Source organism: Burkholderia sp. AU44665 (assembly GCF_030504405.1).
GTDB lineage: Bacteria > Pseudomonadota > Gammaproteobacteria > Burkholderiales > Burkholderiaceae > Burkholderia > Burkholderia semiarida.
In genome coordinates, this window is the sequence record NZ_JAUJRI010000001.1 from 1 (window position 1) to 56336 (window position 56336).

At 67.2% G+C, this 56336-nt stretch carries 49 protein-coding genes, 1 tRNA gene and 1 pseudogene (1 of these 51 running past the window's edge); 21 read left to right on the forward strand and 30 right to left on the reverse strand.

The window, feature by feature from the left end; genetic code table 11:
• The coding region (locus QZM15_RS00005; RefSeq protein WP_302105532.1) for a LysR family transcriptional regulator at positions 1-667 on the reverse strand (667 nt) is incomplete at its 3' end.
• A 113-nt stretch (positions 668-780) separates the two neighbouring features.
• Here QZM15_RS00005 and QZM15_RS00010 point away from each other — a divergent pair.
• The 3 genes from QZM15_RS00010 (at position 781) to QZM15_RS00020 (ending at position 3816) form a co-directional block, all read left to right on the forward strand.
• Positions 781-1164, forward strand: a complete 384-nt coding sequence (locus tag QZM15_RS00010) for a tautomerase family protein (RefSeq protein ID WP_302105533.1) — start codon at positions 781-783, stop codon at positions 1162-1164.
• A gap of 152 nt (positions 1165-1316) precedes the next feature.
• Complete coding sequence (locus tag QZM15_RS00015) at positions 1317-2933, forward strand: CHAD domain-containing protein (RefSeq protein WP_302105534.1); 1617 nt, start codon at positions 1317-1319, stop codon at positions 2931-2933.
• Between the two features lie 46 nt (positions 2934-2979).
• On the forward strand, positions 2980-3816 hold the full coding sequence (locus tag QZM15_RS00020) for a TOBE domain-containing protein (protein ID WP_275934470.1): 837 nt from the start codon (positions 2980-2982) through the stop codon (positions 3814-3816).
• 183 nt (positions 3817-3999) lie between these two features.
• On the opposite strand, the gene QZM15_RS00025 is transcribed toward QZM15_RS00020, so the two are convergent.
• From QZM15_RS00025 to QZM15_RS00040, 4 genes are all read right to left on the reverse strand, one after another.
• Positions 4000-4701 carry a sulfate/molybdate ABC transporter ATP-binding protein gene (locus QZM15_RS00025; RefSeq protein WP_124657218.1) on the reverse strand — a complete coding sequence of 234 codons (702 nt, stop codon included), beginning with the start codon at positions 4699-4701 and terminating at the stop codon, positions 4000-4002.
• Positions 4702-4765: 64 nt separating this feature from the next.
• Positions 4766-5443 (reverse strand): molybdate ABC transporter permease subunit, encoded by a 678-nt coding sequence (gene modB, locus QZM15_RS00030; RefSeq protein WP_059639123.1) that lies wholly within the window; start codon positions 5441-5443, stop codon positions 4766-4768.
• Between the two features lie 10 nt (positions 5444-5453).
• Positions 5454-6248 (reverse strand): molybdate ABC transporter substrate-binding protein, encoded by a 795-nt coding sequence (gene modA, locus QZM15_RS00035; protein ID WP_060311310.1) that lies wholly within the window; start codon positions 6246-6248, stop codon positions 5454-5456.
• A 128-nt stretch (positions 6249-6376) separates the two neighbouring features.
• Positions 6377-7075, reverse strand: coding sequence for a phosphatase PAP2 family protein (locus QZM15_RS00040; RefSeq protein WP_302105535.1), 699 nt, complete (start codon positions 7073-7075; stop codon positions 6377-6379).
• Positions 7076-7334: 259 nt separating this feature from the next.
• On the opposite strand from QZM15_RS00040, the gene QZM15_RS00045 reads away from it, so the two are divergent.
• Together QZM15_RS00045 and QZM15_RS00050 are read left to right on the forward strand one after the other, a co-directional pair.
• Positions 7335-8441, forward strand: coding sequence for a PHB depolymerase family esterase (locus QZM15_RS00045; protein WP_059582966.1), 1107 nt, complete (start codon positions 7335-7337; stop codon positions 8439-8441).
• A gap of 80 nt (positions 8442-8521) precedes the next feature.
• Positions 8522-8698, forward strand: coding sequence for a DUF3563 family protein (locus tag QZM15_RS00050; protein WP_069618521.1), 177 nt, complete (start codon positions 8522-8524; stop codon positions 8696-8698).
• Positions 8699-8808: 110 nt separating this feature from the next.
• Here QZM15_RS00050 and QZM15_RS00055 read toward each other — a convergent pair whose 3' ends face one another.
• The 5 genes from QZM15_RS00055 to QZM15_RS00075 all read right to left on the reverse strand — a co-directional run bounded on the left by QZM15_RS00055 (position 8809) and on the right by QZM15_RS00075 (position 12329).
• Positions 8809-9228 (reverse strand): organic hydroperoxide resistance protein, encoded by a 420-nt coding sequence (locus QZM15_RS00055; RefSeq protein ID WP_059582963.1) that lies wholly within the window; start codon positions 9226-9228, stop codon positions 8809-8811.
• 154 nt (positions 9229-9382) lie between these two features.
• Positions 9383-9835 (reverse strand): MarR family winged helix-turn-helix transcriptional regulator, encoded by a 453-nt coding sequence (locus tag QZM15_RS00060; protein ID WP_302105536.1) that lies wholly within the window; start codon positions 9833-9835, stop codon positions 9383-9385.
• A 185-nt stretch (positions 9836-10020) separates the two neighbouring features.
• Positions 10021-10830, reverse strand: a complete 810-nt coding sequence (locus QZM15_RS00065; protein WP_059582957.1) for a BPSS1780 family membrane protein — start codon at positions 10828-10830, stop codon at positions 10021-10023.
• Positions 10821-11819: a homoserine kinase gene (locus QZM15_RS00070; protein ID WP_059582956.1), complete on the reverse strand. Its 999-nt coding sequence runs from the start codon at positions 11817-11819 to the stop codon at positions 10821-10823. The genes QZM15_RS00065 and QZM15_RS00070 overlap by 10 nt, the downstream gene beginning before the upstream one ends.
• A 99-nt stretch (positions 11820-11918) precedes the next feature.
• The gene (locus QZM15_RS00075) at positions 11919-12329 is read right to left on the reverse strand and encodes a hypothetical protein (protein WP_059582953.1); all 411 of its coding nucleotides are present in this window, start codon (positions 12327-12329) and stop codon (positions 11919-11921) included.
• Positions 12330-12458: 129 nt separating this feature from the next.
• Between QZM15_RS00075 and QZM15_RS00080 the strand changes: the two genes are divergently transcribed.
• On the forward strand, positions 12459-13985 hold the full coding sequence (locus QZM15_RS00080; RefSeq protein ID WP_011548157.1) for an AMP nucleosidase: 1527 nt from the start codon (positions 12459-12461) through the stop codon (positions 13983-13985).
• Between the two features lie 115 nt (positions 13986-14100).
• On the opposite strand, the gene QZM15_RS00085 is transcribed toward QZM15_RS00080, so the two are convergent.
• The 4 genes from QZM15_RS00085 to QZM15_RS00100 form a co-directional block, all read right to left on the reverse strand.
• A complete protein-coding gene (locus QZM15_RS00085; RefSeq protein ID WP_302105537.1) occupies positions 14101-14664 on the reverse strand; it encodes a Tautomerase enzyme in 564 nt (187 codons plus the stop codon).
• A gap of 148 nt (positions 14665-14812) precedes the next feature.
• Positions 14813-15805, reverse strand: coding sequence for a GlxA family transcriptional regulator (locus QZM15_RS00090; RefSeq protein ID WP_059582947.1), 993 nt, complete (start codon positions 15803-15805; stop codon positions 14813-14815).
• A 155-nt stretch (positions 15806-15960) separates the two neighbouring features.
• The gene (locus QZM15_RS00095; protein WP_059582944.1) at positions 15961-16251 is read right to left on the reverse strand and encodes a hypothetical protein; all 291 of its coding nucleotides are present in this window, start codon (positions 16249-16251) and stop codon (positions 15961-15963) included.
• A gap of 380 nt (positions 16252-16631) precedes the next feature.
• Positions 16632-17393, reverse strand: coding sequence for a TIGR00730 family Rossman fold protein (locus QZM15_RS00100; protein ID WP_059582942.1), 762 nt, complete (start codon positions 17391-17393; stop codon positions 16632-16634).
• A 1-nt stretch (position 17394) separates the two neighbouring features.
• Here QZM15_RS00100 and polA point away from each other — a divergent pair, with 1 nt between their 5' ends.
• From polA to QZM15_RS00115, 3 genes are all read left to right on the forward strand, one after another.
• Positions 17395-20148 (forward strand): DNA polymerase I, encoded by a 2754-nt coding sequence (gene polA, locus QZM15_RS00105; protein WP_302105538.1) that lies wholly within the window; start codon positions 17395-17397, stop codon positions 20146-20148.
• A 278-nt stretch (positions 20149-20426) separates the two neighbouring features.
• Complete coding sequence (locus QZM15_RS00110) at positions 20427-21761, forward strand: NAD(P)/FAD-dependent oxidoreductase (protein WP_059639129.1); 1335 nt, start codon at positions 20427-20429, stop codon at positions 21759-21761.
• Positions 21762-22121: 360 nt separating this feature from the next.
• On the forward strand, positions 22122-22997 hold the full coding sequence (locus QZM15_RS00115) for a dienelactone hydrolase family protein (RefSeq protein WP_059582935.1): 876 nt from the start codon (positions 22122-22124) through the stop codon (positions 22995-22997).
• Between the two features lie 84 nt (positions 22998-23081).
• Here the strand turns inward: QZM15_RS00115 and QZM15_RS00120 are convergent, their stop codons facing one another.
• Positions 23082-23951 (reverse strand): sulfurtransferase, encoded by an 870-nt coding sequence (locus QZM15_RS00120; protein ID WP_059582932.1) that lies wholly within the window; start codon positions 23949-23951, stop codon positions 23082-23084.
• Between the two features lie 116 nt (positions 23952-24067).
• The gene (locus QZM15_RS00125) at positions 24068-25174 is read right to left on the reverse strand and encodes an aromatic ring-hydroxylating dioxygenase subunit alpha (protein ID WP_059582927.1); all 1107 of its coding nucleotides are present in this window, start codon (positions 25172-25174) and stop codon (positions 24068-24070) included.
• Between the two features lie 269 nt (positions 25175-25443).
• Here QZM15_RS00125 and QZM15_RS00130 point away from each other — a divergent pair, with 269 nt between their 5' ends.
• The 4 genes from QZM15_RS00130 to folE2 all read left to right on the forward strand — a co-directional run bounded on the left by QZM15_RS00130 (position 25444) and on the right by folE2 (position 29568).
• Positions 25444-25737: an exodeoxyribonuclease VII small subunit gene (locus QZM15_RS00130; protein ID WP_006479428.1), complete on the forward strand. Its 294-nt coding sequence runs from the start codon at positions 25444-25446 to the stop codon at positions 25735-25737.
• Positions 25734-26618: a polyprenyl synthetase family protein gene (locus tag QZM15_RS00135; RefSeq protein WP_059582924.1), complete on the forward strand. Its 885-nt coding sequence runs from the start codon at positions 25734-25736 to the stop codon at positions 26616-26618. The genes QZM15_RS00130 and QZM15_RS00135 overlap by 4 nt, the downstream gene beginning before the upstream one ends.
• Positions 26619-26699: 81 nt before the next feature.
• On the forward strand, positions 26700-28604 hold the full coding sequence (dxs, locus tag QZM15_RS00140; RefSeq protein ID WP_059582921.1) for a 1-deoxy-D-xylulose-5-phosphate synthase: 1905 nt from the start codon (positions 26700-26702) through the stop codon (positions 28602-28604).
• 154 nt (positions 28605-28758) lie between these two features.
• Positions 28759-29568 carry a GTP cyclohydrolase FolE2 gene (folE2, locus tag QZM15_RS00145; RefSeq protein WP_059583149.1) on the forward strand — a complete coding sequence of 270 codons (810 nt, stop codon included), beginning with the start codon at positions 28759-28761 and terminating at the stop codon, positions 29566-29568.
• Between the two features lie 87 nt (positions 29569-29655).
• Here folE2 and tsaD read toward each other — a convergent pair whose 3' ends face one another.
• Entirely contained in the window at positions 29656-30696 is a 1041-nt protein-coding gene (tsaD, locus tag QZM15_RS00150) for a tRNA (adenosine(37)-N6)-threonylcarbamoyltransferase complex transferase subunit TsaD (protein WP_059582919.1), read from the reverse strand.
• Between the two features lie 121 nt (positions 30697-30817).
• Here tsaD and QZM15_RS00155 point away from each other — a divergent pair, with 121 nt between their 5' ends.
• From QZM15_RS00155 to QZM15_RS00185, 7 genes are all read left to right on the forward strand, one after another.
• On the forward strand, positions 30818-32047 hold the full coding sequence (locus QZM15_RS00155) for an NAD(P)/FAD-dependent oxidoreductase (RefSeq protein WP_302105970.1): 1230 nt from the start codon (positions 30818-30820) through the stop codon (positions 32045-32047).
• 105 nt (positions 32048-32152) lie between these two features.
• Positions 32153-32365 carry a 30S ribosomal protein S21 gene (rpsU, locus tag QZM15_RS00160; RefSeq protein ID WP_006479415.1) on the forward strand — a complete coding sequence of 71 codons (213 nt, stop codon included), beginning with the start codon at positions 32153-32155 and terminating at the stop codon, positions 32363-32365.
• Between the two features lie 194 nt (positions 32366-32559).
• On the forward strand, positions 32560-33006 hold the full coding sequence (locus QZM15_RS00165; RefSeq protein ID WP_006479409.1) for a GatB/YqeY domain-containing protein: 447 nt from the start codon (positions 32560-32562) through the stop codon (positions 33004-33006).
• A gap of 70 nt (positions 33007-33076) precedes the next feature.
• Positions 33077-34954: a DNA primase gene (gene dnaG, locus QZM15_RS00170; protein WP_059639132.1), complete on the forward strand. Its 1878-nt coding sequence runs from the start codon at positions 33077-33079 to the stop codon at positions 34952-34954.
• 88 nt (positions 34955-35042) lie between these two features.
• The gene (rpoD, locus tag QZM15_RS00175) at positions 35043-37460 is read left to right on the forward strand and encodes an RNA polymerase sigma factor RpoD (protein ID WP_302105539.1); all 2418 of its coding nucleotides are present in this window, start codon (positions 35043-35045) and stop codon (positions 37458-37460) included.
• A gap of 138 nt (positions 37461-37598) precedes the next feature.
• Positions 37599-37677, forward strand: a tRNA-Ile gene (locus QZM15_RS00180).
• 246 nt (positions 37678-37923) lie between these two features.
• On the forward strand, positions 37924-39474 hold the full coding sequence (locus QZM15_RS00185) for a phospholipase D family protein (protein ID WP_302105540.1): 1551 nt from the start codon (positions 37924-37926) through the stop codon (positions 39472-39474).
• A gap of 7 nt (positions 39475-39481) precedes the next feature.
• On the opposite strand, the pseudogene QZM15_RS33950 reads toward QZM15_RS00185, so the two are convergent.
• The 8 genes and pseudogenes from QZM15_RS33950 to QZM15_RS00220 all read right to left on the reverse strand — a co-directional run.
• Positions 39482-39666: pseudogene (locus tag QZM15_RS33950) on the reverse strand (PLP-dependent aminotransferase family protein); the annotation flags it as partial.
• A gap of 122 nt (positions 39667-39788) precedes the next feature.
• Entirely contained in the window at positions 39789-41621 is a 1833-nt protein-coding gene (locus QZM15_RS00190; RefSeq protein ID WP_059582906.1) for a protease pro-enzyme activation domain-containing protein, read from the reverse strand.
• Between the two features lie 121 nt (positions 41622-41742).
• Positions 41743-42267, reverse strand: coding sequence for a hypothetical protein (locus QZM15_RS00195; protein WP_302105541.1), 525 nt, complete (start codon positions 42265-42267; stop codon positions 41743-41745).
• Positions 42218-42886: a histidine kinase gene (locus QZM15_RS00200; protein WP_302105542.1), complete on the reverse strand. Its 669-nt coding sequence runs from the start codon at positions 42884-42886 to the stop codon at positions 42218-42220. Before QZM15_RS00200 ends, QZM15_RS00195 begins: the two co-directional genes overlap by 50 nt.
• A complete protein-coding gene (locus tag QZM15_RS00205) occupies positions 42883-43575 on the reverse strand; it encodes a response regulator (protein WP_124860682.1) in 693 nt (230 codons plus the stop codon). Before QZM15_RS00205 ends, QZM15_RS00200 begins: the two co-directional genes overlap by 4 nt.
• Before the next feature lie 100 nt (positions 43576-43675).
• Positions 43676-45112, reverse strand: a complete 1437-nt coding sequence (locus QZM15_RS00210; RefSeq protein WP_059582898.1) for an efflux transporter outer membrane subunit — start codon at positions 45110-45112, stop codon at positions 43676-43678.
• 4 nt (positions 45113-45116) lie between these two features.
• On the reverse strand, positions 45117-48260 hold the full coding sequence (locus QZM15_RS00215) for a multidrug efflux RND transporter permease subunit (RefSeq protein ID WP_104012873.1): 3144 nt from the start codon (positions 48258-48260) through the stop codon (positions 45117-45119).
• Positions 48261-48280: 20 nt separating this feature from the next.
• Positions 48281-49441: an efflux RND transporter periplasmic adaptor subunit gene (locus tag QZM15_RS00220; protein ID WP_302105543.1), complete on the reverse strand. Its 1161-nt coding sequence runs from the start codon at positions 49439-49441 to the stop codon at positions 48281-48283.
• Between the two features lie 98 nt (positions 49442-49539).
• Between QZM15_RS00220 and QZM15_RS00225 the strand changes: the two genes are divergently transcribed.
• Positions 49540-49830: a hypothetical protein gene (locus tag QZM15_RS00225; RefSeq protein ID WP_302105544.1), complete on the forward strand. Its 291-nt coding sequence runs from the start codon at positions 49540-49542 to the stop codon at positions 49828-49830.
• A gap of 12 nt (positions 49831-49842) precedes the next feature.
• Here the strand turns inward: QZM15_RS00225 and QZM15_RS00230 are convergent, their stop codons facing one another.
• The 5 genes from QZM15_RS00230 to QZM15_RS00250 all read right to left on the reverse strand — a co-directional run.
• Positions 49843-50454, reverse strand: a complete 612-nt coding sequence (locus tag QZM15_RS00230; RefSeq protein WP_302105545.1) for an ankyrin repeat domain-containing protein — start codon at positions 50452-50454, stop codon at positions 49843-49845.
• Positions 50455-50531: 77 nt separating this feature from the next.
• A complete protein-coding gene (locus QZM15_RS00235) occupies positions 50532-52067 on the reverse strand; it encodes a catalase (RefSeq protein WP_059582889.1) in 1536 nt (511 codons plus the stop codon).
• Between the two features lie 234 nt (positions 52068-52301).
• A complete protein-coding gene (locus tag QZM15_RS00240) occupies positions 52302-53789 on the reverse strand; it encodes an efflux transporter outer membrane subunit (protein WP_302105546.1) in 1488 nt (495 codons plus the stop codon).
• Between the two features lie 13 nt (positions 53790-53802).
• Positions 53803-55389 (reverse strand): MDR family MFS transporter, encoded by a 1587-nt coding sequence (locus QZM15_RS00245; RefSeq protein ID WP_060967756.1) that lies wholly within the window; start codon positions 55387-55389, stop codon positions 53803-53805.
• On the reverse strand, positions 55382-56336 hold the 3' portion of the coding sequence (locus QZM15_RS00250; protein WP_302105547.1) for an HlyD family secretion protein. It continues 170 nt past the right edge of the window; only the last 955 of its 1125 coding nucleotides appear in the window; its start codon lies beyond the right edge, outside the window; it ends in the stop codon at positions 55382-55384. The genes QZM15_RS00245 and QZM15_RS00250 overlap by 8 nt, the downstream gene beginning before the upstream one ends.

A 56336-nucleotide genomic window follows, 5' to 3' on the forward strand; every position in this document is an offset into this window, starting at 1 on the left:
GCGGGCTGCGCAGGTCGTGTGCCGCGGTGGAGAGCGCCTGGTCGCGCAGGAACAGCGCCGCCTGGGCGGCGTAGTGCGCGGCCGCCCGCACGCCGCAGGGGCCGGCCAGCACCGCGAGCGGCAGCGGCTCGCCCGCGCGCGGCGCCCAGTCGGGCGCGGCGAGCCACGCCAGCGGCTCGGTGAACAGCGGCGTGCCGTCGTCGCGCGGCGGATCCTCGCCGGGCTCGTGCCGGACGATCACCGCGTCGAACCGCCGTTCGTCGTATTGCGGGAGCAGGCTCGTCGACGCCCCGAGATGCATTTCCAGCGACAGCCCCGGATCCTGCCGGTGCAGGCTCGTGAGCACGGCCGGCAGGTCGGGCACCGCGACGTGCTCGCTGACGCCGAGCGACAGGCGCACCGTGCCGGTCGAGATCGCGCCGAGCGCATGCTCGTGCGCGTCGAGCAGCGCACGGGCGGCCGGCAGGAAATGCTCGCCGTCGGCGGTCAGTTTGACGATGCGCGGCGTGCGCGCGAGCAGCGGCTTGCCGAGATGCGCCTCCAGCCGCTTCAGCTTCAGGCTGACGGCCGATTGCGTGGTGCCGAGCGCATCGGCGGCGCGCGTGAAGCTGGCGAGGTCGGCGACCAGCACGAACGCGCGAACAGCATCGAGATCGAGTACTTTCATTTCAAATGAAAATGAATGAAATATTCATCAATGACTGTTCATTATAGATTGACGAGCCTAACCTGACGCTGTGTTTTCGTTCTTCAACGTTACTCACCAACAGGAGCAGGACCATGCCATTCACTCGTATCGCCGTACGCGAAGGTAAACCGGCCGCCTACCGCAGGGCCCTCGTCGACGGCGTGCAGCGCGCGCTGATACAGACGTTCAACGTACCCGAGGACGACATCTTCATGGTCGTGACCGAGCATTCGCCTGACAACTTCGTGTTCGGCCGCCATTACCTCGATATCGAACGCAGCGACGATCTCGTGATGATCCAGATCACCGCGAACAACACGCGCACGTTGGAGCAGAAGCGGGCGCTGTACCGGACGATCGCCGAGAACCTCGCGCAGCAGCCCGGCGTGCGGCAGGAAGACGTATTCATCGGCCTTGTCGAGGTACTCAAGGAGAACTGGTCGTTCGGCAACGGCATCGCGCAATATGCCGTCTGACGTACCGGCTTGACCTGCCGGTTTGATGTGCCACACGGAGACAGGGCCGGATCGTCGCCTGCGCCCTTTTGGGGCGTGTACTATGGAAGCTGCTTCACGAGCGACGCCGGCGCGGTGGATGCGCCGGCGATCCTTCTCGTGCGGGAGCCTCCATGTCGCGTGTGCTGGAAATCGTGTTGTCGTTGTCGCTGGAAGGGTGGCCGGTCAAGGGCGCGAGCCGTGCCCGTGGCGCGCAGCGCGACTTCGGCGCCGAACTCGTGCGTGCGTGGCGGATCTGCCCGCAGGTCCGGATGCGGCGTGGCCACGAGCGCGTGACGATCGAGCCGTGCCAGATCGAAGAGGCCGAGCGCAGCCCGGGCGCGAGCTGGTGGACCTGGGTCGAATCGAACGCGCATGGCACGCGGGTCGTCGCGTCGCGCACCGAGGCGTTCGCGCCCGGCGTCACGCAGCGCGAGCTGTTCGACGCGGAGCACGCGGGCATCGTCGTCGCGGCGCCGCTGCCGATACCCGCGACGCGTGCCGCAGCCGATGCCGACGCGCCGGCTGCCGACGTGAACGGCGTTGCACCGGACACCGACGAAGCGCGATCCCAGGCATCGGCGCCGCGCATCGTCAGCGAACGGCGGCGCGGGCGCTGGGCCGACGACAGCGGCGTCGTGGTCGAAATGACGCTCGACGACATCACGCTGCACGGCGGCGGCGAGCCGCCGCGCCGCTACGTCGAGCTGCGCCTGGCCGCGCCCGACTGGGACACCGTTGCCGCGCGCACGGCCGCGCTGCACGCGCTGTTCGCCGCGGCGCGCGAACTGAGCGGCGCGTGGCCCGCGTTCGTGCAACTGACGAGCGTGATCGACCGCGCCTGTGCGGGCGGCCCGGTGGCCGCCATGCTGGTCAAGGCGCAGCCCGTCGACCTGACCGGCATCCGCACGCAGCGCGCCGCGCTGTTCGCGCTGTCCGGCGACATCACCGCGCAGTGGCTCGGCAACGAGCGTGGCGTGCTCGATCGCGACGATCCCGAATTCGTCCACCAGATGCGCGTCGCGCTGCGCCGCTTGCGCACGCTGATGCGCTTCTTCCCGCGCTTCACCGATCGTCGATGGAAGGACACGCTCGGCGTCGACCTGCGCTGGCTCGCCGCGCTGCTCGGCACGGTGCGCGACTGGGACGTGTTCGCGACCGAGAGCCTGCCTGCGCTGATCGCGGCCGACGGCGGCGGCGACTGGGACGGCACGCTCGACGCCGCCCGCGCGCAGTCGATGGCCGCGCGCGTCGAGCTGCGGCAGGCGCTGCATTCGGCTCGCTATGCGCGGCTGACGCTCGGCTGGCTCGAATGGCTGAGCGCGCTCGCGCTGCCGGCCGCCGACGGCGACGACGCGCCGTCGCTGCGGCGTCACGCGACCAAGCGCGTGCGGCGGCTGTTCGGTCATCTCTACGGCTCGCCGTCGCTCACGTCGCTCGACACGGCGGCACGCCATCAGGTGCGGATCGATGCGAAGCGGCTGCGTTACGCGCTCGAATTCTTCGCGTCGCTGGCGTCGCGCCGCACGCGCAACGAGACGGTCAAGACGCTGGCGCGCGTGCAGAGCGTGCTCGGCGAGGCGAACGACGCGATGGTCGCGCTTCACCATCTCGAGCAACTGGGGGCGCCGCCGTATCAGCTCGGTTTCGTGCGCGGCTACGGCGCCGCGCTCGAACAGCGCGCGGCGCGCGACGCCGAAGCGCTGCTGGCCAGCCTGCGGCCGCCGAAGCTCGACGACAAGCCGGGCTGAGCGCCGCCTCTATAATGGCCGCCCGTTTTCCATACGCATGCCGATGATGACCGACGCCCCGCCTTCTTCCTCGTCCGCCGGACCGCTCGAACTGGGCGGCGAGCTGTGGTTGCGCGCCGGCGAACAGACGCTCGGCGGCGCGACGCGCATCGCGCTGCTCGCGGCGATCGGCGACACCGGTTCGATCACGCGCGCGGCCAAGGCCGTCGGCCTCAGCTACAAGGCCGCGTGGGACGCGGTCGACACGATGAACAATCTCGCCGGCGAGCCGCTCGTCGCGCGTGCGACGGGCGGCAAGGGCGGCGGCGGCACGACGCTGACGCCGCGCGCGACGTCGCTGATCGCCGCGTTCCGCGCGATCGAGCGCGAGCATCGCCGCTTCATCGAGGCCGCGAGCGCGGCCGTTGCCGGCTTCGACGTCGACTGGGCGCTGATCGGCCGGATCGGGATGAAGACGAGCGCGCGCAACCAGTGGTTCGGCAAGGTCGCGTCGATCGTGCGCGGCACCGTCAACGACGAGGTGACGCTTGCGCTGCCTGGCGGGCAAGCCGTCGTCGCCGTGCTGACGCACGAAAGCGCCGACGCGCTCGGGCTGCGGGAAGGCGAGCACGCGTGCGCGTTGGTGAAGGCGTCGTGGGTCGTGCTCGCGGTCGACGATGGCGGGCCCGACCTGAAAGTTTCCGCGCGCAACCGGCTGCACGGCAGCGTGGAAGCCGTCGCGGCGGGCGCGGTGAACAGCGAGGTGACGCTGGCGCTCGACGGCGGCGGAACGCTGACGGCCGTCGTGACCAACGACAGCGTCGATGCGTTGCAGCTCGACGCGGGCCGGCGGGCCATCGCGCTGTTCAAGGCGTCGAGCGTGATTCTGGCGGTGACGGGCTGACCCGGCCGGCAGTGCGGCTTCCGTTGGCCGGCGGCCGTCGTGCGGGGCGGGGTGAAGCCGGTGCCGCACGCGTGTGTGCATCGCACCGACTTCGTTTCCGCTTTCAGCATGTGCCGCGACGCGGCTTCTCCCAGGTTCCAACGCGGCGGCCAGCGCCACGCTCACGACCACGGCGTCGCGCGCTCAGGTGACGCGCGTCGGCCACTCCGCGTGCGGCGAGTTCGCCTGCACGCGTCCTTCGCTCAACTGCACGACCTGATCGCCGAACGCGGCGACGTCGTCGGGGTCGTGCGAGATCAGCACCATCGGGATGTCGAGCCGCGCCTGCAGTTCGGCGAGCTCGTGACGCATGCGCTGGCGCATCGCGCCGTCGAGCGCCGCGAACGGTTCGTCGAGCAGCAGGATGCGCGGCTGCGCGACCAGCGCGCGCGCGAGCGCGACGCGCTGCTTCTGCCCGCCCGATAGCTGCGACGGATACTGCCCCGCGAGCGATTCGAGGTCGAACGCGTGCAGCCAGTACGCGACTTCCGGCGGCACCGTCCTCGCGCGCGGGTTGCGCAGCCCGGACGTGAGCCCGAACGCGATGTTCTGCCGCACGTTCAGATGCGGAAACAGCGCGTAGTCCTGGAACAGGTACGCGACACGGCGTTCGCGGGTCGGCACGTCGATGCGGCGCACGGCGTCGAACAGCGGTTCGCCGTTCAGCGTGATCGTGCCTGCGTCGGGCGTCAGCAGCCCGGCGATCGCCTGCAGCGTCATGCTCTTGCCCGCGCCGGACGGCCCGAACAGCACGACGCGCTGCATCGCCGCCGTGAACGACACATCGAGCGCGAAGCGGCGCTCGGCGTTCGCGTAGGTCTTGCGGATGTCGACGACGAGGCTCATGCGGGCCTCCGCCGAAGCGGGCCGGCTGCCGGGCGGCACCGGCGACACGGACAGGGCACGCGCTTCATGTCGGTTGGCTCCGCCGTGCGCGCGACGGTACGAGCCAGCCGGTCGCGAGCAGCACCAGCACGCAGGTGATCGACGTCACCAGCACGAGGAAATTGGCCGTGTTGTCGTCGCCGGCCTGCACGGCCGCGTAGATGGCGACCGACAGCGTCTGCGTGCGGCCGGGCAGGTTGCCGGCGATCATCAGCGTCGCGCCGAATTCGCCGAGCGCGCGCGCGAACGCGAGCAGCGCCCCCGCCAGGATCCCGCGCGCGGCGAGCGGCAGCGTCACGCGGAAGAACACCGCGGCTTCGCCGAGCCCGAGCGTGCGCGCGGCGCGCTCGAGATGCGGATCGACGCCCTCGAACGCCGCGCGCGCCGATTTCAGGATCAGCGGAAACGCGACGACCATCGACGCGATCACCGCGCCTTGCCACGTAAACACCAGCTCGATGCCGAGCGTGTCGAGCCACGCGCCGAACACGCCGCGCCGGCCGAGCAGCACGAGCAGGTAATAGCCGAGCACCGTCGGCGGCAGTACGAGCGGCAGCGTCAGCACGGAATCGACGACGTCGCGCAGCGGCGAGCGCCAGCGCGCGAGCACGAACGCGGCCGCGACGCCGAGCACGACGTCGAGCGCGGTCGCCCAGCCGGCAACCTTCAGCGACAGCAGCAGCGGGACCCAAGCGTCTTGCATCGCGAGTCGCTCACTGGGCGGGCTTGAAGCCGAACGTCGACAGCACGGCCTGGCCCTGCGGCGACGCGACGAAATCGATGAACGACTGCGCCTGCGCGGCGTGGCGGCTGTCCTTGACCACCGCGATCGGGTAGGTGATGGCCGTCCGGGTCGGCACCGTCAGCGCGACTTTCACGCGGCCCGGCATGATCGCGGCGTCGGTACCGAACACGAAGCCCGCGTCGACCTCGCCGCGCGCGACGTAGTCGAGGCTCTGGCGCACGTTGGCGGCCAGCACGCCCTTCGCGCTGACTGCCTCCCACACGCCGGCCGCGCGCAGCGCGCCCTCGGTGTAGCGGCCGACCGGCACCGATGCCGGGTCGCCGTACGCGATGCGTTTCACGCCGGGCGCGGCCAGGTCGTTCAGCGACGTCGGCGCGGCCGCGTGGCTGTCGGCCGGCACGATCAGCACCAGCGAGTTCGCCGCGAAATCGCGGCGTGTGCCGGGCGCGATCACCTTTTCGTTCACCGCGCGATCCATCGCCTTCTGGTCGGCCGATGCGAACACGTCGGCCGGCGCGCCCTTGGCGATCTGCTGCATCAGCACGTCCGATGCGCCGAAGTTGAGCAGCACCCTGGTGCCCGGATGCTGCTTCTCGTACGCGTCGCCGACGGCCTTGAACGCGTTCGTCAGGCTGGCGGCGGCCGACACGACCAGTTCGTCGGCGGCCGAAGCGGGCGCGCTGAACGCGAACCCGGCGGCAAGGGCGGCGAGCGGCAGCAGGCGAAGCAGGGTGCGGCGAAGCGGGCGGACGGTTGAGCGCATGGCGGATTCGTTTTGAACGGGAGGAAACCGTAATCGTAATATAGGGCGGGTTATAACGCTCGGCATACTGCTCATGCGGCGGTGTGCATGAAATGGTCGGACGTGAAAAGGAGCGGCCCGGCAGCCGGTCACGTGTGAAGCGTACGCGGCGCCGATTCGGTGCGCTGCAGCGACGACGGCTGCGACGCGGGATGGTAGTTCGGGTTGGCCTTCCAGCGCGCGCGGACGAACGGGCGCTCGTGCCCCGACAGTTCCAGCGCGACCTTGGTGACCCAGCGGTGTGACGGCACCGTGATGCCGTGCAGCGCCACGGTGACGAGCGCGAGGCTCGCGACGACCGCGGGCACCGACCAGCGGTGCGGCACCGCGCGCCACGAGCCGGCGATGAACGTGAGCGCGGCGAGCGCGCCGACGATGCAGCCGGTGATCGATTCGGACGGCGAATGCGCGTCGAGCGCGACGCGCGACACGCCGACCGCGATGCCGGCCGCCAGCCCGAGCGCGATGCCGGCGATCCGCAGCGGCGTGCGCGCGCGGATCAGCGCGAGGAAAATCGCGACCGGATACACCGACGTCGACAGCATCGCATGGCCGCTGAACCCGGTGAAATCCCACGCGCGGATGCCGATGCCCCAGCCGAGGAACGCGATCTTCGTGAGCGCCACCACGCCGATCGCGGCCGCGAGCACGCCGAGCCATGCGGCCGCACGTTGCCACGAATAGCCGAGCGCGAGCCACACGGCAATCGTGATCGCGAGCGGCAAGGTCAGGCCGGCGCCGCCGAACGCGGTGATCATGATCCACAGGTGAGAGGGCAGGTCGAACATCGGGAAGGGGACGGACGAAGGCGGGGAGAATGCTTAAATCAACGCGCGAGCCGGGCAGAACGACTACAACGGATACAAGCGGCGAAACCCCAGTATAGCGCCGCGTCCGCATGAGGCCCGTTTTTTGCGCCGCCGGGAACTATCGGCGCGCAGGAAAAATCCCAGAAACAATGCTATGGTGCATTGCACAAAGCTGAACGCTGCACCCATGGCGGCGCTTTCATGGCGCCCTTATTTTTCCTGACTGCGAGCCCGATCGATGACCAAAAGTCTGACCAAGGTGTGGCTGGGCGGCATGAAACGCATGCTGTCTCCGGCCGCCAAGCGCGGCGCGCGCGATGCGCAACGCATCGCACGCGACGCACTCGAGGCCGCCTCTCCCGCCGTGTCCGATCTGTCCCCGCCACGCGAATCGCGCGTACGGCCGCGCGCGGCCGCATGGGCGGCGGGCGAGTGGACGCGCGGCGAACATCCGATGACGCCCGCGCTCGGACGGCTGGTCCAGAACCTCGCATACGGGCTCTACGTACCGCCCGGCCGGCGGCGCGGCGCGATGCCGCTCGTCGTGATGCTGCACGGATGTCAGCAGTCGGCGGATGAATTCGCGCAGGGCACGCGGATGAACCTGCTGGCCGACAAGCACGGCTTCGCGGTGCTGTATCCGGAACAGTCGCTGCGCGCGCACGCGCACGGCTGCTGGCACTGGTATGAAGACACCGACCGCGCGGGGCGCGGCGAGGCGGACACGGTGGCGTCGCTGGTCGACGCGCTGGTCGACGAGCACGGTTTCGACGCGTCGCGCGTCTACGTCGCCGGGCTGTCGGCCGGCGCGGGGCTCGCGTCGCTTCTTGCACTGCACCATCCGGAGCGCTTCGCGGCGATCGCGTTGCACTCGGGCCCCGCGCTCGGCGAGGCGAACTCCGGCATTACCGCGATGGACGTGATGCGGCGCGGCCTGCGCCAGAACCCGGCCGCGGCGGTCGATGCGCTGGTCGATACCGGTGCGTATCCCGGCATGCCCGTGCTGATCGTCCAGGGCGACGGCGATCATGTCGTCGCGCCGAAGAATGCCGATCAACTGACCGTGCAGTTCATGCGCCTGAACGGGCTTGCCGACAGCCGCGGTGCGCTGCGCGGCGGCGAGCGCGTCGAGACGCGCGAAACGGGTGTGCAGATCACCGATGTGTGTCGCGACGGTGAGCCAGTCGTGCGGCTGTGTCACGTGAAAGGGCTCGCCCACGCGTGGGCCGGCGGCGACGAAGCCGTGCCGTTTCACGCGGCGGTCGGCCCCGACGCAAGCGCGATGATCTGGTCCTTTTTCGAAACCTATCGCCGCACTGTGGCGACGGAACGACGCACCGTCTGATCGATGCTGGTCAAAGCCTAGGGTTTTCCCTATAATTCGGGAAAACCCTAGTCCAAAACCTTTGAACAGCGAGATCGACCATGTACCTGCTGAGCCACCTCTTCCTGATGCTGACCAAGAACGCCGAAAAGGCCGCGAAAGAGCGCGCCGACGCGTACCTGGCCGAAGCCACCGACATCTACGATCTCGAATTCCGCATGCGCAAGATCGATCGCGACGCGGCAATGAACCGCCCGTATTCGATCGGCGCGCGCTAAGCAGCGTACGCGGGCCTTGCCGGCCCGCCAGTTCGACGAATCGCGCAAAAGGGCGCGTGCGGCACGATGCCGCACGCGCCCTTTTTGCATCCTGCCGGAACCTGCGGCGCTCAGACGAGCGTCAGCCGCACCGGCACGTTGTTGCGCGTGGCGTTCGAATACGGGCACACGTGGTGCGCCTTGTCGACCAGCGCCTGCGCGTCGGCCTTGTCGAGCCCCGGCAGCGACACGCGCAGCTCGATGTCGAGCCCGAAGCCGCCTGCGTCGTTCGGGCCGATGCCCACTTCCGCCGTGACTTGCGTATCGGCCGGCAGCGTCTGCTTGTTCTGGCCCGCGACGAATTTCATCGCGCTCAGGAAACAGGCCGAGTAACCTGCGGCAAACAGCTGCTCCGGATTCGTGCCTTCCGCACCCGTGCCGCCGAGTTCGCGCGGCGCGGCCAGCTTCACTTCCAGCTTGTGGTCGGCGGAAACCGCGCGGCCGTCGCGGCCGCCCGTGCTCGTGGCGCTGGTCTTGTACAGAATGTTCATCGTGCTGCTCCTGTCGGAAAGAGAGGGAGAAAGCGGTCCGGTCGGAAGGGGTGTCGCCGGCCACGAAGCAAATATAGAGTACAAATCATTAGTGTGCAAATTAAATTTTGAAGAAAAAGCCCGGCACGCCGGGCGGTCGATCCGAGGTCGAGCGTCAGCGTTCGTTGGCCGCCGACAACGCGTCGCGCAGCTGCTGCAGATCAGCGCGCAGCCTGATCAGGAATTCGGGCGTTTGCTGCATCGCGCAAAACAGGTCGGCGGGCACGGAGCGCGCGCGGTCCTTCAGCGCACCGCCTTCCGGCGTCACGCGCACGTTGACGACGCGTTCGTCGGTCGCGCTTCGCACGCGCTCGACGTAGCCGAGCGCCTCCAGCCGCTTGAGCAGCGGCGTGACCGTGGCCGGATCGAGGTCGAGCCGCGCGGCGATGTCCTTCACGGCCATGTCGTCGCGCTCCCACAGCACGAGCATCGCGAGATATTGGGGATAGGTCAGCGACAGCTTGTCGAGCAGCGGCTTGTACGCCTTCGTCATCGCGTGCGAAGTCGAATAAAGCGCGAAGCAGAGTTGCTCGTCGAGTGTCTGGGGCAGCGCGGGCAGGCGATCCATGATTCGGGAAGCGCATCGGATGCGCGAACGATTTGCACACAAATTATTTTGCGCGCAAAAGGTTCGGCTGAACAGGGGCCGGCGGGCGGTCGCTATGGAAAAATGGGGATATCAGAAGCGTGCCGGCTGCGATCGGGGGGCGAGACAGCGGAGCGGCCGGCGACATTCGCCGGCCGGAAGAAAGGTCAGCGGCCCGACATCGTCGTCGTCGCGCCCGGTTCCTGCACACCGAAGCAGCCGCGATAGGTCGCGTAGAACGAGCAGTACAGCATCGTGACGATGATGATCGTCACCGGCATCATGATCGTCAGCGCATACGCGCCCGCGCCGAGCGCCTGCAGCAGCAGCGACAGCGCGAGCGACGTGCCGAGCGCGACGGCGAACCACAGCACGCCGTACACGACGAACGCGCCGCGATTGCGCCAGCAGCTGACGACGCTGAAGAACAGCGCCTTCGCGGGCGGGACGTCATGCCATGCGACCAGCACCGGCGCGAACCAGAACAGCATCGCGACCGGCAGATAGAGCAGCGTCGCGAAGAACAGCGCGCCGAGCGCGCCTTGCGCGGCGAGCGTCTCGGGCGTCGTGTTCGCTTCGTCGGCCGCGCCCATCATCATGTGGAACAGCGCGCCGCCGTCCACGAACGACGAAGCGGCGAACACCAGCACCATCGACGCGACGTAGATCACGCCGAGCGCGAGCAGCCGCTGGGTCGCGACGGTGCCGTACGAGCGAAAGCCGTCCACGAGGATCGTCGGCATCACGGTCTTGCCGGCCACCGTGTCGCGGCATGCGGCCATGAAGCCGACCGCGATGCCGGGAATGAACACCAACGGCAGCGCCGAGCCGATCACGGGCACCATCGACACCAGCGTGATCGCGAGCAGGTACGTGAAGAACAGCGTGATGAACGCGAGCGGATTCCGGCGGAACAGCCAGATGCCTTGACGGAACCAGACATAGCCCGTTTTGGCGGGCACTTCGATCAGTTGCATGCGGTTTGGATCTCGGGAAGCGCGGGCGTATGCGCGATACGCTCACGCAGAATGCGTTCGAAATGGCCGGGGTCGTGCGGCTTGAGCATCTCGGCCGCGCGCGGCAGGTAGAAGTCGTACAGGCGCGACACCCAGAAGCGGTACGCGCCGGCGCGCAGCATGTCGCTCCAGTGGCGGCGCTCCTCGGCCGTGAACGGCCGAACCGTCTGGTACGCGCGCAGCAGCGCATCGGCGCGTGCGACGTCGAGCGCGCCGGTCGCGAGGTCGACGCACCAGTCGTTGACGGTGACCGCGACGTCGAACAGCCACTTGTCGCAGCCCGCGAAATAGAAGTCGAAGAAACCGCCGAGCCGGACGTCGTGGCCGGTGCCGGGCGCCGCGTGCGCGAACAGCACGTTGTCGCGGAACAGGTCGCAATGGCATGGGCCGGCCGGTAGCGCCGCATAGTCGTCCGACGCGAAGAAGCCGGCCTGGTGCGCGAGCTCGCCTTCGAGCAGCGTGCGTTGCGCGTCCGTGATGAACGGCACGATGGCCGGCACGTTCTCCTGCCACCACGGCAGGCTGCGCAGGTTCGGCTGGCTGCGCGGATAGTCGCGCCCCGCGAGATGCAGGCGCGCGAGCATCTGCCCGACCTCGATGCAGTGTTCGACCCGGGGCGCGAGTTCGGCCGCGCCGTCGAGCTTCGTGACGATCGCGGCCGGCTTGCCGTGCAGCTCGCCGAACAGCGCGCCGTCGTCACGCGGGACCGGGTCCGGCACCGGCACGCCGTGGGCGGCCAGATGGCGCATCAGGTCGAGGTAGAACGGCAACTGCTGCGCCGTGAGCTTTTCGAAGATCGTGAGGACGTATTCGCCGCGCGTCGTCGTCAGGAAGAAATTGCTGTTTTCGATACCGGACGGAATGCCGCGGAACGCCAGCACGTCGCCCAGTTCGTAGTGGCGCATCCATTGCGCGAGATCGGAGTCGGAAACAGCGGTGAAAACGGCCATGCGGGATGCGTCAGGTCAGGGTGTCGGCACGCGGGCGGCGTGCGTCGCGACAACGGGTGAAGGGGCGGCGCGGCGCGCTCGGTGCGCCGCGCCGCGGAATCAGTAGCGCAGGTTCAGCGACGGCAGGCGCGTGATCGGGATGCCGGCGTCGTGCGGCTTCGGCGACGTGTCGGGCGTCGAGCTCATCTGGTAGCGCGTGCCGAAGTTCGACTTCACGTCGATCTCGACCGGCTTGCCGCGGTCGCGGTACTCGGTGACTTCGGTGCCGTTCTTGCTCTTTTCGTGGAAGCTCGGCGTGCGGCGGATGTCGGCGAAGTCGACTTTCGACGTGACTTCGGCGCCCGGCCGGTTGATCTTGCGGAGATCGGGCAGGCCGGCGGCTTCGTTGGCCTCGGCCCGGGCCTGCGCGTCGGCGCCCGGCGCGTCGGCCTCAGGCGTGCCGCCGGCGGCGTGAGCGACGCTGGCGGCGGCAAACGCGACGGCAGCGGCGACGAAAATGAGCGGCTTCATGATGAGTCTCCAGTGAACCCACCGATTTTAGCAAATACTGCGCGCCATCCGGCCCCTGCGTGTGCGGGGGCGGCCATAAAGGCGCCCGGGTTCCGTGGTAATGTCGTCGGATCAGACGAGGTGATGAAAATGAAGAACGATTTGAGCCGCCGGCACCGTGTGCTGTCGCCCGAAAGCCCGTCGGTCGAGGCTTTCGACGATCCGATCGCCGCGGTCGCGCGGCTGTCCGCCATCTACGACACGAACACGGGCTTCCTGCGCGATGCGTTCGCGCGCTATCGCCGCCACGAAGCGATTACCGAGCACGTGCGCGCATGCTATCCGTTCGTGCGGATCCGCACCGACGTCAACACGCACGTCGATTCGCGCCGCTCGTACGGCTTCGTCGCGGGCCCCGGCGTATTCGAGACGACGGTCACGCGCCCCGATCTCTTCGCGAACTACTACCGCGAGCAACTGCGCCTGCTGGCGAAGAACCACCATGTCAAGATCGAGATCGGCGTATCGTCGCAGCCGATTCCGATCCATTTCGCGTTTCCGGAAGGCATTCACCTCGAGGGCGAACTCGATCGCGACCGGCTGCTCGCGATGCGCGACATCTTCGACACGCCCGACCTGTCGTATCTCGACGACCGCATCGTCAACGGCACGTTCGAGCCGGCGCCCGGCGAGCCGCATCCGCTCGCGCTGTTCACGGCCGCGCGCGTCGACTTCTCGCTGCACCGGCTGCGCCACTACACGGCGACGTCGCCCACGCACTTCCAGAATTACGTGCTCTACACGAACTACCAGTTCTACATCGACGAGTTCGTGAAGCTCGGCCGCACGATGATGACGGAAAGCGACGATCCCGAGGTGCGCGCGTACCGCAGCGAGTACAGCGCGTTCGTCGAGCCGGGCGACGTCGTCACGTACAACGCGAACCTCGGCGGCGAGCCGGCCGAGGGCACAGCGCCGCCGCGCCTGCCGCAGATGCCCGCGTATCATCTGAAGCGCGCGGACGGCAGCGGGATCACGATGGTCAACATCGGCGTCGGCCCGTCGAACGCGAAGACGATCACCGACCACATCGCGGTGCTGCGTCCGCACGCGTGGGTGATGCTCGGCCACTGCGCGGGGCTGCGCAACACGCAGCGTCTCGGCGACTACGTGCTCGCGCACGGTTACGTGCGGGAAGATCACGTGCTCGACGCCGACCTGCCGCTGTGGGTGCCGATCCCGGCGCTGGCCGAAGTGCAGCTCGCGCTCGAGCGCGGCGTGGCCGAGGTCACGCGGCTGGAGGGCGTGGAACTGAAGCGCGTGATGCGCACGGGCACGGTCGCGAGCGTCGACAACCGCAACTGGGAGCTGCGCGACCATCGCGAGCCCGTGCAGCGGCTGTCGCAGAGCCGCGCGATCGCGCTCGACATGGAAAGCGCGACGATCGCCGCGAACGGCTTCCGCTTCCGGGTGCCGTACGGCACGTTGCTGTGCGTATCGGACAAGCCGCTGCACGGCGAGCTGAAGTTGCCGGGCATGGCCGACACGTTCTATCGCGGGCAGGTCGACCAGCATCTGCAGATTGGCGTGAAGGCGATGGAGATCCTGCGCACGAACGGGCTCGACAAGCTGCATAGCCGCAAGCTGCGCAGCTTTGCGGAAGTGGCGTTCCAGTGACGTGAACCGCGGCCCCGGGTCGCGGTGCGCGCCGCGATGTCCGGCGCAATCGCGAACCTGGGCATGCCTTTCTTCCGTGACGCGGGGCCGGTTGCGATTCCGTTGCGACCCGGCGTCAGCGCGCGGCTTCGGCGCTCGGCTCGTGCGATCCACGCCGGGCCGTCTCCAGCATCGAGTCGCGCACCGCATCGACGAGCCGGCCCGCATCCGCGCGCCGCTTGATCGCCAGGCGCTGTTCGCCGAGCGCGCGCAGCGTCGTGCCGCCGAAATATTCCATGATGTCCGGCAGCCGGCGCACCGTGCCGCGGCTTCCCCAGCAGCCGTCGTCGATTTCCGTCGGAAAGACCCACACGCGCGTCGCGACGGTGTCGATCGGCACGCCTTCCGCACGTGCGACGGCGGCGGTCACGTCGGCGATCAGCGCGGCGCGCGCGGCGTCCGTGTACTGCCCTTCCGGGACCGTCGGCACGACCCGGTAGATCGGCGCAGGTGCGACGACGCCCGCGCGATACACGGCCGCCGGCCGATGGACGAAGATCCAGGTCACGTCGCGTACGCGCGGATCGTCGGGATCGAGCCCCTCGTGGCGGATCAGCGTGGTGGTCAGTTCGTTCATCAACTGTGCTTCGGCCTGCGGCGCGAGCGCGCCTTCGGGGATGGTCACATCGATCATCGGCATGATGGTGTCCTAGGTTCGGTGGAGATCGCGTCGCTCCGGTCAAGGAGACGTGAACCCAGTGTATGAACCGCGTCGCCACGCGCGAAGTGGCGAAACTGCCATTCGACGATGCCATTCCCGACATCGCGCTTCCCGGCCGTTTCAGGCCCTAACGCGCGAAGCGGCGGCGATATTCTCCTGGGGAGATGCCGGTCTCGCGCTTGAACAGTTGCCGGAAGCCGCTGATGTCCGCATAGCCGACGCGTTCGCACACCGTGTCGATCGCGAGCTTCGTTTCCGCGAGCAGCCGTTTGGCGACTTCGATCCTGAGCGTCTGGAGATACCTGAGCGGCGGGGCGCCCACCGCGTCCCGGAAGCGGCGATGGAGCGTGCGTTCGCTCATCGCGACGTGGTCGCTCAGCCGTGCGAGGCTGAAGGGTTCGCGCAAGTGTTTTTCCATCCAGCGTTGCGCGCGCGCGATGGCCGGATCGTCGTGACCGTGGTGGCCCATCCGGTCGAGGTCGATGAACGAATCCTGCGAGTCGCGATTCATGTCGATCAACATGAGCCTGGCGACGGACGCGGCGACGCGCGCGCTCGCCAGTTTGTCGACGACCCGCAATGCGAGATTCTGGTACGACGTGACCGCGCCGCCGCACAGGATGCCGTCCTGTTCGGTCAGTACGTCGGACGCGCGCAGCGCGACGTCCGGATAGCGTGCGCGGAAGCTCGACGCCTTCGACCAGTGCGTCGTGGCGACGCGGCCGTCGAGCAATCCGGCCTCCGCGAGCAGGAACGCGCCGGTGCAGTAAGTCGCGATCAGCGTGCCGCGCGCGTGTTGCCGGCGCAGTGCGTCGAACAGCGGCGCGAGCGAGGCGGGCTTGTCGAGCAGCCGGTCGAGATCCGCGACGAACGGACCGGTCAGCCAGATCGCGTCGGCGGCACTGCCGCCGTCGATCGCGCCGTCGACCGGAACGACCTGCCCGGACGCCGTGCGCACGGGCCGCCCGTCGATCGATTCGACGCGCCAGCGGAACGGTGTAGCCGTGCGATGCGGTGGCATCGTCGATGCGATATGGTTGGCTGCCGTGAGGATGTCGGTCGGCGCGGCGATACCGGACGCAAGGGCGCGGTCGACGGCCCAGATTCGGATGAGCGGCATGAGTGGCGGGACAGGCCTTGGACGAGGGCAATCCTACCACCCGGAATCGAGCGGCTCCGCCGCCTTTCGTTCGCGGCCCGCCACCCAAAATCAAAGGCCGCCCTGCGCCGAATCGCGCGGGCGGCCTTGCGTCGCGGGTGAACGCGCCCGGGCGCTCAGCACTCGCCCTTTTTCGCGTGTCCCGGCGGGCAGTGATAGCCGCCACGCCCGCGATAGTGCTGGTGCTCTTCCCATTCGCGGCGTTCCCAGTAGCGGCGGCCGTCCCAGTAGCGGTCGCCGTGCCAGCCGACGATGACCGCCGGTGCGGGGGCGACCACGACGGGGGCGGGCGCGACGACGACCGGCGCGGGCGTGCCGATGTTGACGTCGACGTTGACGGCGTGAGCGAGGCCGGACAGCGAAAGGCCGAGGCCGGCGAAAGCGAGGGCGATCAGCGAGCGTTGCATGTTCTTTTCCGTGGTGTCGTGATGAATAGGCCGACGCGACGCGATGGAAGCGAGGGGGCCGCTCCACCGGGGGAACGCCGCGCCGACAGAATGCAGTGTGCTGCCGCGCGACGGAAAAGGCGAGTCGTGATTATTACGGAGGATTGGCGGTGCACAGGCGCGCGAAGGGCCATCCATTTGACATTGGCGGGCCGCCGGTGCGGCTGATCCCGCCGCGTGACGCAGCGCCGACTGCGGGATTTGACATTCGACCGCGCGCGGCGGCGAACGGGCATTAACAGCGCGTTACAAAGTCCCGCCCGGCGGGCCACCGGATCGCGCTGCCCTTTGCGTGCAAAGCACGACAGCCGGCCGTCGGGCCGGCTGTCGTCACTGACCGGTTACAGATAGAACATCCGGTCTTCTTCAGGCCGCGGCGGTTGATCGTCGCCGTCCGAACCTTCTTCTTCCTCGCCGCTGTCCTCGTAGAACGCGAGCACCGCGTCGAGCACCTGGTCGGGATCGTCGATCACCTGCATCAGGTTCATGTCTTCCGGATTGATCAGGCCCATCGGAATCAACTGATCGCGGAACCATTGCAGCAGCCCCTGCCAGAATTCGCTGCCGACCAGGATGATCGGCACGAGGCGCGACTTCTTCGTCTGGATCAGCGTGAGCACTTCGGACAGTTCGTCGAGCGTGCCGAAGCCGCCCGGCATCACGATCACGGCATCCGAGTTCTTCACGAACGTGACCTTGCGCGTGAAGAAATGGCGGAAGCGCAGCGAGATGTCCTGATAGTGGTTGCCGGCCTGCTCGTGCGGCAGCTCGATGTTCAGGCCGACCGACGGCGCCTTGCCGGCGTGCGCACCCTTGTTCGCGGCTTCCATGATGCCGGGGCCGCCGCCGGAGATCACCGCGAAGCCGGCGTCCGACAGCTTGCGCGCGATCTGCGCGGCAAGCTTGTAGTGCGGATTGTCGGGTTTGAGGCGGGCAGAACCGTAGATGCTGACAGCCGGGCGGATCTCCGACAGGTACTCGGTCGCCTCGATAAACTCTGCCATAATCGTGAACATCTGCCACGATGCGCGCGCCTTCTTGGCCGTCGCGCGTTCTTGATCTGCGAGCGAACGCAGACTCGGAATCACTTTTCTCTTGTTCATAATGCCTGAAGAACGAAATCTGGAAGGTAAGACCCTGCTATTGGTTGACGGTTCGAGCTATCTGTATCGGGCTTACCATGCGATGCCTGATTTGCGTGGCCCTGGCGGGGAGCCGACCGGAGCGCTCTACGGAATCATCAACATGCTGCGCCGTATGCGCAAGGAAGTCAGTGCAGAGTATAGCGCTTGCGTGTTCGATGCAAAGGGCAAGACGTTCCGCGACGACCTTTATGCCGACTATAAGGCAAACCGCCCGTCGATGCCGCCCGATCTCGCGTTGCAGGTCGAGCCGATCCACGGCGCGGTGCGCGCGCTCGGCTGGCCGCTGCTGATGGTCGAAGGCGTCGAGGCCGACGACGTGATCGGCACGCTCGCGCGCGAAGCCGAACGGCACGGGATGAACGTGATCGTGTCGACCGGCGACAAGGATCTCGCGCAGCTCGTGACCGATCGCGTCACGCTCGTCAACACGATGACCAACGAAACGCTCGATCGCGACGGCGTGATCGCGAAGTTCGGCGTGCCGCCCGAGCGGATCATCGACTACCTCGCGCTGATCGGCGACACCGTCGACAACGTGCCGGGCGTCGAGAAGTGCGGGCCGAAGACGGCCGTGAAGTGGCTGTCGCAATACGACAGCCTCGACGGCGTGATCGAACACGCGGGCGAGATCAAGGGCGTGGTCGGCGACAACCTGCGCCGCGCGCTCGATTTCCTGCCGCTCGGCCGCAAGCTCGTGACCGTCGACACGTCGTGCGATCTCGCGCCGCATCTCGAATCGATCGAGGCGTCGCTGAAGACGGACGGCGAAGCACGCGAGCTGCTGCGTGACATCTTCGCGCGCTACGGCTTCAAGACCTGGCTGCGCGAAGTCGACAGCGCACCCGCGGAAGGCGGCGGCGCCGATGCGCCGGAAGGCGAGCCGGCCCCGGTCGTCGCAGCGGACATCGCGCGCGAATACGACACGATCCAGACCTGGGCGCAATTCGACGCGTGGTTCGCGAAGATCGACGCGGCCGCGCTGACCGCGTTCGACACCGAGACGACCGCGCTCGATCCGATGCTCGCGCGGCTCGTCGGGCTGTCGTTCTCGGTCGAGCCGGGCAAGGCCGCCTATCTGCCCGTCGCGCACCGCGGCCCCGACATGCCCGAGCAGCTTCCGCTCGACGAAGTGCTCGCGCGCCTGAAGCCGTGGCTCGAGTCGGCCGATCGCAAGAAGGTCGGCCAGCACCTGAAGTACGACGCGCAGGTGCTCGCGAACTACGACATCGCGCTGAACGGCATCGAGCACGACACGCTGCTCGAATCGTACGTGCTCGAATCGCACCGCACGCACGACATGGACAGCCTCGCGCTGCGTCATCTGGGCGTCAAGACGATCAAGTACGAGGACGTGGCGGGCAAGGGCGCGAAGCAGATCGGTTTCGACGAAGTGGCGCTCGACCAGGCCGCTGCGTACGCGGCCGAGGATGCGGACATCACGCTGCAGCTCCATCATGCGATGTATCCGCAGGTCGCGCGCGAACCGGGCCTCGAACGCGTGTACCGCGACATCGAGATGCCGGTGTCGCTCGTGCTGCGCAAGATGGAGCGCACCGGCGTGCTGATCGACGACGCGCTGTTGCAGGCGCAAGGCAGCGAGATCGCGACGCGGCTCATCGAGCTCGAGGGGCAGGCGTACGAGCTGGCCGGCGGCGAATTCAATCTCGGGTCGCCAAAGCAGATCGGGCAGATCTTCTTCGAGAAGCTGCAGTTGCCGGTCGTGAAGAAAACGCCGAGCGGCGCGCCGTCGACCGACGAGGAAGTGCTGCAGAAGCTGGCCGAGGACTACCCGCTGCCGAAGGTGCTGCTCGAGCATCGCGGGCTGTCGAAGCTGAAGTCGACCTATACCGACAAGCTGCCGCGCATGGTGAATCCCGTCACCGGCCGCGTGCACACGAACTATGCGCAAGCGGTCGCGGTCACGGGCCGGCTTGCGTCGAACGACCCCAATCTTCAGAACATTCCGGTGCGCACGGCCGAAGGTCGGCGCATCCGCGAGGCATTCATCGCATCGCCGGGCCACCGGATCGTGTCGGCCGACTACTCGCAGATCGAGCTGCGGATCATGGCGCACATTTCCGGCGACGCGTCGCTGCTGCGCGCGTTCTCGCAGGGCGAGGACATCCATCGCGCGACGGCCGCCGAAGTGTTCGGCGTGACACCGCTGGAGGTCAATTCCGACCAGCGCCGGATCGCGAAGGTGATCAACTTCGGGCTCATCTACGGGATGAGCGCGTTCGGGCTTGCATCGAACCTCGGCATCACGCGCGACGCGGCGAAGCTCTATATCGACCGCTATTTCACCCGCTATCCGGGTGTCGCGCAGTACATGGAAGACACGCGTGCGACCGCGAAGGAGAAGGGCTACGTCGAAACCGTTTTCGGCCGCCGCCTGTGGCTGCCCGAGATCAACGGCGGCAACGGCCCGCGCCGCCAGGCGGCCGAGCGCGCGGCGATCAATGCGCCGATGCAGGGCACGGCGGCCGACCTGATCAAGCTGTCGATGATCGCGGTGGACGACTGGCTGACGCGCGACAAGCTCGCGTCGCGGATGATCATGCAGGTGCACGATGAACTGGTGCTCGAGGTGCCGGAACGCGAGCTGCCGCTCGTGCGCGAGAAACTCCCGGAAATGATGTGCGGCGTCGCGAAGCTGAAGGTGCCGCTGGTCGCCGAGGTGGGCGCCGGCGCGAACTGGGAAGAGGCACACTGACGCACCCCCGCGCGATTCCCGTTTCCCGCGGCATATTGTTGCAGGGATGCCAAATATCGAGATGGTTTGCTTGTGGTCAACGCGCAAGCTCCCGGACAATGCATGTGAGTCATGTCATTGACGCGGGGCGGCGCGCCCTGCGTTCCGGATCGGACGCATCGAAGTGCTTCGAACTGCACATCGATGATGTCCGAACCGGTTAATCCACCGGGCGGCGCGCGTATAGGGCGTTTGCTTCATCCGGCGGCAGCAGTTTCGAATCGCAAAGGGGGAATCAGATGCATCGGATCATCATCGTAGGCGGAGGCGCCGGCGGCCTGGAACTGGCGACGCGGCTCGGCGACCGTTACGGCGCGCGCGGCAATCGTCCCGCGCGAGCGCTTGTCACGCTCGTCGACCGCAATCCGACGCACATCTGGAAACCGTTGCTGCATGAGGTCGCGGCCGGCAGCATGGACCCGTTCACGCAGGAGCTCGAATATGCGGCGCAGGCGCGCTGGCACGGCTTCGAGTTCCAGCAGGGCGAGCTGACCGGGCTCGATCGCGCGGCGAAGCGCGTCACGCTGTCGCCCCTCAACGACAGCGACGGCGCGGAGCTGTTGCCGGCGCGCGAGCTGGAATACGACACGCTCGTGATCGCGATCGGCAGCACGACGCACTTCTTCGGCGTGCAGGGCGCACCGGAAAACGCGATCGCACTCGACACGGTCGGGGAGGCCGAACGCTTCCGCAAGCGGCTGATCGCGGCGTGCATGCGCGCCGAGCACCAGGCGCCGGCGCCGAGCGCGCCGGGCGAGTCGGCCGAACCGCGCATCCAGGTCGTGATCGTCGGCGGCGGCGCGACGGGCGTCGAGTTGTCCGCGGAACTGCGCAATACCGCGCAGGTGCTGTCCGCGTACGGGCTGCACAAGCTCGATCCGCGCCATGACGTCGGCATCGTGCTGATCGAATCGGGGCCGCGGATCCTGCCGGCACTGCAGGAGCGCGTGTCGGCGGCGACGGCCGAACTGCTCGAGAAGCTCGGCGTGCGGCTGATGCTCGCCGAGCGCGTGACCGAGGTGGCGCCCGGGTTCGTGCATACCGCGAGCGGCAAGGCGGTGCGCGCGGACCTGACGGTCTGGGCGGCGGGCATCAAGGCGCCGTCCGTGCTTTCGCACCTCGACGGCCTCCAGGTCAACAAGCTCGGGCAGCTCGACGTGCGCCGCACGCTGCAGACCTTCACCGACGACAACGTGTTCGCGCTCGGCGATTGCGCGGCCTGCGCATGGCCCGGCAACGAACGCAACGTCCCGCCGCGCGCGCAAGCGGCGCACCAGCAGGCGAGTTTCCTGCTCAAGGCGATCGGCTGCCGGCTCGAGGGGCGCCCGCTGCCCGAGTTCACGTATCGCGATTTCGGTTCGCTCGTGTCGCTCGGCCACTTCAGTGCGGTCGGCAACCTGATGGGCGGGCTGATCGGCGGCAACATGCTGATCGAAGGGCTGTTCGCGCGCTTCATGTACATGTCGCTGTATCGGCTGCACATCGCGGCGCTGCACGGTTATCCGCGGATGATGCTCGACACGGTCGCGCACTGGTTGCGGCGCACGACCCTGCCGCGCGTCAAGCTGCACTGATCGCGCGCTTGCGCGCGGAGCGGGCGGGGATGCGCCTGTCGAGCGTGTTCGCCGCCCGTTTTTCGTTTCGATTCGCAACGATTCGGCCGCGCGACGAACCACGATGCGCGCCGCCGCACGGTGACTCGGCGGCCCGTCGGCAGGCCGCCGTGCGATGATCGATTCGATCGCCTCAACGCGTCGTAATCGAGTCTTACACATCCGACAGTTGACGCGACAACGGATTATTGGGCATCTTGTCCGGGTTTTCGTTTGCGGCGGGGTGCCAACCGCCGCGACATCCGCGCCGTGCGCCGGTGCGATGCCCCGTCATGCCGTATCCGCGATCGTGACGGCGGCGCCCAATCGAGGAGTGCATTCATGTTGAAACCCGAAGTCGACAGCCTGGTCCCCCATGTCCCGTTCTCGCGCCGCAAGTTCATGCAGGCTGCGCTGGGCGGCACCTTCGCGGCGGCCGTGCTGCCCGTGTCGGCGCAGACGGTCACGACCGACAGCGCCGGGCTGGACGTCGACACCATCGAGATCCGCTCGGGCGATGCGAGCGTGCCGGCATATCGCGCGCAGCCGGTCGACAAGACGAATCTGCCGGTCGTCATCGTGATTCACGAGATCTTCGGCGTGCACGCGCATATCGCCGATGTGTGCCGGCGCTTCGCGAAGCTCGGCTATCTCGCGATCGCGCCCGACCTGTTCGCCCGGCAGGGCAACGCGGCGAAGTATCCGACGATCCAGGCGCTGGTCGACAACATCGTCAGCAAGGTGCCGGACCGGCAGGTGACGGAGGATCTCGACGCGACGGTCGCGTGGGCCGGCAAGAACGGCGGCGACCTGACGCGCCTCGGTGTGACCGGCTTCTGCTGGGGCGGCCGCCAGGCGTGGCTGTATGCGGAACACAATCCGCACGTGCGGGCCGCGGTGGCGTGGTACGGGTTCGTCGAGGGCAAGACCGACGAGATGACGCCGTTCAACCCGGTCGATCACGCATCGTTGTTGAAGGTGCCGGTACTCGGGCTGTACGGCGAGAAGGACCAGAACATCACGCAGGCGTCGCTCGCGGACATGCGCAAGGCGATCCAGGCGAGCGATTCGAAGCTCGCGCGCGAATCGGAGATCGTCGTGTATCCGGATGCCGGCCACGCGTTCTTCGCCGATTACCGGCCGAGCTATGTGAAGGCCGATGCCGAGGATGGCTGGAAGCGCGCCATCGAGTGGTTCCACAAGTACGGCGTGATGTAAACGATGAGCGGCGGCATCGGCCGCCGCGGCACCGGCCGCCGCGGCATCGGCCGCCGCATCATCCTCATCGCGTCGCGTGGGTGCTCAAGGGTTCGGGCCGGTCGCGATCGGCCGCGACGGATCGGCGCTCCATTCGCTCCACGAGCCCGGGTACAGCGACGCGCCGTGCAGGCCCGCCACTTCCAGCGCCAGCGCGTTGTGGCATGCGGTGACGCCGGAGCCGCATTGCAGGATCACGCGGTTCGGCTCGGTGCCGGCCAGCACGGCGGTGAATGCCTCGCGCAATTCATGACCGGTCTTGAAGCGGCCGTCGGCAGTCAGGTTGTCCTTGAAGAAGCGGTTGCGCGCACCGGGAATGTGGCCGCCTACCCGATCGATCGTTTCATTTTCGCCGCGATAGCGGTCCGGTGCGCGTGCATCGATCACGACGCGCGCGGGCGACGACACGTTCGCGAGCACGGCAGCTGCATCGACCGTCGATTCGAGTGGCGTTGCCGTGCGGAAATCGCCGGCGGCCGGTTGCGGCACGTCGGTCGTCAGCGGCTGGCCGGCCGCTTCCCACGCCTGCAGCCCGCCGTCGAGCACGGCAACCGAATCGTGGCCGAGCCAGCGCAGCAGCCACCACAGGCGCGCTGCATAGGCGCCGCCTTGCGCGTCGTACGCGACGACCTGCTGACCCTGCTTGAGGCCGCGGCTCGCGAGCAGCGTGGCGAGCGCGTCGCGGGTCGGCAGCGGATGGCGGCCGTTGGTGCCCGTCTTGCGGCCGGACAGGTCGCGATCGAGATGAAGATATTGCGCGCCGGGGAGGTGGCCGGCCGCGTAGGCGGCCTCGCCGGCGCCGGGATCGGCGAGATCGAAGCGGCAGTCGAACAGCGCGACGCTGCCGGGCGCCGCGGCCAGGCGCTCGGCGAGATTGGCGGCGGAGATGAGCGTGGTGTAATGAGTGTGTGGCATGACGGCTCCCTGGAGTGCGAATGGCCTGACACTCCAAGTCTAAACAAAAAAGACGGGCCGAAGCCCGTCTTTTCGCTTGCCGGCGGCCGGGCGGCGTCGAGGCGCCGCGGCCGCTGTCAGAGGTCGCCGAGGTGGCGGCGCAGGAACTCGTGGAAGTGCTGCATCCCGTCTTCCATCGGGCTCTGGTACGGGCCGACCTGCGACTCGCCGCGGGCCATCAGCGCTCGGCGGCCTGCGTCCATCCGCATCGCGATCTCGTCGTCCTCGACGGCCGTTTCCATATAGGCGGCGCGCTCGGCCTCGACGAATTCGCGTTCGAACAGCGCGATTTCCTCGGGGTAATAGAACTCGACGATGTTGGTGGTTTTCTGCGGCCCGCGCGGGATCAGCCACGACACGACCAGCACGTGCGGATACCACTCGATCATCAGGCCCGGGTAGTAGACCATCCAGATCGCGCCGAACTCCGGCGGCACGCCGTTGCGGAACTTCAGCACCTGCTCGTGCCATTTCTGGTAAGTCGCGCTGCCCGGTTTCGCGAGGGCGTTGTGCACGCCGACCGTCTGCACGCTGTACCAGTCGCCGAACTCCCATTTGAGATCGTCGCACGACACGAAGCTGCCGAGGCCCGGGTGGAACGGGACGACGTGATAATCCTCGAGGTAGACCTCGATGAACGTCTTCCAGTTGTAATCGCACTCGTGCACTTCGACGTGATCGAACAAGTACTCGGAGAAGTCGAAGTGATGCTTGGTGCCGAGGTTGGCGAGGTCGCGCGCGACGTTGCGGCCCTCGGCCTCGAACAGCAGCCCCTGCCAGTTCTGCAGCGGGCTCTTGCCGAGGTTCAGGCACGGCTTGTCGGGGAAGTGCGGCGCGCCGAGCAGCTCGCCTTCGAGGTCGTACGTCCAGCGGTGCAGCGGGCACACGATGTTCTGCGTGTGGCCGCGCCCGTTGAGCATGATCGCCTGCCGGTGGCGGCACACGTTCGACAGCAGTTCGATCCGGTTCGTCTGGTTACGGACCAGCACGCGGCCTTCCTTCTCGGACGGCAGCGCAAAATAATCCCCCGCCTCGGGCACCATCAGCTCGTGCCCGACGTAACGAGGTCCTTTCTTGAAGAGGGTTTCGATCTCGCGCTCGAGTAGCGCCTCATCGAAATATGCAGTGACTGGAAGCTGGCTGTGGGCCGACTTCAACTGAAGCGCATCGCTCAGATTGGACATTCCCACTCCCGGTGTTAGCGTGAAAGCAGTGAACAACCCAACCATCGAAAAATCGATTTAGGGAAACGGAGAATTATACCCGGTTCGCCTCGCAAGGCTAGGATTAAGTGCCTGATTTGTGTCAATTTTTTGTCGGGCTACCCTCGAAAGGCGCACACTGTGCGTCGAAGATGGGGCCGGAATTGTGCGCGGGCGCCCAAGACGGCAGGTCGGAAAATTCTCTTTTGCCGTAGAATGTCCGACTTGTTTTGAAATTTGACACCTCGTCCATGGCGAAAACCGCATCCCCAGGCGCCACGCCGCCCGGCAATGGCACCGAACCGTTGCCGGACAATTACGAGATGGCGCTCGCGGAACTCGAGACGCTGGTTGCCCGGATGGAAGGCGGCGCGTTGAGCCTCGAGGATTCACTGGCGGCGTATCGTCGCGGTGCGACCCTCGTTGCGTTTTGCCAACAGCAGCTCGAGAAAGTGGAGCAGCAGGTCCGCGTGCTCGACGGCGCGACGCTGAAGCCGCTTTCGTCCGGAACGGCCGCCACGGACGGCGAAGACGACGATCTATGACATTCGAACAATGGATGCGGTCCGTGCTTGACCGTGTCGAGGACGCACTCGGCCACTATCTGCCGGCCGAAACCGCGACGCCCGCGAAACTTCACGAGGCGATGCGCTACGCGGTCCTCGGTGGCGGCAAACGCGTTCGCCCGCTGCTGTGCCATGCGGCAGGCGAGCTGACCGGTGCGACGGAGGCGGCCCGCAACGCCGCGGCGGCGGCGCTGGAGATGATCCACGTCTACTCGCTCGTGCATGACGACATGCCGTGCATGGACGACGATGCGCTGCGTCGCGGCAAGCCGACCGTGCACGTGCAGTACGACGAGCCGACGGCCCTGCTGGTCGGCGACGCGCTGCAATCGCAGGCGTTCGTGGCGCTGACCGACGCCGATGCGCTGTCGCCGGCGCAGCAGGCGGCGCTCGTGCGCGAGCTGGCGCTCGCGAGCGGCTCGATCGGCATGGCCGGCGGGCAGGCGATCGACCTGGCGAGCGTCGGCCTGAAGCTGACGCGCGAGCAGCTCGAAACGATGCACCGGATGAAGACGGGCGCATTGCTGCGCGCGGCCGTGCGAATGGGCGCGCTGGCGGGCGAGACGCCTTCGGCGGAAACGATGGCTGCGCTGGACGTGTACGCGGGGGCCGTGGGTCTGGCCTTCCAGGTCGTCGACGACATTCTCGACGTCACGACCGATTCGGCGACACTCGGCAAGACGGCCGGCAAGGACGCGGCGAACGACAAGCCGACCTATGTATCGATCCTCGGTCTCGAGGCGTCGCGCGAGCTGGCAGCGCAGCTGCGCGCCGAAGCGCACGACGCGCTGAAACCGTTCGGCGCACGCGCACAGCGTCTCGCCGAACTTGCCGACCTGGTGGTGAACCGGGTCAGCTGACGCGAAAGCCCGCCGCCGCGCACACGCTACGGTGCGTGCAAAAGAATGCGGGCGCGTTTGATTTCCTACAATGGAACGACGATGTACGACTTGCTGAAAACCATCGACGACCCGGCGGATTTGCGCCGCCTCGATCGTCGCCAACTGCAACCGCTCGCGGATGAACTGCGCGCGTTCGTGCTCGACAGCGTGTCGAAGACGGGCGGCCATTTGTCGTCCAACCTCGGGACGGTCGAGCTGACGATCGCGTTGCACTACGTGTTCAACACGCCGAACGATCGCATCGTCTGGGACGTGGGTCACCAGACCTACCCGCACAAGATCCTGACGGGCCGCCGCGACCAGATGCATTCGCTGCGTCAGTACGACGGCATCTCGGGCTTCCCGCGCCGCAGCGAATCCCAATACGACACGTTCGGCACCGCGCACTCGAGCACGTCGATTTCCGCCGCGCTCGGCATGGCGATCGGCAGCCAGCTGAACGGCGACGACCGCTTCTCGATCGCCGTGATCGGCGACGGCGCGATGACGGCCGGCATGGCGTTCGAGGCGATGAACAACGCGGGCGTGTCGGAGGATGCGAAGCTGCTCGTGATCCTGAACGACAACGACATGTCGATCTCGCCGCCGGTCGGCGCGCTGAATCGCCATCTCGCCCGCCTGATGTCGGGCCGCTTCTACGCGGCCGCACGCGCGGGCGTCGAGCGTGTGCTGAGCGTCGCGCCGCCGGTGCTCGAACTCGCGCGCAAGCTCGAGGAGCACGCGAAGGGCATGGTCGTGCCGGCCACGCTGTTCGAGGAGTTCGGCTTCAACTACATCGGCCCGATCGACGGTCACGATCTCGATTCGCTGATCCCGACGCTGCAGAACATCCGCGAACTGCGCGGCCCGCAGTTCCTGCACGTGGTGACGAAGAAAGGCCAGGGCTACAAGCTCGCCGAAGCCGATCCCGTGCTCTATCACGGCCCCGGCAAGTTCAATCCGGCCGAAGGCATCAAGCCGTCGACCACGCCTGCGAAGAAGACGTACACGCAGGTGTTCGGCGAGTGGCTGTGCGACGAAGCCGAGCGCGATACGCGCGTGGTCGGCATCACGCCCGCGATGCGCGAAGGCTCGGGCATGGTCGAATTCGAGAAGCGCTTCAAGGATCGCTACTACGACGTCGGCATCGCCGAGCAGCACGCGGTGACGTTCGCGGGCGGTCTCGCGACCGAAGGGCTGAAGCCCGTCGTCGCGATCTACTCGACGTTCCTGCAGCGTGCGTACGACCAGCTGATCCACGACGTCGCGCTGCAGAACCTGCCGGTCGTGTTCGCGATCGACCGCGCGGGCCTCGTCGGCGCGGACGGCGCGACGCATGCGGGCGCGTACGATCTCGCGTTCATGCGCTGCATCCCGAACATGACGATCATGGCCGCATCCGACGAGAACGAATGCCGCCAGATGCTGCACACGGCGCTCCAGCAGCCGAACCCGACCGCGGTGCGCTATCCGCGCGGCGCGGGCACGGGCGTGGCGACGGTGAAGGAATTCACCGAGATCCCGCTCGGCAAGGGCGAAGTGCGTCGCCGCACGTCGCAGCCGGAAGGCAAGCGCGTCGCGATCCTCGCGTTCGGCACGATGGTCGCGCCGTCGCTCGCGGCGGCCGACGAACTCGACGCAACGGTCGCGAACATGCGCTTCGTGAAGCCGATCGATGCGGCGCTCGTGCGCGAGCTCGCCGAAACGCACGACTACGTCGTCACGGTCGAGGAAGGCTGCGTGATGGGCGGCGCAGGCTCGGCCTGCGTGGAAGCCCTGATGGAGAGTGGGGTTATCCGACCCGTACTACAATTGGGCCTCCCTGACCAGTTCATCGATCACGGCGACCCCGCGAAGCTGCTGTCGCAATGCGGCCTCGACGGCGCGGGCATCGCGAAATCGATTCGCGAACGCTTCCTGAACCCGGCGGCCGACGTCGCCGGTCAGGCGAAGCGCGTCGCATAAGCTGACGCCGCCCGCGGGCGGCGTCGGTGCGACTGGCGCAACCGGTCTACATTGATGCGGAAAACATGGGCCTGCGGGCCCATGTTGCTTTTCCGGCTGCCGCATGACGCGGCGTGCGCGTCGTCGAACGCGCGGCTTACAAGGATTGAACAAGATGAACCAGATGAATCCCGCCTTCGTGATGCCCGACGTGCAGAGCACGGTGGATACCCGTCAGATTCCGATTCAGCGCGTGGGCGTGAAGGCGGTCCGGCATCCGTTGACGGTGTGTACCGAAAGCGGCGACGTGCAACCGACGGTCGGCGTCTGGAACCTCGATGTCCGTTTGCCGGCCGATCAGAAGGGCACGCACATGTCGCGCTTCGTCGCGCTGCTCGAAGAGAATCGTGCGCCGCTGACGGTCGAGCGTTTTCGCGCGATGCTCGCGTCGATGCTCGAAAAGCTCGAAGCCGAAGCCGGCCGCATCGAAGTCACGTTCCCGTATTTCGTCAACAAGACGGCGCCGGTGTCCGGCGTGCAAAGCCTGCTCGACTATGAAGTGACGCTCGCGGGCGAAAGCCGCAACGGCGATACGCGCCTGTTCCTGAAGGTGCTCGTGCCGGTAACGAGCCTGTGCCCGTGCTCGAAGAAGATCTCGCAATACGGTGCGCACAACCAGCGCTCGCACGTGACGATCGATGCGGAGCTGGCTGCCGATCTGCCGGTCGAGGCGCTGATCCGCATCGCGGAAGAAGAGGCGTCGTGCGAGCTGTGGGGGCTGCTGAAGCGTCCGGACGAGAAGTTCGTCACCGAGCGTGCATACGAGAACCCGAAGTTCGTCGAGGATCTCGTGCGCGATATCGCGCAGCGCCTCGATGCGGACGAGCGCGTGGCCGCTTACGTGCTCGAAGCCGAGAACTTCGAGTCGATCCACAATCACAGCGCGTATGCGTTGATCGAGCGCGACAAGCGGCTGGCTGCATAACGCCGCGGCGTCTTGTTGCACCCATGAGAAAGGCCGCTCGTTCGAGCGGCCTTCTGTTTTCCGGCTGACGGTGTCGCGTGGTGCGATTCAGCGTGCGAGCGACGCGAGATCCCAGCGCGGCTTCACCGTGAACGCGTAGTCGGCATTCGCCTGTTCCGGCCAGCGGCCGAGCCGCAGTGCGCCCGCGAGCGCGATCATCGCGCCGTTGTCGGTGCAGAGCGCGAGATCGGGGTAGTGCACGTCGAAGCCGCGCTTGGCCGCGGCCGCCGACAGTGCCGCGCGCAACTGGCGGTTCGCGCCGACGCCGCCCGCGACCACGAGGCGCTTGAGCTTCGTCTTCTTCAGCGCGGCGAGCGACTTCGCGACGAGCACGTCGACGGCCGCATCGACGAAGCCGCGCGCGAGGTCGGCCTTCGCGCGTTCGAGCGCTTCGCCTTCCAGCTTCGCCGCTTCGAATTTCTTCATCTGCGTGAGCACGGCGGTTTTCAGGCCGCTGAAGCTGAAGTCGAGATCGCCCGAGTGCAGCATCGGGCGCGGCAGCACGACTGCGCCCGGCGTGCCCGTTTCGGCCAGCTTCGATACTTCAGGGCCGCCCGGGTAGCCGAGGCCGATCAGTTTCGCCGTCTTGTCGAACGCTTCGCCGGCCGCGTCGTCGAGCGTTTCGCCGAGCGTCTCGTACACGCCGACGTCGGTCACGCGCATCAGCTGCGTGTGGCCGCCGGACACCAGCAGCGCGACGAACGGGAACGGCGGCGGCTCGTCGACCAGCAACGGCGACAGCAGGTGCCCTTCGAGGTGATGGATGCCGACGGTCGGCTTGTTCCATGCGAGCGCGAGCGCATTCGCGATGCTCGCGCCGACGAGCAGCGCGCCGGCGAGGCCGGGGCCTTGCGTGAATGCGATTGCGTCGATGTCGTCGCGGCGCGTGCCGCTTTGCGCCATCACTTCCTCGAGCAGCGGCAGCGCGCGCCGGATGTGGTCGCGCGACGCGAGCTCCGGCACGACGCCGCCGTAGTCGCGGTGCATCGCGATCTGCGAATGGAGCGCGTGCGCGAGCAGGCCGCGCTGCGTGTCGTAGAGCGCGAGGCCGGTTTCGTCGCAGGAGCTTTCGATGCCGAGAACGAGCATGGGTGAGGGCAGAACGCGCCGTTTCGGACGCGCCTCGGGTAGGTCAACGTAACCGGAAAGTATAGCAGGCGAGGGCGGGCCGCCGCTGGCGGCGGCCCGGGCCCGATGCCGGGCAGGTACAATCCGCGCCATGGAAACTTATGACATCGCCGTGATCGGCGCGGGCGCCGCCGGCATGATGAGCGCCGCAGTCGCCGGGCAGCTCGGCCGTCGCGTCGTGCTGATCGATCACGCGCCGCGGCTCGCCGAGAAAATCCGCATCTCGGGCGGCGGCCGCTGCAACTTCACGAACCTGTATGCCGGGCCCGACAACTACCTGTCGTCGAATCCGCATTTCGCGCGCTCGGCGCTGGCGCGCTATACGCCGCGCGACTTCCTCGGGCTGCTCAAGCGCCATCGCGTGACCTGGCACGAAAAACACAAGGGCCAGCTCTTTTGCGACCATGGCAGCGACGCGATCATCGACGTGCTGAAACACGAGTGCGACGCGGGCGGCATCGCATGGCGCCGGCCCGTCGTCGTCGACGCGGTGCGCCATGCGCCGTCCGACGGCTTCGTGCTCGATACGCAGCAGGCCGGGCCGATCGGCGCGCGCGCGCTGATCATTGCGACCGGCGGCCTGTCGATCCCGAAGATCGGCGCGACCGACTTCGGCTACCGGCTCGCGAAGCAGTTCGGTCACAAGCTCGTCGATACGCGGCCCGCGCTCGTGCCGCTGACGTTCGCGCCGCAGGACTGGGCGCCGTTCGCGCCGCTGTCTGGCGTGTCGCTCGAAGTGCGCGTATCGACCGGCGACAGGAAGCGCGGCGGCGAATTCGTCGAGGACCTACTGCTGACCCATCGCGGCCTGTCCGGCCCCGGCATCCTGCAGATCTCGAGCTACTGGCAGCCCGGCGACCCGATTCGCATCGACCTGCTGCCGCAGCGCGACACGGTGGCCGACCTGCTCGAGGCGAAACGCACGTCGAAGCGCCAGATCGGTTCGCTGCTCGCCGACTGGGTGCCGGCGCGCCTCGCGCATGCGTGGCTCGACACGCATCGCGTCGCGGCCGACACGCGGCTCGCCGATCTGCCCGACAAGACGCTGCGCCAGATCGGCGACGCGCTGTCGGGCTGGACGCTGACGCCGAACGGCACCGAAGGCTACAGGAAGGCCGAAGTGACGAAGGGCGGGGTCGACACGCGGGAGCTGTCGTCGGCGACGATGATGAGCGCGCGCGTGCCGGGGCTGTTCTTCGTCGGCGAGGCGGTGGACGTGACGGGCTGGCTCGGCGGGTACAACTTCCAGTGGGCGTGGGCGTCCGGCACGGCGGCCGGGCAGGCCGCGGCCGAGTATGCGCGCGGCGCCTGACGCGCCGGCCGGCGCCGTTCCGGCGGGGCCTGGCCCCGTGCCTTTGAGCAATCGCTCTGCTATACTCGGTAGTCTTTCCCTGCAAACCTTTATTCGTGTCGGATCATGACGATCATTCGCGTTAAAGAGAACGAGCCGTTCGAAGTTGCAATGCGTCGCTTCAAGCGCACGATCGAAAAGAACGGTCTGCTGACCGAGCTTCGTGCGCGCGAGTTTTACGAGAAGCCGACCGCGGAACGCAAACGCAAGAAGGCTGCTGCGGTGAAGCGTCATTACAAGCGTATCCGCAGCCAGACGTTGCCGAAGAAGCTGTACTGAACGATTGGGCGCCGCGCGGTTCACTGAGCGGCGCACCGGCGATTCCGTGCGATCGGGTGCGATCGCGCAGCCGATCAGGCGGCGAGTCGCCGATGCCGGATTCGAGCAACCCGCTTGAGACAATGTCCCAAGCGGGTTTTTGTGTTGACGCCCGTTTGCGGGCGTCGGATTCACGTTTCCATCCCGGGTGAAAGATGAGTTTGAAAGAGCAGATCAGCGAAGACATGAAGGCCGCGATGCGCGCGAAGGAAAGCGAGCGCCTGGCAACGATTCGCCTGCTGATGGCCGCGATCAAGCAGCGCGAGGTCGATGATCGGGTCACGCTCGACGACGCCGGCATCACGGCCGTGATCGACAAGATGATCAAGCAGCGCAAGGATTCGATCAGCCAGTTCCAGGCGGCCGGCCGCGACGATCTCGTCGCGAAGGAGCAGGCCGAGCTGACCGTGCTGGGCGGCTACATGCCCGCGCAACTGTCGGACGCCGAAGTGGCGGCCGAAGTCCAGGCGGCGGTCGCGCAAACGGGCGCGGCGGGCCCGCAGGACATGGGCAAGGTAATGGGCGTGCTGAAGGGCAAGCTCGCCGGCCGCGCCGACATGACGGCCGTTTCCGCGCAGGTCAAGGCCGCGCTCACGAAGTAAAACCCGTTCCCGGCGCGCCCAGCGATGCGTGCGCCGGGCGTCGTATCGTCCTTTTTCGCTCGATCCCACGGTGATTCCGCATTCGTTCCTGCAGGATTTGCTGAACCGCGTCGATATCGTCGACGTGGTGGGCCGGTACGTGCAGCTCAAGAAGGGCGGCGCCAACTTCATGGGGCTGTGCCCGTTCCATAACGAGAAGAGCCCGTCGTTTACCGTCAGCCCGACCAAGCAGTTCTATCACTGCTTCGGTTGCGGCGCGCACGGCACGGCGATCGGCTTCCTGATGGAGCACGCGGGGCTCACGTTCCCGGAAGCCGTGCAGGAACTCGCGCAATCCGTCGGGCTGACCGTGCCGCACGAGCCGTCGATGCGCGGCGGCGGTGGGGGCGGAGGCGGTGGCGGCGACTATCCGGCGCCCGTGTCGAAATCGGTGGCGACCGCGCTGTCCGACGCGATGACGGCGGCGTGCGACTACTACCGCAAGCAGTTGCGCGGCGCGACGGTCGCGATCCAGTATCTGAAGAACCGGGGTCTGACCGGTGAGATCGCCGCGCGCTTCGGTCTCGGCTATGCGCCGGACGGCTGGCAGAACCTCGAGGCCGCGTTCCCGGATTATCGCGACGAGTCGCTGGTCGAAGCGGGGCTCGTGATCGTCAGCGAGAAAACCGACGCGCAGGGCGTCGCGCGCCGCTACGACCGGTTCCGCGAGCGGATCATGTTCCCGATCCGCAACGTGAAGGGGCAGGTGATCGGTTTCGGCGGCCGCGTGCTCGGCAGCGGCGAACCGAAGTACCTGAACTCGCCGGAAACGCCGCTGTTCAACAAGGGCAGCGAGCTGTACGGGCTGTTCGAGGCGCGGCTCGCGATTCGCGAGCGCAAGTACGTGCTGGTCGTCGAGGGCTACATGGACGTCGTCGCGCTCGCGCAGCTCGGCTTTCCGAACGCGGTCGCGACGCTAGGCACCGCGTGCACGCCGATTCACGTGCAGAAGCTGCTGCGCCAGACCGACACGGTCATTTTCAGTTTCGACGGCGATTCGGCCGGGCGGCGCGCGGCCCGGCGCGCGCTCGAGGCCTGCCTGCCGCATGCGGGCGACAACCGGACGATCCGGTTCCTTTTTCTTCCGCCCGAGCACGATCCGGACAGCTATGTGCGCGAGTTCGGCGCGGATGCGTTCTCCGAGCAGGTCGAACGCGCGATGCCGCTGTCGCAATTTCTGTTGAACGAAGCAATTGCCGGCAAGGCGCTCGATCAGCCGGAAGGCCGCGCGAAGGCGCTGTTCGATGCGAAGCCGCTGTTGCAGGCGCTGCCCGCGAATGCATTGCGCGCGCAGATCATGCACATGTTTGCCGACCGCCTCGATATCCCGTTCGAGGAAGTCGCGGGGCTGTCGGAAGTCGATACGCGCATCGCGGCGGCGCCGCGCCAGGCGCCCGCGCGCAGCGAGCGGCGACGCGTGACGGACAGCGAAAAGCGCGCGTTGCGCACACTCGTGATGCATCCGCGCATCGCATCGCAGCTCGACGACGAACAGATCGCGACCCTGCGCGCGCTGCCGCGCATCGGCGAATTGTTCGCGGAAGTCGTCGATCATGCGCGTGCGCTGGGCGACGGCGCGGAGTTCCGGCTGCTGTCGGATGTCCTGAGGGCGTCCTCGAACGGGGCGACTTACGAGGAAATCTTCCGCGAAATTCTGGACTATGATGAAAACGTCCGCGATCTGCTGTTACAGAACCCGGAAGACGAGACGGTGCTCGAGCGGCAACGCGAGCAGGAGCGGATCGCGGGGGAGGAGCTGCAGGCAGCGGTGCTCAAGATGCGTTATGACGCCTGCTGCGACCGGCTGGACAGGCTGGCGCGGCAATCCACCTTCACCCCCGAGGAGTTGGCCGAATTGACGGAATTGAACCAGCAGCGAACCGACATGAAGCGTCGGCTCGGGCTGTAGGCGGCCGGGGCGCTTAGAGAGGGCTCCCCAGCGTGCTATAATATAAGGTTTCCAGCGGTTTGTTTTCCAAGCAGAGGCGAGAATCGCGATGGCAAAGACGACAGGCGGAAAGAAAGCAACAGGCAAGGGCTCGACGGAGCCGACCAAGAAGGTCACAGCGGCCAAGTCTGCTTCTTCCACCAGGACAACGTCTTCAGCCACGTCAGCCCCTGCAGGAAAGAAAACCGCGGCCGGCACCGCTCAGGCTGCGCCGGCACCGGCAGCCAGAACACGGGCTGCCGCCAGACCCGACTCCGGGCCGGCCAAGCCGGCGGCGAAGCGGGCAAGTGCGAAAAGCGCAAGGGACACGACTGCCGCCGCGGACGAAACGGCAGTACGTACTACTCATGCACCCACGGTTCAACCGGCTGTCGTCCAGCAGCCGCGAGTCGATATAGCCGGTACGGCGAACTCCATGACCAAAAAGCTGAACGAAGTATCCGTCGAAGACGACGCAAATCAGAGCGACGAGCAGCCCGCAGCCGCGGCTGCACCGGGCAAGTCCAAGGTGCGTGATCGTCGCGCCAAGGAAAAGGCGCTGCTGAAGGAAGCGTTCGCGACGAGCACGCCGGGCACGGCGGAGGAGCTCGAAGAGCGCCGCGTGAAACTGCGCGCGCTGATCAAGCTCGGCAAGGAGCGCGGCTTCCTCACGTACGCCGAAATCAACGACCACCTGCCGGACAACTTCACCGAGACCGAAGCCCTCGAGGGCATCATCGGCACGTTCAACGACATGGGCGTGGCGGTTTACGAGCAGGCGCCGGACGCGGAAACGCTGCTCCTGAACGACAACGCGCCGGCCGCGTCGTCGGACGATGAAGTCGAGGAGGAAGCGGAAGTCGCGCTGTCCACCGTCGATTCGGAATTCGGCCGCACGACCGATCCGGTCCGGATGTACATGCGCGAGATGGGCACGGTCGAGCTGCTCACGCGCGAAGGCGAAATCGAGATCGCGAAGCGGATCGAGGACGGCCTACGCCACATGGTGATGGCGATCTCCGCATGCCCGACGACGATCGCCGACATCCTCGCGATGGCCGAACGCGTCGCGAACGAAGAGATCCGCGTCGACGAGCTCGTCGACGGCCTGCTCGATCCGAACGCCGCGGATGCCGCCGATACGGACGGCTTCTCCGCGAAGGAAGCGGAAGCCATCGAGAACGAGGACGAGGAAGCCGAAGAGGAAGAGGAAGAAGAGGAAGAGGAGGAAGACGACGGCGCCGCGCAGGCATCGGCGAACGCCGCCCAACTCGAAGCCCTCAAGCGTGCGTCGCTCGAGAAGTTCTCGCAGATCAGCGAGTGGTTCGACAAGATGCGCCGCGCGTTCGAAAAGGAAGGCTACAAGTCGAAGGCCTACCTGAAGGCGCAGGAAACGATCCAGAGCGAGCTGATGACGATCCGCTTCACCGCGCGTACCGTCGAACGCCTGTGCGACACGCTGCGTGCGCAGGTGGACGAAGTGCGTCAGGTCGAGCGCCAGATCCTGCACATCGTCGTCGACAAGTGCGGCATGCCGCGCTCGGAATTCATCGCACGCTTCCCGGGCAACGAGACGGATCTCGACTGGGCCGAGAAGATCGCCGCGGAAGGCCATCCGTACAGCGCGGTGCTGTCGCGTAACGTCCCGGCGATCCGCGAACAGCAGCAGCGTCTGCTCGACCTGCAGGCGCGCGTCGTGCTGCCGCTGAAGGACCTGAAGGAAACCAACCGTCAGATGGCGGCCGGCGAACTGAAGGCGCGCCAGGCGAAGCGCGAAATGACCGAGGCCAACCTGCGTCTCGTGATCTCGATCGCGAAGAAGTACACGAACCGCGGCCTGCAGTTCCTCGACCTGATCCAGGAAGGCAACATCGGCCTGATGAAGGCGGTGGACAAGTTCGAATACCGTCGCGGCTACAAGTTCTCGACCTATGCGACGTGGTGGATCCGTCAGGCCATCACGCGCTCGATCGCGGACCAGGCGCGCACGATCCGGATTCCGGTTCACATGATCGAAACGATCAACAAGATGAACCGCATCTCGCGGCAGATCCTGCAGGAAACCGGTCTCGAGCCGGATCCGGCAACGCTCGCCGAGAAGATGGAGATGCCGGAAGACAAGATCCGCAAGATCATGAAGATCGCGAAGGAGCCGATCTCGATGGAAACGCCGATCGGTGACGACGACGATTCCCATCTCGGCGACTTCATCGAGGACACCAACACGGTCGCGCCGGCGGATGCCGCGCTGCATGCCAGCATGCGCGACGTCGTGAAGGACGTGCTCGATTCGCTGACGCCGCGCGAGGCGAAGGTGCTGCGGATGCGTTTCGGTATCGAGATGAGCACCGATCACACGCTCGAGGAAGTCGGCAAGCAGTTCGACGTCACGCGCGAGCGGATCCGTCAGATCGAGGCCAAGGCGCTGCGCAAGCTGCGTCACCCGAGCCGTTCCGACAAGCTGAAGTCGTTCCTCGAAGGGAACTGATTTCCGGCGTTTCTCTTACGAACGCCGCCGGTATCCATATGATGCCGGTGGCGTTCGTTCCCTTTGTCGTCTTTGTTGTTACAATGCCGGCCCGGCTTCGTTGCCGGGGTGGCGTGTAGCACGCCGTGCTTCTCGTCTGGGCCCCTAGCTCATGCTTGGTTAGAGCAGCGAACTCATAATTCGTTGGTGCCGGGTTCGACTCCCGGGGGGCCCACCAGATTTCATGCCGCGCCGCGCTGTGCCGCGGTGTGCCGAAAACCCGCGATCGCGTCATGCGTCGCGGGTTTTTCTTTGGGCGCACGCGCGGCAACAACGCAGGCCTGCCGCGCCGATGGCAATCGAAGTATGCTGTGGCGCGGCCAGCCTCGGCGCGATACTCGCGCACGTGGGGACCGCCGATCGATGCCGCCTCCATCCGGCGGCCAGAACAAACGGATTTCACCCGGGAGCGGGGACGGCGATCATGATCAGGCTGCGTTGGTGGGGTGCGATTCTGTCGTTGCTGATGCTTGCCGCGTGCGCAAGCCTGCCGCCGCAGGCCGATCGCGCGCCGACGCATGCGTACACCGATACCGACGATACGCGGCTGGGCGCCGCGTTTCAGCAGCAGGCCCGCACGCACCCGGGGCAGGACGCCTTTCATTTGCTGACCGATCCGGTCGATGCGCTGGACGCACGCGTGCTGCTTGCCGACCGCGCCGACCGCTCGCTGGACCTTCAATACTACATCTGGCACGACGACCTGACCGGCCACGAACTGGCCGACGCGGTCATCCGTGCGGCGGACCGCGGCGTGCGCGTGCGCGCGCTGCTCGACGATCTCGGCACCAACGCGGACGACCGCAAGCTGCTCGAGATCAGCGCGCATCCGAACATCGAGATCCGGCTGTTCAATCCGGTGGCTACGCGCCGGTTCAAGAAGATCGGCACCGTGTTCGAGTTCTCGCGCGTCAACCGGCGCATGCACAACAAGGCGATGATCGCGGACAACCAGGCGGCGATCGTCGGCGGCCGCAATATCGGCGATGAATACTTCGGCGCATCGTCGATGCTGGAGTTCGGCGATCTCGACGTCGTCGTTCACGGCCCGGTCGTGAAGGACATCTCGACCGAATTCGATACGTTCTGGAATTCGCCGTATGCGTATCCGATCGATACGCTCGTCGGACACGATGCGGCGCCGGGCGGCCTCGACCGCGAGCGCGAACGGTTGCGCGACTACCTGCGGGCCATGGAGGACAATCCATACGTGCTCGAGGCACGGCAGCGGCTCGACCGGATCGTTCACGGAGAGGGCACGGCGCTGTCGTGGGGGCATGCGACGGTGCTGTACGACGATCCGTCGAAGATCGCGCACCCGCCGAAGGACAGCGACGGGCACCTGATGCCGCAACTGCGTGCGCTCGCGTTGCAGCCCAGGCACGACCTGCTGATCGTGTCGCCGTATTTCGTGCCGGGCAAGGAGGGGATCGAGCGGCTGCGCGCGCTCACGGCGCGCGGCGTGCGCGTGACGGTGCTGACCAATTCGCTCGCGTCGACCGACGTGGCGGCCGTGCATGCCGGCTACCGGCGCTATCGAAGCGATCTGGTGCACGCCGGCGTGCGGCTCTACGAGCGCCGGCCATCGGGCGACAAGAGCATTTCGAAGCAGGTCATCATCGGCTCGTCGCGCGCGTCGCTGCATGCGAAGACCTACGTGTTCGATCACACGAGCATCTTCATCGGGTCGATGAATCTCGATCCGCGTTCGCTGAACCTCAATACGGAGATCGGCGTTTACTGCGAGAGCCCCGCGATTGCGTCGCAGGTGGCCAACGATCTGGAAGCGCGGCTCGACCAGATCGCGTGGCGTGTCGAGGCGAGCACCGACGCGGCCGGCAACGGGCGGCTCAAGTGGATTCAGACCGATGCGGACGGGAAGGTCACCGAGATCGATCACGAGCCGGAGGTATCTGCCGGGCGGCGGATGGAAGTCTGGTTCCTCGGGCTGTTTCCGATCGAATCGCAACTGTGAGCGACGCTCAGCGTCGCGCGCGGCGGTGCGGCTCGATGACGTTCGCGAACTGTGTCGCCGCTGTCTCGATCGTCGCGTCGTTCAGCCCTGAATAGCCGAGCACGAAGCCGTCGTAGCGGCGGACGTCGCCGCGAGATCCGCACAGACATGCATGCCGCCCGGGCTCTCCCGCACGCTCAGCGACGTGCCGATCGGCAGAGGCGAGATGACGCGGCATGCAGACGACCCGCGCAGGCTTGGCAGCCTTCGCGGGTCGTCAGACGCGGTTGCGTACGATACGTCGCGCTTGCGCAACCGCAACGGTCAGCAGCGCGTCAACGCGCGAAGTCCGACGTGCTCTGGATGAACGCGTTCAGCTTCGAGATGTTCACGCTGCCGAAGCCCGTCGTCGCATCCCAGCCGGCCTTTGCCTTGTAGCCGTAAGTGCCGCTGCCGTTGTTCCCGGACGTGACGTCGTGCAGCAGCGCGGCGTTGGTCGGGAAGTACTTGTAGATGCTCGACGCGGGGAACCCGAGCGCATTGTTGTTGGCCGATTGCAGCCGCGCCCAGATGCCCGTGAAGATCGGCGCGGCGAGGCTCGTGCCGCCTTCGTTGTTCAGGTAGCCCGAACCCCACAGCGTGTCGGACGTCTGCCCGTTCACGACGAGAATCGCACCCGTGCGCAGGTCGGCGTCGAAGCCGACGTCGGGCAGCGCACGCTTGGTCGAGCCGGTGAGCGTCGACGACTGCCACGCCGGCGCGGCCTCGTACTTGCTGTACCCGCCGCCGGTCGACCACACGGTGCCCGACTGCCAGCTCGGATCGTTCCAGACGATTTCGCTGTTGTACGCATTGGTCGACGTATTCGTGAACAGCGTCGTGCCGCCGACCGCGATCACGTACGGCGACGTGGCCGGCTCGCTCACCGTGTAGGTCGAGCGCGACGGCTTGCCGCTCGCGCATTCGTACGCGCCGTGGTCGCCGGCCGAAACCGAGAAGGTTTGCCCTTGCGCGACCGCCTGCTTGAAGATGGTGTCGTCGGTCGCCTGCGAGCCCGTGCTGTACGCGGACGATTCGCACACGCCGAGCGACACGTTGATCACCTTCGCGACGTTGTCGGTCACGGCCTTGTTGTACGCGGCCGTGATCGCGGTGAGCGTCATCGACGGCGCGGTGTAGAACACGACCTGCTTCACGCTGCCGCCGGCCGTGCCGACGATCGACTGGCTGTCGAGGTTCCACTCGACGGTGCCGTCGGTGTCGGTGTACGAACTGCCGGCCGGGCCCGTCTTCACGATGCTGCTGCTGATCGTGCCGAGGCCGTTGTTCGCGGCGAACGTATTGAGGTCGCTCACCGTCTGCGACAGGTCGCCTTCGGAGATGATGCCGACGGTGGTCTGCGAAGCCGTCGGCGTACCGTCGCCGCCATAGATCGACGAGAATTCGGTCGGGTTGTGCGGGACCGCCGACGCGCCGGCCGGGATCGTCAGGTTGCTGGTGTTGCCTTGCGGCTTGCCGCCCGCACCCGTATGCATCAGCTCGACGTTCTGCAGGCCGAGTACCGCGCCGACGATGTTGCCGATCGCGTTCGGCACTTGCGCGGCGTCGGTGTTCGCATAGACGCTGCGGCCGTTGCGGGTGAAGCGCTTGAGCGTCGTGCGGAACGCGGACTGGACGGTTCCCGCGGTGCCGGATGCGGAGACGAGCAGCCGGTTGGGTGCGACGACGATGTTCACGAAGCCTGCCTTGCGCAGGTGGGCGACGACGGAGGCGACCTGCTGATCGGTCGGCGCATATTGCGCGGCGAATTGCGCAGGCGTGAGGAACTGCCGGTAGTGCGGCGAGCCGGGCGTATGCAGGTCCCGCAGGTACTGGTCGAGTTGAGCTTCGTTGCGCAGGTTCAGCCCGAGCACGATGTCCACCGATTCGCCGGGCGCCATGTCGATGGCAGAGGCGGCAGCGGCCGCCGTGCTCGCGGCGGGCGCGCCGGCCGTACCGGCTTCGTTCTGCTGCACGAGCGGCAGGAATCCCTTAGTGCGCGTTTCCGTCCAGCCGGCCGCGGGCGCGGCATGGGCGGTCGCCATGCCGAACGAAGCGGCTGCTGCGGCGGCGAACGCGAGTTTGACGATGCGAATGTGCTTGTGTTTCTTGTTTGCAACCTGATTCATTTGAATTACCCCTCCGGTTGAACATCGAACGGCACGAACAACGACGGTCGACAGCGGTGCGGGTCATGCACCGCCGCTTTCTGTCGCATGCGGGCGGATGGCACGGACGCGACAGGGCCTTTCACCCGATCCGGAAAACGGTTTTTCTCCGGGGGCGAAATACGGAAAACGCGATGACGGGAAGGCTGCGCCGCGGGGCGGAGCAGTCGCGCCGGATTCGGCGCGGGTGGATTGCTAGAGCAACAGCTTCGTTGTCCTGCTCATTTGATTCGATCCTTCGGCCCGCTGCCGAATGGCAGCCGTCCAGTGAAATGCATCGGGATGCCGCGCGCGCCGGCGTGCGAACGAATCGTTCGGCGGCGCGTACTTCGGTGCAGCGGAAGCAAAAAAACGTGGAGCGGAATCGATTGCGTGGCGGGCAAACCGTCGGATTGCTTGCATCGGACGGTATCAAGAACGAAAGCGCGGTGTCAAACTTTTTTTGATTATATGAAATAAAATTAAACCGAATTAACCGCAATGGTTTTGAAAAGATCGGCGGCATTTTGTAATGTTCGAAACCCGCAACGCAGGTAATGCCGAATGCGATTCGCCGATCATTTCCGATGCGTGTTGAAACGGCCCGGGTTAGACGGCCAATCGTCATCGAGGAAATGCTCGAATCGTTGCGGCCTGTCGTTCGGCACCCGAAGATCGTCGACGAACCGGAACAGCGCGTCGATATGCTGAAGCAGCGCGTCGCGCGAGGGCGCATTCGTATCGGCGGCAAGCGCCTTGATCGTGTCGAGCCGGGTTGCGAGTTCGGCGAGCTGGGTGTGCGTGACGTGACTGCTGGTGGCGACGGTGGCCGTCGCATCGGATGGATTTGCCGGTTTCATTGAATGAGTGATCGCGTTGAAGTGCTCGATGAAGCGGGACAGGCCGGCCGGGCAGCCGTCGACGGAAACCGCGCGCGCCGACGGATCGCCGGCCACGATCCGGCCGGCGGTGTCCGCCATCGCGTCGAGCGTCGCGAGCATGCGGCGGATCAGCCTGATCAGGTCGAACGCGGCGGCCAGCAGGCAGACGGACAGCGCCGCCGCGAGCACCACGTAAGTAAATGCATTGCGGAGCATCGCGTCGGCCGTCGCGTCGTGCGGCAACGCGGCCGGCGCGTGCAATGCATGGACGAAGAACGCGACGGTGCAGGCGAGCAGCACGACGACGATCGCGGCGACGCCGATCGCCCGCCCGATTTGCCGGCCGGGCCGTGCCGGCAGCGTCACTGCACGCCCCGCAGCCGGTAGCCGACGCCGCGCATCACTTCGGGCATGCCTGGCGCGCCGGCCCGTTCGAGTTTCTTGCGCAGCCGGCAGATGTGGCTGTCGACCGTGCGCTCCAGCGCGCTCACGTCGGCCATGCACGCATCGAGCAGCTCGCCGCGCGTGAACACGCGGCTCGGCGATCTCGCCATGTGCGCGAGCAACCGGAACTCCGTCAGCGTCAGTGGGATCGGCACCTCGGCGCCCGCCGCGCGCACGCGGGCCAGATAGCTGTCGGTATCGATCTCCAGGTCGCCGACGCGCAGCATGCGCGTGGCGGGCGGCGCGGCCGACCGGCGCAGGATCGCGCGCAATCGCGCGACGACCTCGGCCGGGTTGAACGGCTTGACGATGTAGTCGTCCGCGCCGGCGTGCAGCGCCTGCAGCCGGTCGAGGTCGCGATCGAACGCGGTGACGACGACGACGGGCGTATTGTCGCGCCGTCGCAGCTCGGCGAGCACGTCCCAGCCGTTTTTCCGCGGCATCTTCACGTCGAGCAGGATCAGGTCGGGCTTCAGGCGCGGTTGCATGTCGAGCGCCGCTTGCCCGTCGGCGACGCGGTAGGTGCGAAAGCCGTCGTGCTTCAGGTACGCATCGAGGATGTCCGCGATGTCGGGCTCGTCTTCTGCAATGAGTATCAGGGAATTCGTCATGGAGTGTGCCGTGCGATGGCGAACAGTCGGGGCGGCCCGTCGCCGGGCCGGGGCGCGCCGTTCCGCCACGCTGCCGCGCGGGCGGAACGGCGCCGTTCGTTCAGTTCTGCACCACGCGCTTCGACGGTGCGACGTCCTGGTCCGTCAGGCCGCCGCCGAGCGCCTTGTACAGCGCAACGGCATTGCTCAGTTCGCTGCGGCGCAGGTCGAGCAGCGCTTGCCGTGCCGCATAGAGTTGCCGCTGCGAATCGAGCAACTCCAGCCGTCCCTCGACGCCGGCGCGATAGCGCAGGGTCGACAGGTCGGTGCGGCGTTCGGCCGAACCGACCACGCGGGTCTGCGCTTCGATCTGGCGGCCGAAGGTTTCGCGTCCGGCGATGCCGTCGGCCACTTCGCGGAACGCGGCCTGAATCGCGCGTTCGTATTCGGCGACCGCACCGGACTTGCGCACTTCGGCAAGACGCAGCTCGGCACGCAGCCGGCCACCCTGGAAGATCGGCACCGTGACCTGCGGCGCGAAGCTCCACACGCGCTGGCCGCCGTCGAACAGGCTGCCCATCGCGGGGCTGAGGAAGCCGATCGACGACGTCAGCGACAGGCGCGGGAAGAACGCGGCGCGCGCGGCGCCGATGTCCGCATTCGCGGCGACGAGGTTTTGTTCGGCCTGCTGGATATCCGGGCGACGAAACAGCAGCTCCGACGGCAGGCCGGCCGGCAGTTGCGTCATCACCGGTTGCTGCTGAAGCGGCAGCGGCTCGGGCAGATCCTTCGGCAGCTCGGCGCCGACCAGCAGGCGCAGCGCATTGCGCGCCTGCTCGACGGCGCGCGTGCGCGCCTCGAGATCGGCCGTCGCGCTCGCGACCTGGCCTTCGGCCTGCGCGATGTCGACGCCGCTCGCCTGATGCGCGTCCTTCAGGCGGCGCGCGAGATCGAGCGACTGCCGCCAGTCGGCGAGCGTGCGCTCGGACAACTGGCGTTGCTCGTGCGCGAGGCGTTCCGCGAAGTACGCGTCGGCCACGCCGCCGACGAGCGAGATCTGCACCGCACGGCGGCCGTGATCGGTCGCGACGTAGCGCGCGAACGCGGCATCCGACTGCGACTTCACGCGGCCGAACAGGTCGATCTCGAACGCGCTGATGCCGACGTTCACGCCGTACTGGTTCTGCGTCGTGCCGAACAGCGGCGGATTCGACTGCGTGTCGTCCGACGTACGCTGACGCGTGAAGTTCGCGCCCGCGCCGATCGACGGCAGGCGCGCGGCGCGCTGGATGCCGTACTGCGCTTCCGCGGCCTCGACGTTCAGCGCGGCCACGCGCAGGTCGCGGTTGTTGTCGAGCGCGAGCTCGATCAGGCGCTGCAGGCGGCGATCGCCGAACATCGTGCGCCAGCCCAGATCGGCGGCGTTCGCGTCGAGATCGGCGGCGGCGGCGGCGGCGGCGGTGTAGGCCGTCGGCACCGGCATCGCGGGTTTGACCAGCGTCGGCGCGAGCGAGCAGGCCGACAGCGCGAGGATGAGGGGAAGAACAAGCAATCGCATGGCATCAACCTTCCTGTTCGCGAGTCGGGGTAGCCGGCTGCTTGCGGGACGCCCGCCATGCGCCGATGCGCTCCTGGATGCTCATCACGAACACAAAGAAAACAGGGACGAAGAAAATGGCCAGCACCGTGGCGGTCACCATGCCGCCGAACACGCCGGTGCCGATCGCGTGCTGCGTTTCGGCGCTGGCGCCGGTCGCGATCATCAGCGGCACGACGCCGAGGCCGAACGCGAGCGAGGTCATCAGGATCGGGCGCAGGCGCAGCTTCGACGCCTGCACGGCCGCCTCGATCAAGCCCTTGCCTTCCTCGCGCAACTGCTTCGCGAACTCGACGATCAGGATCGCGTTCTTCGCGGACAGGCCGATCACGGTGATCATCCCCACCTTGAAGAACACGTCGTTCGGCAAGCCGCGCAGCAGCACCGCGCCGATCGCGCCGATCAGGCCGAGCGGCACCACGAGCATCACCGACAGCGGAATCGACCAGCTTTCGTACAGCGCGGCGAGCACCAGGAACACGACGATCATCGACAGCACCATCAGCATCGGCGCCTGCGACGCCGACTGGCGTTCCTGCAGCGACTGGCCGGTCCACTCGACCGCGAAGCCCGGCGGCAGTTGCGCGGCAAGCCGCTCCATCTCGGCCATCGCCGCGCCGCTCGATTGGCCCGGGGCGGCGTTGCCCGAAATCCGCGCGGACGGGTAGCCCTTGAAGCGCACCATCTGCAGCGGCGTGTCGGTCCACACCGGGCGCACCACTTCCGACAGCGGCACCATACCGCCGGCCGCGTTGCGCACGTACAGCTTCATCACGTTGTCGATCTGCATGCGCGCCGGCGCGTCGGCCTGGATGATCACCTGCTGCATGCGGCCCGCGTTCGGGAAATCGTTCACGTAGGTCGAACCCATCGCGGTCGACAGCGTGTCGCTGAGCGTCGTGAACGACACGCCGAGCGCCTGCGCCTTCGCGCGGTCGATCTCGAGGCGGATGCTCGTGCCGGCCGGCAGGCTGTCCGGGTACACGCCGGTCACGACCTTGCTTTGCGCGGCGAGTTCGAGCAGCTTCGCTTCGGCCGCCTTGAGCGCCGCCGTGCCCTGGTTGGCGCGGTCTTCCAGGCGCATCGAGAAGCCCGAGCTGTTGCCGAGTTCGTCGATCGCGGGCGGCAGCAGGCTCATCACCGTGCCTTCGGTCACGCCGGCCATCGCCTGTTGCGCGAGCATGCCTTCCTCGAGGGTCGATGCGCCGCCGCGGTTTTTCCAGTCCTTCATCACGGACCAGTTGATCGCCGCGTTCGGCCCTTGTCCCGAGAAGCCGTAGCCGATCACGGAAATGCTCGACTGGATTGCCGGACGCGAGGCAAGATGTTTTTCCAGCGTGTTGACCACGTCATGCGTGCGCTCGGCGGTAGCGTCCGCGGGCAGCAGGAAGCTGGTGATGAAGTAGCCCTGATCCTCGTCCGGCAGGAACGACGACGGCAGGCTGCGGAAGCCGAACACCAGCGCGCCCGCGATCGCGACGAATACCAGCATCACGCGGCCGGTGCGGCCGACCAGGCGGCCGACGCGCGTCTCGTACCATTTCGTCAGGCGATCGAAGCGACGGTTGAACCAGCCGAAAAAGCCGCGCTTCTCGTGATGGCCCGGTGCGAGCGGCTTGAGCATCGTCGCGCACAGGGCCGGCGTGAGCGTCAGCGCGAGCAACGCGGAGAACAGGATCGACACGGCCATCGACAGCGTGAACTGCTTGTAGATCACGCCGACCGAGCCGCTCGCCATCGCCATCGGCAGGAACACCGCGGTCAGCACCAGCGTGATGCCGACGATCGCGCCGGTGATTTCCTTCATCGCCTTCGACGTCGCGTCCTTTGGCGACAGCCCTTCCTCGGCCATCAGGCGCTCGACGTTCTCGACGACGACGATCGCATCGTCGACGATGATGCCGATCGCGAGCACCATGCCGAACATCGTCAGCACGTTGATCGAGAAGCCGGCCAGCAGCATCACCGCAAAGGTGCCGAGCATCGCGACGGGCGCGACGATGGCCGGGATCAGCGTATAGCGCACGTTCTGCAGGAACAGGTACATCACGAGGAACACGAGCACCATCGCCTCGAACAGTGTGGCCAGCACTTTCTCGATCGAGATCTTCACGAACGGCGACGTGTCGAGCGGGATCGAGTAGCGCATGCCCGACGGCATCGACTTGCTCAGTTCGGCCATGCGCGTGCGGATCGCGTCAGCCGTCTTCACGGCATTGGCGCCCGGTGCGAGCTGCACGCCGGCGAGGGTGGCCGGCTTGTTGTTCTCGCGGCTCACGAACATGTAGTTCTGCGAGCCGAGTTCGACGCGCGCGACGTCGCCGAGCACGACCTTCGAGCCGTCCGCGTTCGCGCGCAGCACGACCTTCGCGAATTCTTCCGGCGTCGTGAGCTGACCCTGCGCGGTGAGCGGCACGGTCACGCGCTGGCCCGGCAGCGCGGGCAGCGCACCGAGGCTGCCCGGCGCGATCTGCACGTTCTGCTGGCCGATCGCGGTCGTCAGGTCGTTCATCGACAGGCCGAAATTGATCAGCTTCTGCGGATCGACCCAGATGCGCATCGCGCGCTCGGAGCCGAACTGCAGCACGCGCCCGACGCCGTCGATGCGCCGCAGCTCCTCGGACACGCTGCGCGCCATGTAGTCGGCGAGCGCGCCTTCGTCGAAGCGGCCGTTGTCGGAGCGCAGGCCGATCAGCATCAGGAAGCCGGACGACGCGGATTCGACGATCAGCCCGTTCTGGCGCACGGCGGCAGGTAGGCGCGGCTCGATCGACTTGATCTTGTTCTGCACGTCGACCTGCGCCAGCGCCGGATCCGTGCCGGGCTTGAACGTCACGGTGATCTGCGCCGAGCCGGACGTATCGGCCGACGATTCGAAATACAGCAGGTTCTTGACGCCGGACAGTTCGCGCTCGATGAGGCTCAGTACGCCGTCGTTCATCGTCTGCGGCGTGGCGCCCGGGTAGTTCGCGGTGATCGTGACGGACGGCGGCGCGACCGACGGGTAGCGCGCGACCGGCAGTTGCGGGATCGCGATCACCCCCATCAGGATGATGAAGAGGGCGATCACCCACGCGAACACCGGGCGGCGGATGAAGAATTCAGCCATGGCTGGAGGCTCCTCGTGACTCAGTGCGCGGACGCGGCGGCGGCCGCGTCAGGCGACTTCCAGTCGGTCGCGGCGGCCGGCGCGCCATCGGTCAGGCGTTCCATGCCCTCGACGACGATCTTCTGGCCGGCCTGCAGGCCCGACTTGATGCGGTAGTGGCGGTTCGCGAGCTCGCCGATTTCGACGGCCTTCAGATGCGCGTGCCCTTTCGCGTCGAGCACCCACACCTGCGGCTTGCCGCCGGCGCGCACGACGGCCTGTTGCGGCACCATCACCGCGTTGGCGTAGTGCGCGCGCGGGATGCGGGCACGCACGTACATGCCCGGCAGCAGTTGGCGTTTCGGGTTGTCGACCAGCACGCGCAGCAGCACGTCGCCGGTGCCCGGATCGACGTTGACGCCCGAGAACAGCATGCGGCCCTTTACGTCGTAACGCGTGTCGTCGTCGCGCAGTACGTCGACCGGCAGGCCGTTGCCGTCCGACGCTTGCGGCTGCGACGCGAGCGCGCCGCGCAGCGCTTCGAGCGACGCGGCCGGCTGGCGCACGTCCACATAGACCTGGTCGATTTGCTGGATGCGCGCCATCGGCTGGCTGTCGCCGCTCGACACCAGCGCGCCTTCCGTCACGAGCGCCTGGTCGATGCGGCCGGCGATCGGCGCTTCCACGGTCGCGAATTTCAGATCGAGCTGGCGGCGCGCGAGCGTCGCGCGGGCCTGCGCGACGTCGGCCGCGGCCTGGTCGCGTTGCGATACGGCGTCGTCATACACCTGGCGGCTGATCGCATCGGCTTCGACGAGCGGCTTGAAGCGCGCGGTCTGGACCTTCGCGCGTTCGAGCGCGGCCTGCGCCCGCAGCAGCGAGGCGGCGGCCGTATCCATCTCGGCCTTGAACGGCGCCGGATTGATCTGGAACAGCGGCTGGCCCTGGCGTACTTCGGTGCCCTGCTCGAACAGCCGGCGTTGCACGATGCCGCTCACCTGCGGCCGGATCTCGGCCACCCGCACGGCCGCGACGCGGCCGGGCAGATCTTCGGTCACGTCGACGCGCGTGGCGGCCACGGTCATGGCCGCCACCGGGGTGGCCGGCGCGGCGGCCTGCTGTTCGGACGGCCCGCAGCCGGCCAGCATCGCCGCCACCAGCACACATACGGCGCCGTGGCAGCATCGGTTCTGATTGTTCATAACGACTCCAGGAAGCGCAGGCAGCCCACTGCCTGCTTTGACGGGGCGGAGTGTGCTTGGAGTAGTTGGCGGCTTTTATGCGGAAAGATGGAGATTCGATGGAGGCGGCGAAAGACGCCGAAAAGCAGGGGGAGCCGAAGCGGAATGCTCGGACGAACGGGATGCCGCGCGGTGTCATGCGCGTGATGTTTCGGCGCGATGCGGGCGTCGGCTCGCGCCGATGTTTAAAGATCGAGCCGGCAGGGTCGCCGGGCGAACCGCCCGACGACGCGGCGCGTGCGCGCTGGCGGGCGATGACGCGACCGCTGGGCGCGCACGTGCGCGACGCGGCGCCGGCGTCGCGCGATGGCGAAGCGGGCGGGGGGCAGAGAATGGGGCGCGCCATTTGACGCGCCGTCGCGCTACGGTCTGGCGCCGGCTTCCCGCAGCGCGTCCGCGGCGTACGTGTTGTCGTGCGTCAGCGCGAGCTGAAGCAGCGACTGGCCGCGCCGGTCGACATGGTTCGGATTCGCGCCATGCGCGACGAGCAGCGGAATCAGCTCGAAGCGGTTGAACAGCGTCGCGAAGCCCAGCGCGGTTTCGCCGGCGCCGTTGGTCTGGTCGATCGAGCAGCGCGTGTCGATCAGGCGCCGCGCGATGTCGCGCTCGTTCCTGAACAGCGCGCCCATCAGTGCGGTGTTGCCGTGACGATCGCCGACGCACGCGTCGGCGCCGGCCGACAACAGGTAGTCGAGCGCCGCGGGCTGGCCGTCGTACGACGCGAGGATCACGGCCGTATAGCCGTGGCTGTCGGTCGCGTCGACCGGATAGCCGGCGTCGTGCAACGCGCGCAGGATATCGACGCGGCCGACGCGCGCGGCGTCGAACCAGTCGTCGTCATAGCGACGCAGCGCGGCGGGATCGGCCTTGCCGTACGCCGGCTGGTCGGGCAGGTGCGCGCAGCCGGCGAGTGCGGCGAGCGCGAGCGCCGCCGCGGCCGCGCGGATCGCATGGGGGAAGCGTTCGGATCGCATGGGGAAGTCCTGATGAGGTGGCCGGGCCGACGTGCGCGGCGCAATCGCGCACGTCGGCAGCGACCGGCGTCGCGGGATCAGTTGTCGCTCAGCTTCGCCGCGAGCGACTGCACCTGCTGGACGTTCGCGTGAACGGCCTGGGCGAGGCGCGTACCGTAGTCGGCGTCGGCCTTGTAGAAGTACGAGAGCATCGCGTACTGGTTCTGCGCGTTCTTCACCTGGCCGAGGTCGCCGGACAGCGCGGTGACGAGGTCGTCCTTGTCCTGCTGCGACAGGCTGCGGTAGTACTCGCCGGCCTGACGGAACGGCAGCTTCTTGCGGATCGCTTCCTGTTGCGTCGTGCCGCTGAGCGCCATGCGGACCGACTTGTACTGCGGATCCTGCGCGAGCTCGTTCAGCGTCGACGGTTCGTAGTTCACCTCGCCCTTGCGGTCGCCGGCATTCATCGTGCCGTCCTGGTTGTTGTTGACCACCGGCACGACGGGGCGGTTGATCGGCAGATCCATGTAGTTCGCGCCGAGCCGGTACATCTGCGTGTCGGCGTACGCGAACAGGCGATCCTGCAGCATCCGGTCCTCGGACGGCTCGATGCCCGGCACGAGCCGCGACGGCGCGAACGCGGATTCCTCGGTCGACTGGAAGTAGTTGTCGGGCACGCGGTTGAGCGTCATCGTGCCGATCTTGCGTTCAGGCACGCCGGTCCACACCTTCGTGTCGTCGAGCGCGTCGAAATCGAAGCGGTTCAGGTCCTTCGGCGTGAGCACCTGGACGTACAGGTCCCACTTCGGGAAATCACCCTGTTTCAGCGCGCCGTACAGATCGTTCGTCATCATGTTCCAGTCGCGGCCGATCGACGCGGCGATTTCTTGCGGGCGCAGGCCGTGCACGCCTTGCTGGCTCTTCCAGTGGAACTTCACGTAGTGCACGTCGCCTTGCGCATTGACGAACTTGAACGCATGCACCGCGAAGCCGTCCATGCGGCGATACGAATCGGGCATGCCCTCGTCCGTGTACAGCCGCGTCAGCATGTGGGTCGCTTCGGGCGTGTGCGCGAAGAAGTCGAACGCGAGGTTCGGATCCTGCACGCCGGTCACGGCGCTCGGCTTGTTCGCGTGCACGAAGTCCGGGAACTTGATGCCGTCGCGAATGAAGAACACCGGCCAGTTGATGCCGACCATGTCCCAGTTGCCCTGCTGCGTATAGAACTTCACCGCGAAGCCGCGCGGGTCGCGCGCCTGCTCGGGCGAGCCGCGATAGCCCATCACGGTGGAGAAGCGCACGAACACCGGCGTGCGGGTGCCCGGCGTGAAGACTTTCGCTTTCGTCAGGTCGGAGATGTCGGCGCTCGGCACGAACTCGCCGAATGCGCCCGTGCCGCGTGCATGCACGACGCGTTCCGGAATGCGTTCGCGATCGAAGCGCTGCAGTTTCTCGATGAGCGCGGAGTCCTGCAGCAGCACCGGGCCGGCGGGGCCGGCCGTCTGCGAATTCTGGTTGTCGCCGACGGGTGCGCCGGTGTCGCGCGTGAGTTCGGCGGCGTACGGGGAAGCGGAGAGTGCCACGCAGATTGCGGCGACTGCGTGCCGCAGCACGCGATGGGAAGACGAGGACATGACGATGGAACTCCTTGATCCGATCGGTGGTGGGGAAGCCGACTGAATTAGAAGAGATCGTCAGACGATTGGCTAATTGATATTCGATATGTCATCGATAGCCGTGGGCACGATGCGGCGCGAACCGTTCGTTGCGCACGAAACGAAGCAGTATTGTTGCGCGCGCAATGAGTTGTTGCCGAATTGTTTCGATGAGCATGATGCATCGGTCGTGCATGATTTGCGGCGGCGCCGTCAACCGGCGCCTGTTTGCCATCCGAGCCCGAGACTCTTCTGCACCGACACGTAGTCCTTGATCAGTTCGGCTTGCCCGGCGATCACGTTCTGCTGCGCGGCTAGCGCTTCGCGTTGCGTATCGAGCAGGTCGATCATCGACGCGACGCCCGCGCGATAGCGCTGGTCCATCAGCGCGCGCGAATGCACGGCCGACGTCTGCACCTTCGTCAACGCGACCACATGTTCGCGCTGATGCCCGTAACGCTGCAACGCGGTGTTGGCATCCTGTAATGCATCGAGCACGGCTTTCTGATAATTCGCTTCCGCTTCGTCGCGCGATGCTTCGGCCGCACGTACCGCGCCGCGCGTGCGTCCGAAGTCGAGAATGTTCCATTGCAGGTACGGCGCGCCGACCCACGTGAAATTCTGCTTGCGCAACAGGTGGCCGGGGTCGGTCGCGCTGAAGCCAAGATCGCCGAGCAGCGTCACCTTCGGGAAATAGTCGGCCACATGCTCGCCGATCTGCGCATTGCTCGACGCGAGCCGGCGTTCGGCCGCGCGAATGTCGGGGCGCTGTTTCAGCAGCGTGGCCGGATCGCCGATCGCGACGCTGCCCGGCAGCGTCGGCAATGCCGCGTCCGGCGTCGACAGCGCGGCGTCGAGCGCGCCCGGCGCGCGGCCCGTCAGGATCGCGAGCCGGTCGAGCGATTCGGTCACCTGGGCATCGAGCGGGATCAGCGAGGCGCGCGTGTTCTCGACCTGCGTCGTCAGGCGCTCGATGTCCGCATCGGCCGCGACGCCGCGCGCGCGGCGCTGCTGCGTGAGTTCGAGCATCTGCTGCTGCAATTGCGCGGTGCGCCGCGACAACGCAAGCCGTTGCTGCTGGTCGCGCAGGTCGACGTACGCATTCGCGACTTCCGCCGCGATCGACACCTGCGTGTCGGCAAGATCGGCATCGACCGCTTCGGCTTGTGCGGATGCGGCTTCGATCGCGCGGCGCGTGCCACCGAACAGATCGATTTCCCAGGTTGCGTCGAAGCCCGCCGAATAGAGTTGCAGCGGCCCCGAGCCGGCGAGCGACGGCGACGTGCCGGCCGACTGGCCCGAGTCGTTCGACGGCAGCAGCGCGCCGAGCGCGCCGACGTCCGGTTCGCGCATGCGGATGGCCGCGACGGTGGCCGACGATTTCGGCATTCGCGCGGCGCGCTGTTGCGAGAGCTGCGCGCGTGCCGCGCGCAAGCGCGCCTGCGCCGCGTGCAGATCGGGGTTGTAGACGAGCGCGGCGACGATCAGTTCGTCGAGCTGGCGGTCGTTCAGCGCGTGCCACCACGCGCTCGGCGCGGGCGCGGCGGTGTCGATGCCGGTGGCCGGTGCGCGCACGAAGGTCGGCGCATCCGGTGCGGCGGGCGCGCCGCGGTAGTCGGGGCCGACCGTGCAGCCGGCGAGCAGGCACGCGGCCGCGCACAGGGTGAGCGCGGGGCGGCGGGGCAGGGGGAAGGGTTTCATCGCGTAAGACGGGTCAATGGCCGGACGACATCGGTTGCGGGCCGCGCGGCGTGCGCAGCAGCAGCGCGAGCGGCACGCAGGCGAGCAGCGCGAGGCCGAGCAGGTAGAAGGTTTCGGAATAGGTCATCACGATGGCCTGGATCTGGATCTGCTGCGCCAGTTGGCCGAGTGCGCGCATGTTCGAATACGCGAGATCGCCGGTGTGCGCGAACCAGTTGGCCGCATAGGCCGACAGGCGATCCTGCCCGATCAGCGAGTTCGCGCTCACCGATTCGCGCAGCGCGGCGGTATGGAAGGTCGTGCGCCGGTCGATCACGGTGCCGATGATCGCGAGCCCGATCGAGCCGCCGAGGTTGCGCGCCATGTTGTAGAGCCCGGCCGCATCGCCTGAATCCTCGCGCGCGACGGCCGCCATCGACGCCTGGTTGAGCGGCATCATCGCGAGCATTTGCGCGAGGCCGCGGATCAGTTGCGACCACACGAAATCGTGGCCGACGCTCTGCGCGGTCAGGCTGATGTCGAGCATGCAACTCAGGCAGAACAGCAGCAGCCCCGCGATCACGAGGATGCGGAAATCGACCTTGCCGAGCAGGCGCGGCAGGATCGGCATCACGAGAAAGGCCGGCAGCCCCGACAGCAGCATGATCGCGCCGGCCTGTTCCGCGTTGTAGCCGGCGACGATCGCGAGGAACTGCGGCAGCAGGTAGGACACGCCGTACAGCCCGGCGCCGACCGCGGACACGATCACGATCACGCTCGCGTAGCGCGGGTTGCGCATCAGCGACAGCCGCATGATCGGCCGCTTCGCGAAGCGCTGCGACAGCGCGATCAGGATCATCCCGACGAACGATACGACGCTCAGCGTGACGATCATCTGCGATTCGAACCAGCGCTCGCGCTGGCCTTCCTCGAGCACGACGGTCAGCGAGCTCAGGCCGATCGCGAGGCCGAAGATGCCGAGCCAGTCCGCGTTGAAGAATGCGCTCCATTGCGGGCGGTCCGACGGCAGCCCGAACACCAGCAGCGCCATCAGCAGCAGGCACACGGGCAGGTTCAGGAAGAAACACCAGCTCCAGTTCACGTTTTCCGCGAGCCAGCCGCCGAGCACCGGGCCGAACAGCGGCCCGAGCAGCACGATCAGGCCGAACAGCGTCATCCCGACCGGCAACTGCGACAGCGGCAATCGCGTGCGGATGATCGTCTGCGCGGTCGGGATCAGCGCGCCGCCGGTGAAGCCCTGGCCGATCCGGCCGGCGATCATCATCGGCAGCGAATGCGACCAGCCGCACATCATCGAGAACGCGATGAACAGCGCGGAGTTGGTCAGCAGGAAATTGCGCAGCCCGAACACGCGCGTGAGCCACGCGGCGAGCGGGATCATCACGATTTCCGACATCAGGTAGCCGGTCGAGATCCACGTGCCTTCGGTGCCGGTCGCGCCGATTTCGCCCTGGATCTGCGGCAGCGCGGAGTTCGTGATCGAGATGTCGAGCGTCGCCATCAGCGCGCCGAGCGCGCCGGCCGCGACCGCGATCCAGTCGGTCACGCTCGCGCGGCCTTCATGCGGCGGCATGGGTATCGTGGCGGACGTATCAGCCATGATGCGTCTCGTCGCGGGCCGAGCGCGTATCGACGTCGACCGTCACCGACAGCCCGGGCAACAGCATGCGCTGCGCGCGGGCATCCGCGGCGAGACGGATGCGCACCGGCACGCGCTGGACGATCTTCGTGAAGTTGCCGGTCGCGTTCTCGGGCGGCAGCAGCGCGAACTGCGCGCCGGTGCCGGGCGCGAAGCTGTCGACGACGCCGGACAGCGGGCCGTCCGGCAGCGCGTCGACATGCAGCTCGACGGGCTGGCCGATGCGCATGTTGCCGATCTGCGTTTCCTTGAAGTTCGCGACGAGATAGATCGAGTCGACCGGCACGACGGTCAGCAGACGCGTGCCGGGCTGCACGTATTGACCGACGCGCACCGTGCGATCGCCGACGCGGCCCGCGAGCGTGCTGCGCACGATCGTGTTGTCGAGGTCGAGCTGCGCCTGTGCGGCGCTCGCCTGCGCGGCCTCGAGCTGCGCGCGCGCCTGCTGGAGCTGTGCGGTGAACGACGCGATCTGCGTGCGGGCGGCGGCGATCGACGCGTTGTTCGCGGCGAGCGTCGCCGCCGCCTGGTCGCGCGTGCTTTTCAGGTCGGCCACGCGTTCGTGCGTCTCGGCGCCGGTCGCCGCGAGCGGCGCGTAGCGCGTGTACTCGTCGCTTGCGTGCTGCGCGTTGATGCGCGATACCTTCGCCTGCGCTTCGGCCTGCTCGAGATTCGCGCGCTGCTGGCTGATGTCGGCTTCGGCGCGCGCGATATCGGCGCGGCGGGCGTCGACGGTAGCGAGCGCCTGCGCGAGCGCGACCTGATACTGGCTCACGTCGAGCCGCACGAGCGGATCGCCGGCCTTCACGGGCTGGTTGTCGCGTACATAGACGTCGGTCACGTAGCCGGCGACCTTCGGCGCGGCGGTCATGCTGTCCGCTTGCAGATACGCGTCGTTGGTGCTCTCG

Bases quoted from the DNA above. Each gene is read 5' to 3' on its own strand.
- QZM15_RS00090 (WP_059582947.1), bottom strand. From the start codon at position 15,805: ATGCCGCTCATCCGAATCTGGGCCGTCGACCGCGCCCTTGCGTCCGGT.
- QZM15_RS00110 (WP_059639129.1), top strand. From the start codon at position 20,427: ATGCATCGGATCATCATCGTAGGCGGAGGCGCCGGCGGCCTGGAACTG.
- QZM15_RS00065 (WP_059582957.1), bottom strand. From the start codon at position 10,830: ATGCAACTGATCGAAGTGCCCGCCAAAACGGGCTATGTCTGGTTCCGT.
- QZM15_RS00040 (WP_302105535.1), bottom strand. From the start codon at position 7,075: ATGTTCGACCTGCCCTCTCACCTGTGGATCATGATCACCGCGTTCGGC.
- QZM15_RS00025 (WP_124657218.1), bottom strand. From the start codon at position 4,701: ATGAGCCTCGTCGTCGACATCCGCAAGACCTACGCGAACGCCGAGCGC.
- QZM15_RS00010 (WP_302105533.1), top strand. From the start codon at position 781: ATGCCATTCACTCGTATCGCCGTACGCGAAGGTAAACCGGCCGCCTAC.
- QZM15_RS00185 (WP_302105540.1), top strand. From the start codon at position 37,924: ATGATCAGGCTGCGTTGGTGGGGTGCGATTCTGTCGTTGCTGATGCTT.
- QZM15_RS00085 (WP_302105537.1), bottom strand. From the start codon at position 14,664: ATGCCGATGATCGATGTGACCATCCCCGAAGGCGCGCTCGCGCCGCAG.
- QZM15_RS00235 (WP_059582889.1), bottom strand. From the start codon at position 52,067: ATGTCCTCGTCTTCCCATCGCGTGCTGCGGCACGCAGTCGCCGCAATC.
- QZM15_RS00075 (WP_059582953.1), bottom strand. From the start codon at position 12,329: ATGAAGCCGCTCATTTTCGTCGCCGCTGCCGTCGCGTTTGCCGCCGCC.
- QZM15_RS00205 (WP_124860682.1), bottom strand. From the start codon at position 43,575: ATGACGAATTCCCTGATACTCATTGCAGAAGACGAGCCCGACATCGCG.
- QZM15_RS00050 (WP_069618521.1), top strand. From the start codon at position 8,522: ATGTACCTGCTGAGCCACCTCTTCCTGATGCTGACCAAGAACGCCGAA.
- QZM15_RS00210 (WP_059582898.1), bottom strand. From the start codon at position 45,112: ATGCGATTGCTTGTTCTTCCCCTCATCCTCGCGCTGTCGGCCTGCTCG.
- QZM15_RS00130 (WP_006479428.1), top strand. From the start codon at position 25,444: ATGGCGAAAACCGCATCCCCAGGCGCCACGCCGCCCGGCAATGGCACC.
- QZM15_RS00080 (WP_011548157.1), top strand. From the start codon at position 12,459: ATGAAGAACGATTTGAGCCGCCGGCACCGTGTGCTGTCGCCCGAAAGC.
- QZM15_RS00070 (WP_059582956.1), bottom strand. From the start codon at position 11,819: ATGGCCGTTTTCACCGCTGTTTCCGACTCCGATCTCGCGCAATGGATG.
- rpoD (WP_302105539.1), top strand. From the start codon at position 35,043: ATGGCAAAGACGACAGGCGGAAAGAAAGCAACAGGCAAGGGCTCGACG.
- modA (WP_060311310.1), bottom strand. From the start codon at position 6,248: ATGCGCTCAACCGTCCGCCCGCTTCGCCGCACCCTGCTTCGCCTGCTG.
- QZM15_RS00120 (WP_059582932.1), bottom strand. From the start codon at position 23,951: ATGCCACACACTCATTACACCACGCTCATCTCCGCCGCCAATCTCGCC.
- QZM15_RS00165 (WP_006479409.1), top strand. From the start codon at position 32,560: ATGAGTTTGAAAGAGCAGATCAGCGAAGACATGAAGGCCGCGATGCGC.
- QZM15_RS00045 (WP_059582966.1), top strand. From the start codon at position 7,335: ATGACCAAAAGTCTGACCAAGGTGTGGCTGGGCGGCATGAAACGCATG.
- QZM15_RS00020 (WP_275934470.1), top strand. From the start codon at position 2,980: ATGACCGACGCCCCGCCTTCTTCCTCGTCCGCCGGACCGCTCGAACTG.
- QZM15_RS00245 (WP_060967756.1), bottom strand. From the start codon at position 55,389: ATGGCTGATACGTCCGCCACGATACCCATGCCGCCGCATGAAGGCCGC.
- QZM15_RS00220 (WP_302105543.1), bottom strand. From the start codon at position 49,441: ATGAACAATCAGAACCGATGCTGCCACGGCGCCGTATGTGTGCTGGTG.
- dxs (WP_059582921.1), top strand. From the start codon at position 26,700: ATGTACGACTTGCTGAAAACCATCGACGACCCGGCGGATTTGCGCCGC.
- QZM15_RS00135 (WP_059582924.1), top strand. From the start codon at position 25,734: ATGACATTCGAACAATGGATGCGGTCCGTGCTTGACCGTGTCGAGGAC.
- QZM15_RS00095 (WP_059582944.1), bottom strand. From the start codon at position 16,251: ATGCAACGCTCGCTGATCGCCCTCGCTTTCGCCGGCCTCGGCCTTTCG.
- rpsU (WP_006479415.1), top strand. From the start codon at position 32,153: ATGACGATCATTCGCGTTAAAGAGAACGAGCCGTTCGAAGTTGCAATG.
- folE2 (WP_059583149.1), top strand. From the start codon at position 28,759: ATGAACCAGATGAATCCCGCCTTCGTGATGCCCGACGTGCAGAGCACG.
- QZM15_RS00240 (WP_302105546.1), bottom strand. From the start codon at position 53,789: ATGAAACCCTTCCCCCTGCCCCGCCGCCCCGCGCTCACCCTGTGCGCG.
- QZM15_RS00100 (WP_059582942.1), bottom strand. From the start codon at position 17,393: ATGAACAAGAGAAAAGTGATTCCGAGTCTGCGTTCGCTCGCAGATCAA.
- QZM15_RS00215 (WP_104012873.1), bottom strand. From the start codon at position 48,260: ATGGCTGAATTCTTCATCCGCCGCCCGGTGTTCGCGTGGGTGATCGCC.
- QZM15_RS00230 (WP_302105545.1), bottom strand. From the start codon at position 50,454: ATGCGATCCGAACGCTTCCCCCATGCGATCCGCGCGGCCGCGGCGGCG.
- modB (WP_059639123.1), bottom strand. From the start codon at position 5,443: ATGCAAGACGCTTGGGTCCCGCTGCTGCTGTCGCTGAAGGTTGCCGGC.
- QZM15_RS00125 (WP_059582927.1), bottom strand. From the start codon at position 25,174: ATGTCCAATCTGAGCGATGCGCTTCAGTTGAAGTCGGCCCACAGCCAG.
- tsaD (WP_059582919.1), bottom strand. From the start codon at position 30,696: ATGCTCGTTCTCGGCATCGAAAGCTCCTGCGACGAAACCGGCCTCGCG.
- QZM15_RS00225 (WP_302105544.1), top strand. From the start codon at position 49,540: ATGGAGGCGGCGAAAGACGCCGAAAAGCAGGGGGAGCCGAAGCGGAAT.
- QZM15_RS00015 (WP_302105534.1), top strand. From the start codon at position 1,317: ATGTCGCGTGTGCTGGAAATCGTGTTGTCGTTGTCGCTGGAAGGGTGG.
- QZM15_RS00055 (WP_059582963.1), bottom strand. From the start codon at position 9,228: ATGAACATTCTGTACAAGACCAGCGCCACGAGCACGGGCGGCCGCGAC.
- QZM15_RS00190 (WP_059582906.1), bottom strand. From the start codon at position 41,621: ATGAATCAGGTTGCAAACAAGAAACACAAGCACATTCGCATCGTCAAA.
- polA (WP_302105538.1), top strand. From the start codon at position 17,395: ATGCCTGAAGAACGAAATCTGGAAGGTAAGACCCTGCTATTGGTTGAC.
- QZM15_RS00060 (WP_302105536.1), bottom strand. From the start codon at position 9,835: ATGGATCGCCTGCCCGCGCTGCCCCAGACACTCGACGAGCAACTCTGC.
- QZM15_RS00195 (WP_302105541.1), bottom strand. From the start codon at position 42,267: ATGACGATTGGCCGTCTAACCCGGGCCGTTTCAACACGCATCGGAAAT.
- QZM15_RS00115 (WP_059582935.1), top strand. From the start codon at position 22,122: ATGTTGAAACCCGAAGTCGACAGCCTGGTCCCCCATGTCCCGTTCTCG.